The sequence below is a fragment of the Corallococcus sp. CA053C genome (genome assembly GCF_003611675.1).
Lineage (GTDB): Bacteria > Myxococcota > Myxococcia > Myxococcales > Myxococcaceae > Corallococcus.
This window is the reverse complement of record NZ_RAWA01000020.1, coordinates 1-52,709: the sequence shown is the minus strand read 5'-3', so window position 1 is coordinate 52,709 and position 52,709 is coordinate 1. Positions and strand designations below refer to the sequence as shown.

Here is a 52,709-nt window from a genome sequence, read left to right as displayed (position 1 = left end):
CGCGTGAACAGCGCCCCTCCCGAACCCATCGCCGAGCGCAGGTCATCCTCGTGGGCGTCGTCGTCTTCTCGGATGCCCTCCCGTGCCTTCGCGCGCCGCTGCTCCGCCTGCGCCCGCTCCGCCTTCGCGGTCTCATCCATCGACCGCGCGAGCTTCGCTCCCCAACCCGGACGCCACCCTCCCGCGCGACGAAGCGACGCGGCGACGCCCTCCGCCCAGGCCTCCACGCGCGCCGCGGGGTCGACGGCGGAGACCGCCACGCTCGCGGCCACCGGGACGGCGAAGGACTCCAGCGCGGGCGCTTCGGCTGCTGGCTCCGAGTGGAGTGACGCCTCCAGCCGGTCCGCCGTGGCGCGGTCCAGCAACCCGTCGAAGCGCCAGCGCTCGATGCGACGTCGCACCAGCGTTTGCGCGAAGGCATCGAGGTGCTGTCCCGTGGCGGGCACGAGCGTGGCGCCACACTCCGGGCACGTGGCCCCTGAATCGGTGGCGCGAAGTTCCGCACAGGCTGGACAGATCATGGACGGACAGCATAGCGGGGACTCCCACACGGCGGGTGGGGCCCCTGGTGACACAGTCTCTTCCAGCGAGCGCTGCCCTGGGTGTCAGGGCTTCGGCACCGTGGTGCAACAGCCTGACTTCGCGCAGCGGACGAAGCCCTGGGTCCTGCAGGTGTCATCGCTCGTACAGGCGGGGCCCTGGCCCGGCTGTCCACACGTGGGACCCGGTCCACCTCCGCCCCCGCCACCAGGACCCACGGCCTGGATCTTCACGGTGGGACACCGGGGCCGCTGGGGATCTCCCACGCAGCTGTTGGTGCTGCTGGTCATCACGTTCTGTGGACAGGGGATGCGCGTCGTCGGTTTGCCCTGGGCACCCACGCCGAAGCAGGCGCCCACCTCCGCGAGGTTGCAACGCTCGTCACAGCGGAAGGCGATGCTGCCTCTCGCGTCGAACGCCGAGATCAGCTCCTCTAGCGCCACCCCCTTGCCGATGTTGTCGCGCAGGACCGCGGGTGTCCCCTCCTCGCCCGGGAGCGACTTCAGGGCCTCGATGCTGCTGGTGAAGTAGGTCCTGGAATCCATCCCCGTGCAGCTTCCGTGTTTGGGCCACTCGTGGTTCGCGAGGAAGAAGTTGTCCGTGACGTACCCGGGGCCGTATTTGCCCATGTCTTCTGGAATCGTGGCGGGGTCGGGGAAGCACCGCGCGGGCGCGGCGCTGCTCCGGCATTCACAGAGCCCGCCGCAGAAGGCCGGGTACTCGCACTTCTGCTGCTGCGCCTCGGCGTCATTGAACTGGGGCCACAGCCCGTGAATGGTGAGGTGCGTCGCGGCGAAGCTCCCGTCGAGCTGCTCGCACTGTCCCTTGTCCGGATGGCCCGGGCAGAAGTTCGGCGCCCACGTCAGGGCGAGCAGGTACGCGCCAAAGTGCGGCGTGGCACACACCCATCCATCCGTCGCGGAGGGGTTGGGGGAGAAGCAGTTGCAGGCGGTGGCTTTGGGACGTCCGAACTCGAACTCGATGGCCTCCGGCGTCGCCAGGGCGAGCGGCCGGGCCGTCGCGGTCGGCCCCGTCGGTGTTGCCTCGGGAGGTGCCGTGGGATGCGTGCGGCACCCCTGAGCGATGACCAGACACGCCCACAGGGCAAGGCACGGCGGCAGGCGCATGGATTCTCTTCCTCGGAAACGGGTCGGCAGCGGCTCCAAGGTACGGAGCCCCCGCCGTGCGCCACACCCGCGCCCCGGTCCGTCCATGTGTCTGGGATTGCGGCCCGCGCCTGCCCCGCCGTGCCGGGGCCCTGCCTGCCTAGTTGCAGTAGTACGTGGGCGCGAGCTCCAGGACGCGCTGCTCGGCGACGGGGGAGAGCGCGCGCAGGCGTGACAGGAAGAGGGGGGTCTTCATCCCCATCCCGATGAAGCCCCAGACGTACGAGCGCTCCTGGGACTCGGCGAGTTCCTTGCGTTCAGCGTCCGTGAACGTGCGCCCCACGGCCTTCTCGAAGGTCTGCAGGTCCAGCTGGAGCTGCGCGTTGAGGGTGCCCCGCAGCGCCTGGAGCAGCTCGCCGTACTCCGTCATCGCCGCGCCCAGCGAGTCGGGCTCCTGGTCGAGGATCTTCTGGGCCTCCAGGAAGTCCAGCCGCGTGTGCTGCGACTCCTCCAGCCAGTGGTGCTTGAGCAGGTTGCAGAACAGCGGGTCCAGCACCTCGTCCTGGTTGCCGCGGACGGTCTCCAGGTAGTGCTGCTGTGTCATCAGCTCCATGTGCAGGTTGAAGATGAGCACGCCCAGGTTCGACTTCGTCATGATGGCCTTGGCCACCGCGACCTGGTTGTCGAGCAGGGCCGGGGCGACCTTGAACCCGCGGGCGAACGTGCTGGTGAAGCGCGCGAAGAGCTGCTGGTGCTTCAGCTCCTCCTCGGTGAAGCGCAGCAGCGCGCGCATGTGCGTCGCGTTGCCGTGCAGCTCCAGGCCGGCGCGCTGCGCCGCCAGGGCCACGGCGTACTCCTCCAGGAAGAGGAACAGGTGCGCATAGCTGTTGGAGCGGATCTGATTGAGCATCAGCTTCTCGTCCGTGCTCAAGAAGCTGAAGGCCGACGTCCCCGTCAGCGCATCCGAGAGGAACCGGCGGCTGAAGTCGAGGACGGTGTCCTTGGGGAGCAGTTCATCCAGCCTCCAGGACACCTTCTCGGAACTCTGGATACAGGACTGGTACTCGGCGGTCTGATTGAGCATTCAATAATCAGACGGCCGTTCTTCACGCTCCGTCAAGATGTGCGGAAGTGAATCACCTGTCACCCACGGAGCCGGTCTGCCAGGTCCTGCGCCAGTCCGCACATGGTCAGCGTGGGGTTCCACGAACCGGAGGTGGGGAAGAGCGCCCCACCCGTCACGTAGACGTTGTGCACCCCATGCGGGCGGTAGTCGAGCCCGACCACGGAGGTCGCCGCGTCCTTGCCCATCCACAGGGGCGAGGCCTCGTGCACGATGATGTTCAGACGGATCTGCTTCTTGCCCGGCCGCTCCTTCTGCCAGAAGCCGCCGCTGCCGCTCTCGTCGTCGACCCAGTACTCGAGCTCCGCGCACGGGTCGCCCGTGCGGCCGGCCAGCACTCCGATCGTCTGGTACGTCGCCTCGTCGAGCACGTCCCACAGCTCATGGTCCAGCGGCCCCGGCTGCAGTTGCAGCGAGATGTTGGTGGACGGGTCCGTGCCGCCGTTGAGGCGGATCCAGTTGTGGGTGTTCGTCTCGCTCACCTCGCCCAGGGTCGCGCAGACGAAGACGACGTAGTCCTCGGAGCCCTTGAGCTGCGCCATCGACGCGACGGCCGCCGCGTCCGGCGCCTCGTGGGCGATGGTGCTCTCGTCGCCCTCCGGGTTCGCGGAGGCGAAGGCGCTGGCCTGCACGTGGTACTGCAAGCCATTGCCGGCCTTGCCGTCCAGGTAGGCGGCGCCAATCTCCAGCGCCGACAGGTCCACGAAGGCGGACCGCTTCACGCGCGCCGTGATGTGAGACATGAAATGGCCGGTGTAACGCTTGCCGATGTTCGGCAGCGCCCCCTTGAAGGAGTTCATCAGCAGGGTGGCGGGCGGGATGGTCCCCATCGCCAGGACGACCTTCGCGGAGCTGACCGCCAGCGGGCCGCGGCTCGTCTCCAGCGCGGTGACGGTGCCGTGGCCGTCATGCAGCAGGCGGTCGACGACGCAGTGGTCGACGATGGTGAGGGGCTGGCCCTTGCCCTGGGCCGCCAGCGCCTTCTGGGCCTGCTGCAAGTCCAGCAGCGTGCCGACGGTGGAGTACTTGTAGAACTTCACGCCCTTCCACGCGGGATTGCCCACGGCGATGGGCGCGGGGAAGGCGCTCTCCGCCGAAGGCACGGCGCGCTTGAAGTTCTCCCGGAGGTTCACGTCGAGCTGGTGTTGCAGGTTGCCGTAGACGCCGTCCTTGATGCGGTCGCTCGTCGTGACGTGCAGGAAGGACCGGGCGCGGTCCCAGAAGCCCGGCTGGAGCGTGACGTCGATCAGCTCCTGCGGCCAGTCGCGCAGCAGGTCCGGGGTGGGGGCCGGGCACCAGGCGCTCCAGTAGGTGGACCGGCCGCCCACCACCGGGATGTAGCCGGCCTGGAAGAACTCCAGCTCCGTGGTCGCCATCCGCGTCGTGCGGGTCCACGGGTAGGTGGTGGGAGGCGAGCCCGTCGCCGCCTGGAAGGCCATGGGCAGCATCTGGTAGTGCACCGGCAGCCAGAAGCCGCCGCGCTCCAGCACCAGGATGCGGGCGTTGGGATTGTGCTTCAGCGTCTGCTCGATGAAGGCCACGCCGGTGGGCCCGGTGCCAATCACGATGAAGTCATACGCCGACGCCTGGATGTCGCCCCAGTCGCTCGGCGCGGCGAAGAAGGCCGCACCGGCGATCTGATCCGCGCTGGCTCCCTGAGGGCCGGGCACGGGATAGCCGAGCGAGATGCCCTTCGGGACATGGCTGGAGCCAGCGAAGAACTTCTTGTAATTGGAGGACATGGGCGAACTCGGGCGGTGGGGACTTCGTGGGTCCAGCGGCGGCCTTCCCCGGGTTGCAGAAGGCATGCCGCATTCCAGACGCCTGCCATGTCGCTTGAATCAGAGGACTTGTCGGGCCCGCCGCGTCGCGTGAGGAAGCGTCAGCGTCTCTCCGGGACGCGGGCCTCGCTGTCCTCGCCTTCGTCCTCGTCGGAGAGGGGCTCGGGCTCCAGCCGGGCCTGACGCTCACTGGCCTCCCATGACGCACCCGCGTCACCGGCATGCACGCGGGCGGCGGCCTCGTCGTCCTGCGAGCCGGTCCAGGTGGTGTGCCCCCCGGCGAAGCCTTCCAGGGGCCGGGCCCCACGGTGGGCCTCCACCTCCAGGTCCTTCTGCTCCTCCGCGCGCAGCCGCTCCCGCTCCTGCTCCCGCTCGTGCTGGTGCTGCTTCTCGATGGGGTTGTCCGCCATGGCGCCGTCACCTCCTGTCGCAAGGTGCGGTCTTCCCGCGTGGGATGGCAGCCGTGGGGTGGCGGCCAGCGAATGGCCGCCTGCCCTGCGGACGGTCGGAAGCCTGGGGGCGGCGTGGAGCCCGGCGTCCCCCTTGGCGCTATTCGATGGAAGCGACCTTGTCGTTCTTGTCGAACTTCACCTTCACCTTGGTCGTCTTGCCCTTCCAGTACGTCCAGGTGCTGGAGGCGAAGGACGGCGTCTCATGCGGAGGCGGGGGACCCCACGCCATGCGCACGGCCTCGCGCGACATGCCGGGCTCCACTTCCGAGGCCTCGACCTTCTTGCGGTCCTCCGGCGACAGCGCGGCGAGCTTCGCGCTCTGGTCCTCGGCGGCGAACGCGGCCTGGAACAGCTTCCAGGTGTCCCAGCCCGAGCGGGAGTCATTCTCGAAGGAGAACTCCGTCCCGGAGTCCACGACCTTGAACTTCACCTTGGAGGAGCCCTTGTCCACCACCTCCACCTGCGTGTTGACCGGGAGGATGGGGCCCTTGAGGTAGTTCACCCAGGACAGGGTGCCGTCCTCGAAGTGGAAGTTCGCGGTCGCGTAGTAGAGGACCTTCGCCGCCGGGGCAGGGGCGGGCGCGGCCACGGGGGGCTCATCGCCGAAGGACACGACCTTGCCGTCGCCGTCGAACACGACCTCGAAGGTGGAGAGCTTGGAGCTCCAGTAGGTCCAGCGGTTGCCCTGGAGCGACGGGGTCCGGTGCGGCGGCGGCGGCCCGATGGTCAGCAACACCGCGTCGCGGGACATGCCCTTGGCCAGCTCCCCCGACTTGACCTGCTTCTGATCTTCCGGCGAGAGCGCGGCGATGCGCACCGCGGGATCCGTGGTGGCGAAGAAGCCGGAGAACAGCACCGCCAGCGGCTTGCCCAGGCTGCGGTGGGTCACGACGCGGAACTCGGTCTGGGAGGCGTCGAGCACGCGGCAGGTGATCTCGTCGTCGTCGCGATCGATCACCTCCACCTTCGTGCCGACCGGCAGCAGCGTGCCCTTGCCGCGGTAGTTCACCGCGGAGAGCTGGCGCTTGTTGAGCAGGAAGTTGGCCTGGGCGAACAGCGTCTCGGCCTGGGCGCCCAGCGCCGTCAGCAGGCCCAGCGCGAGCAGGCCGCGTAGAACGTTCTTTCGATACATGTGAAACCCCCTCGTTGTTCAGGATCGCGCGACGTATGTAGTTGTCCCGCGAGGACGGTCGCAAGAACTTTGCAGGTGCCTGCGGTATGAACGGCGCATCATGCGCCGCGCTCCGTCGATGGGTCCACCGCCGCCACCGCCCCGCTTCCGGCGGCGCCTGCTGGCGGTGATGCTGCTCACGGGCCTCATTCCGCTGGTGCTGCTCGGCGCGCTGGCCCAGGGCGTGCTGGAGCGCGTGCTCTCCGTGTCCATCGCCCCGGTGGAGGCCGTGCTTGACGGGGTGTCCGCCGATCTGGAGCGGCGAGGACTATCGCAGGACGCGCTGGACGATGCGCGGTTGAACCTCGCGCAGGCGGAGCTGGCGCGGCGGGCCCTGGTGCGCCGCGTGCCCGCCTTCATCGCCGTGCTGGGGCTGGTGTCCGGCGTCGTGCTGGCCGTGGCCGCGCTGCTGCTCGGCCGCGTCCTCATGCGCCCCGTGGGGACCCTCATCGACGGCATGTGGGCCTACTCGCGCGGGGACCTGTCCGTCCGGCTGGCCGTGCCCGAGCCGCCGCGCGACGAGCTCCAGTTCCTGCTGGGGCAGTTCAACCGCATGGGCCAGGAGCTGCTGGGGCAGCGCGAGCGCCTCAAGGCGGCCGAGCAGATCGCGGCGTGGCAGGACGTGGCCCGCGCGCTCGCCCACGAGCTGAAGAACCCTCTCACCGCAATGAAGCTCTCGCTCGCGCGTCTGTCCCGCCAGGATGACAGCGCCCCCCCGGATCCGACGCGCCTCGCCGACGCGGTGGCCCTCCTCCAGGAGGAGGTGGACCTGCTCATGCGCATGACGCAGAGCTTCTCCACCTTCGCGCGCCTGCCGGCCCCGCGCTTCCAGGACGTGGGGCTGCGCGCCCTGCTGGCGGAGGTGTGCGCGCTGTACGCGGGCACGTCGCCGGTGCCGGTGGAGCTGGAGCCCGGGCCGGAGGTCCAGCTGCGCGCGGATCCGGACGGGCTGCGCCGCCTGTTCGGCAACCTGGTGAAGAACGCCGCCGAGGCCTCCGGGCCGGACACGCCGCCCGTGCGCGTGGCCCTGCTGTCGGAGGACGACGGCGCCGTGCACGTCACGGTGAACGACGGAGGGCGCGGCGTACCGGAGGTGCTGGAGGGCGCGGTGCTCACGCGGGGGCTGTTCAGCACCAAGCCCGGCGGCAGTGGACTGGGCCTGCCCATCGCCCAGAAGATCGTCCACGAGCACGGCGGCACCCTGCGGCTGGAGCCGGGCGCGAGCGGTGGGACGCGGGCGCTGGTGGCGCTGCCGCGCGTGCCTCCCACCTCCCAGGTGACGTCATGAAGCCAGGCCCCCGCATCCTCCTCGTCGACGATGATCCCGGCGTCCTCCGGGCCCTGCGCGGGCTCCTGGGCGACGAAGGCTTCACCACGGTGGAGGCCCGCTCCACGGCGGAGGCGACGCGCCTGCTCGAAGCGCCGGACGCGCCGCCCGCGCTGATGCTGCTGGACCTGCGCATGCCGGGCGAGACGGGGCTGGAGCTGCTCGCGCGCCTGCCGAAGCCGCTGCCCGTGCCCGTGGTGGTCCTCTCCGGCGAGGCCTCTCCCGCGGAGGCGGTGCAGGCGCTGAAGCTGGGCGCCACGGACTTCGTGGAGAAGCCCCCTTCCGCCGAGCGGCTGATCACGGCGCTGCGCAACGCGCTGGCGCTGGGCTCGCTGCGGGAGGAGCGGGAGCGGCTGCTGGACGAGCTGGCCCGCCCGGGGCACCTGGTGGGGGACAGCCCGGCCATGGAGGCGCTGCGCCAGCTCATCGCGCGCGTGGGCCCCAGCGACACGGCGGTGTTGATCACTGGCGAGACGGGCACCGGCAAGGAGCGCGTGGCGCAGGCGCTGCACAAGGCCTCCGGGCGCAAGGGCCGGCTGGTGGCGGTCAACTGCGCGGCCATCCCGGCGACGCTGCTGGAGAGCGAGCTGTTCGGGCACGAGCGCGGCGCCTTCTCCGGCGCGGTGGCGCGGCGCACGGGCCGGGTGGAGCAGGCGCAGGGCGGCACGCTCTTGCTCGATGAGCTGGGCGACATGCCGCTGGAGCTCCAGGCGAAGCTCCTGCGCGTCCTGGAGACCCGTCAGGTGGAGCGCCTGGGCGGCACGTTGCCGGTGACGGTGGACGTGCGCATCCTCGCGGCCACGCACCAGGACCTCACCCGCGCGGTGAAGGAAGGGCGCTTCCGGCAGGACCTCTTCTTCCGCCTCAACGTGCTGCCACTGCACATCCCTCCACTGCGCGAGCGCCCCGAAGACTTGCTTCCCCTGGCGCGCGTCTTCGCCGCGGAGTTCGCCGGCCCCCGGACGACGCTCGTGCTGGCCCCCGGCGCCGAGGCAGCGCTGCGCGCGTACCCGTGGCCCGGCAACGTCCGCGAGCTGCGCAATGTCATCGAGCGGCTGAACCTGCTGCGGGGTGACGGCCCGCTGGAGCTCCGCCCGGACGCGGTGACGGCTCCGGCGGGCACCCCGGCCGCGCCCCGCGCCACGTTCGGTGACAAGAGCTACCGCGAGCACGTGGAGGACTTCGAGCGGGACCTGATCCGCGCCGCGCTCCGGGAAGGGGAGAGCATCGCCGGGGCCGCGCGCCTCCTCCAGGTGGACCGGGGGAACCTCTACCGACGCATCAAGGCCCTGGGCCTCCCCGTCACCCCATGACACGCCCCCGCGACACGGGCGATGTCACGGGCACATCCCGGGGTGACATCCGGATGTGTCCATGACATCGACTCGCACGGCGGCTCCCTGTCCTTCCAGGCACTTGCCGGAGCCCTCCCCCTGGAACGGCGCATGCTCCTGGCACCCCGCATGAATCGCATCGTGCTCTGCCTCTGCTTCCTCTCGCTCGCCGCCTTCGCGCAACCCGCGTTGGATGCCGGCACGCTCACTGCTCCCACCGGGAACGCGACGCGGTCCCAGCCCAGGTCGTCCGAGGACGAGGAGGAGCCGGACGAGGACCCGGATGACGACAATGATCCGGCCGACGACAAGGACTCGGACGACGACAAGGACTCGGACGATGAGGACGCCGCGGAGCGCGACGAGTGCCCCGACGCCTTCGACGACGACGACTCCTCCACCCCGTCGGTCCTCGCGCCGCTCCAACTGGATGTCAACGGCAAGGGGCTGGCGCCGACGAGCCTCGAACTCGTGGGGCTCCAGCACCTGACGGATGCGCAGGTGCGAACGCTCGTGAGGGCCCCCGCCGCCGGAGCCCCGCTGACGCAGTCCCCTGAAGAGCTGCAGACGCTGCTGCGCCGGTTGGCGCGCACGGGCCTCTTCGCCCAGGTGGCGCCCCGCCTGCGCGTCAGCGAGCAGGGCCCCACGGTGCTGGAGGTGACGCTGGTGGAGCACCCCACCGTCACCTCGGTGGAGGTGCAGGGGCTCCAGGACCTTCCTCCCCGGGAGTGGCTGGAGTCCCTCTTCCCGCGCCCGCCCGGATCCTTCGAGGACGGGCACGACGACGATGACGATGTCGACTCTGAAGACGTGGAGGAGTTCGTCGCCACGATGCGCCTCCACGGGCGCCGCGCGACACTGTCCGTCGACAACCCGTGCCCTCCGCTGCACCCGCCTCGCGAGTGGATCGCGCGCATGGAGCGCGGACAGTTCCGTCCCGGCATCGTGCAGGGCGGGCTGGACGCCGCGCTGGAGCGCACGCTGAAGGACCTGCGGGACGACGACGGCTACCTGCTGGCGACGGTGTCCGCCACGCTGTCCCAGGAGGGCGCGTTGGTGGTGAAGGTGGACGAGGGCCGGCTGGAGGCCGTGGACGTGCCGGGCGTGGAGCCCAAGATGGCCGACCGGGTGCGCGAGGCCATGGGCCTGTCGCCGGGCGACGTCTTCCTCCGCAGCGACGCCCGCCGTGCCGTGGAGCGCCTGGAGTCGCGGCTGCGCTTCCTCCGGACGGTGGATGGTGAGGGGCTGAACGAGGAGCGCCGGAGCGTGAAGGTGGTCGAGGAGCGCGAGGCCACCGGCGCGCGGCGCTACCGCACGCAGGAGCAGGAGCGGCGCGCGTCCCGTCGCCACGGCCACGACGAGAAGGAGCCCGAGTCGCGTTGGCGCCGGCTGTTCTCGTGGCATGACGAGCGGGGGGAGGGCATCACGCTGGAGGGACGCCGGCTGGTGGTGCACGTGCGGGCGCGTCGGCCGGACCTGTCCATGGAGCTGCTGCCCGTGCACACGCAGGTGACGGGCTTCGCGCCGGGACTCGCGGCCGAGCTGCGCATCTGGGATCCGAAGGACCGGGTGCACGCGACACTGGACGCGGCCTTCTTCGTCCCGCTGCGGCTGGGAGGCCAGCGGCTGCCGGATGATCCGGAGGGGACGAAGCGCCAGCGCCGCGTCAGCCTGCTGGGCGGCGCGAAGCTGCACGTGCCCGCGCTGGGGCTCGCGGAGGTGGGCGCGCAGGTGCACGACTTCACCGACACGTTCGACCGCTGGCGGCTGGGCGACATCGACTCCTATGTCTACTCGTTCCTCATCAACCGGCCGGACCGGGACTACTTCCGCCGCAAGGGCTTCGCGGCGTTCGCCACCTGGCGCCCGGCGCGGTCGTGGCTCGCGGGCGCGGAGTTCCACGGCGACACCTACGAATCGCTCCAGGCCTTCACCCCGCCGCTCAGCCTCTTCCGCCGGGACTCGCCGCCCTTCCCCAACGCGCCGGTGAGCGACGGGCGCTTCCACTCCGTGGTGCTGCGCGCGGAGTACGACAGCAAGGCGAAGCCGGGGTCGCCCGTGGGTTCGCTCTTCCGCACGCCGGAGACGTCCCTCTTCCCCCGCGAAGGGGACCGGACGCGGGAGCCCGAGCTGCGCGGACTCGTCACGCTGGAGGTGGGCCAGCAGGTGGGCGTGGACACGCGCTTCTGGAAGCTCGTGGGTGACGCGGTGCTGGACCTGCCCGTCAGCTGGCACTCGGGGCTGAGCGTGCGTCTGCGTGTCGCGGGCGGTGAGGACCTGCCCCTGCAGAAGCAGGAGGCGCTGGGCGGCTGGAGCGCGCTGCGGGGCTTCGGCTTCAAGGACTTCCGCGGAGGCGACGCGTCGGTGCTCGGCAGCGCGGAGTACCGCTGGCAGGCCTTCGGCGTCTTCGCGGACCTGGGCTCGGTGCACATCGCCTCCGACTGGACGGATCCGCGGCTGGGCGTGGGCGCCAGCTTCCACTTCACCGACGCGGTGCGGGTGGATGCGGCCTGGCGCACGGATGAGAAGGCGCGGGCCACGCCCGAGGCGCGCCTGCTCTTCGTCCGGACCTTCTGAGGCATGGCACGGTACGGCACACGTGGACGGTGGCGGCTCCTGGCGACGCTCACGGCGTCGGTGGGGCTGCTGCCGTCCGCGGCCCGGGCGGACGAGGCCCGCGCCACCTGCACCGCCTCGCTCTCCGGCCGGCGCGTGGTGGTGCGGCCGGAGGCGCGCGCCTTCGTGTCGCCGGAGCTGGACCGGTTGGTGCGGCTGGGCATGGCGGGGAAGCTGGAGGTGGAGCTCACGCTCTTGCGCCGCCGCGCCCTCTGGTTCGACGCGCGCATGGATGGCGCCCAGGTCACGCAGGTGCTCGCCTTCACGCGCGCGGGTTACCTGCTGGATGGGCGGCCCCTGGTGGACGGGGTGGCCACGCTGGAGCTGGAGCGCGTGGCCTGGACGCTGGACGACCGCCCGGAGCCGGGCGAGCGCTTCGTCGTGCAGGTGGAGGTGCGGTTGCAGGTGGTGACGGCGGCGAGCCTCGGGCGCGTGGCGACCTGGCTCACCCAGGGCGCCTCCACGGGGACGGAGCCCGACCGCTCCACGCTCACCGGCACCCTGCTGCGCTCCGTGGCGGAGGACCTCGCACGCAGGGCCTCCGCGCGCTGTGACGTGCTGCGCTCGCCTTGAGGCAGGAGGCACTCGCGCGGCACCGTGTCGCCCCGGCACGGTAGAGTCGGCGCCATGCTGACGCCTCCCATCACCACGTACCCCGAATTCGAGACCGAACGGTTTCGCATGCGGCAGCCCCGGCTGGAGGACGCCGAGCTGCTCGCCGCCATCTACGACCACCCGGAGGTGGCGCGCTACCTCCTCCCCGGCGCGTCGGGCGTGCAGCGGATGCGCGAGAAGCTGACGCGGGACCTGGAGGGCTCGATCCGCGGAGAGGGCTTCCGCTGGTTGCTGTGCGCGCGAGGCGAGGACGTCCCGCTGGGCAGCGTGGCGCTGTTCAACTGGAGCTCGCGCGACCGGCGCGCGGAGGTGGGCTACGTGCTGGGCATGCCCCTGTGGGGCCAGGGCGTGATGAAGGAGCTGATGCCCGCGCTCCTGCACTTCGGCTTCGCGCGGATGGGGCTCCACCGCATCGAGGCCCACCTGGACCCGCGCAACACCGCGTCGATGCGCGTGCTCACCCGTGCTGGCTTCCAGCACGAGGCTGTCCTGCGGGAGAACTGCGCCGGGCCCGAGGGCTTCACGGACACCGCCGTGGTCTCGCTGCTGGAAGGGGAGTGGAAGGGCCCGAAATGATTTTTTAAACACGCGCGGCCCCTGGGGGTTCTCCGGTCATTCACGACGCACACAGGGCCCCCCGCCGGGCCCCCGGATGACTTCATGAAGACCTCCCACGCCGCCGCCGCCTCGCTGCTCCTCTCCCTCTCCGTGTCCACCCTGGCCCAGGCCGGAGAGCGCGGCCCCCACGGGCCTCCGGGCTCGGTGCTCGACACGCCGTCGTATGGCCACTCGCTGGATGTGGGCGGCAGCTTTGGCTTCAACAACGCCGGTGGCCTGGGCTTCATCAATGGCTTCGGGCTGGAGTCCGACCTGCGGCTGGTGGACTTCCTGTCGGTGGGCGCGGGCGTGGGCGCAGGGTTGTGGGGCGCACGCTTTTCCGCGCATGCCCGCGTGTACCCGCTGGGCGTCTCGCGCTCCTTCTTCGTCCAGGGCGCGCTGGCGCACAACCTCGGACGCAGGGGGGAGTTCGAGGAGGACGGGGTGGAGCTGCGCGTCATCCGATACGCCGCCAGCACCGCGAACGCCTCGCTGGGCTATCGCCGCGACCTGGGCTCGCGCGGCTGGATTGCCTTCGAGGCGGGCTGGGCCTTCCTCCTGGGCGGCGCGGCGTACAGCACCAGCGGCGTGCGCGAGCTGACGCACTCCGAGGAGCAGGTGCTGGGCTTCGCCCGGCCGGGCGGCGTCGTGCTGGGCATCTCCGGTGGCTTTTCCGTCCTGTAGGGGGCTGGCTCCGGTAGGGTGATCCGAGCGCCGCGCCATGACGGACCCCGCCTCTCACCCGAACAAGGTCCTCGCCTTCCCCCGGGACGCCCGGCCCGCGCTCGAGTCGCGCACCGACGAGGAGCTGATGCTCCTGTCCGGCGCGGGCTCCACGGAGGCCTTCGAGCAGCTCGTGCGCCGGCACCACCCCCGGCTCGCGCGCTACTGCGGCAAGTCCGTGGGCAGCGCGGCGGAGGGCGACGAGCTGGCGCAGGAGACGCTGGTGCGGGTGTGGGAGACGCGCCGCGAGTACAAGCCGCGCGCGCCCTTCGTCGTCTTCATGCTCACCGTCGCCCGCAACCTGTGCCGCAACCGCGCCCGGGACTCGGGCCGGCGCGGGCGCTGGCAGGCGGAGGCGCACGACGCGGCAGGCGTGGAGGCAGTGGCGTCGCCCGCGTCCGCGAGCGCGGTGGAGCAGTTGCTGGAGCGCGAGGAGCAACGGCGCGTGCGCGACGCGATGCTGGAGCTGCCGGAGCCCTTCCGCGAGGTGCTGTTGCTGCGGTTCGACCAGGAGCTCGACTACGCGGAGATCTCCCGCATCGTCGGGCGCAACGAAGCCACGGTCCGCTCGCGCGTGTTCCATGGCTTGAAGAAGCTCCGCGCCAGGGTGTCGGGAGGTGTTTCGTGACGTCGCCATGTCCAGACCCGTCGGTGTGGCTGCGACTCGTCGACCGGCAGCTCTCCGAGGATGAAGCGCAGTCGCTGAGGGCCCATGCCCGGAGCTGCGCGCGCTGCCAGGGCGAGCTGTGGGGCACGGAGGCGCTGGTCGCGCGCATCGCCGCGCCGCTGGAGCCCGTCGCGCCCCCTGACGAGGCCGTGGCGCGGGTGATGCGCCGGGTGCGCGCGGGCCCTCCCGAGCGGCGGGTGCGCCCGTCGCTCTTCCGGCCCTGGATGGGCGGGGCCGCCGCCGCGCTCGCCGCCGGACTCGCGGTGTTCGTGCTGCGGCCCACGACGGACTCTCGTCCGGAGACGACGTGGACGGCGCGCGGAGCCGGGCCGGTGGCGGCGACGTTGGGGCGGAGCGTGGGCATCACCTTCCACACGCCCGTCACGGGGGCCGCGCCGCTCGTCCCCGACGCGGTGGTGCCCGCGGAGTCCGGCTTCGGGGTGCGCTACCGCAACCTGGACACGCAGGCGCCGGTGTACCTGCTGGCCTTCGCCGAGGACGCGCGCGGTGAGGTGCACTGGCTCTACCCGGCCCACCTGCGCGAGGACGCGAACGAGCCGTCGGTGAAGCTGGAGACGTCGGCGGAGGCGCGGACGCTGGACGAGGTCGTCGTGTTGGAGGCCCCGGCGCCCGGGCCGCTGCGGCTGGTCTCCGTCGTCACCCGCGCGCCGCTGGGTGTGCAGGACATCGAGTCACTCCCGCAGGGGGAGCGCACGCCGGACGCGCTGCGGAAGCGGTGGCCGGAGGCCTCGGTGACGGCGCTCCCCGTCGTCCTGGCGGGACCGGGGACGGCGCCTTGAAGTCTCCGCTGTTGCTCCTCGTCGCGCTCGTGCTGTCGGTCTCCGCCGCGGCGCAGGCTCCGGCGGAAGCATCGCCCAAAGCTCCAGGCGAGCCACCGGCGGTGTTCGCGCTGGTGGTGTCCAACAACCGGGGCTTCGCGCCCGGACGGGCACAGCTCCAGTATGCGGACGACGACGGGGCGAAGTACCACGAGGTCTTCTCCATGCTCGCGGAGCCCGAAGGAGCGCTGCTCCTCACGGAGCTGGACGCGGACACCCAGCGGCTCTTCCCGGCGCTCGTGCCGGTGGCACGCCCGCCCACGTCGCGCAACCTGGCGGAGGCCGTCCGGATGCTCGCCGCGCGCATCGCCGAGACGAAGCGCGCCGGGCGCGAGGTGGACTTCTACTTCGTCTTCGCTGGCCACGGCGACGTGGACCAGGGGCGCGGCTTCCTGGAGCTGGCCGACAGCGCCTTCGATGCGGAGGACCTCCAGGCGCTGCTGCGCCAGGTGGACGCCACGCGCGCGCACGTCATCCTGGACAGCTGCAACTCCTTCTTCGTCGTGAGCCCGCGCAAGGCCGGAGGACGCCGCTACGCCACGCCCTCGGACATGACGCAGCACCTGGCCCAGCGGCTGCCCTCGGTGGGTGTGCTGCTGTCCACCAGCGCGGAGGCAGAGGTCTACGAGTGGTCCGAGCTCCAGTCCGGCGTCTTCAGCCACGTGGTGCGCGCGGGGCTGATGGGCGCCGCGGACGCGGACGCCGACGGGCGCGTCACGTACGCGGAGCTGGAGGCCTTCGCGAGCGTCGCCGCCCAGGAGGTCCCCAACCCGCTGTTCCGGCCCCGCATCTTCGCGCTCGGTCCGGGGCGCAGCTCGCGGGCGACGCTGGTGGATCTGCGGGCGGTGCGCTCGGCGGTGACGTTGAAGATGGCCGCGCCGTCCCCGGTGCGCCTCACGTTGCGGGATGCGCGGGGCCTGCGCTGGGTGGACGTCCATCAGGAGGCCGGGGTGCCGCTCGCGCTGCGGCTGCCGCCCGGGGTGGCGCGGGGCCTGGAGGTAGAGCTTCCCAGCTCCCCCGGCGGCGTGCGTTGGGTCTCCGGGGAGGTGGAGCCCGGCGCCTCGCTCGAGCTCGCGAACCTGACGCCCGCGCCCGCGCCGCCCGTCCCGCGCGGGGTGCAGGACCAGCTGCGCCAGCTCTTCGCGACGCCCTTCGGCCCGCAGGCGCTGGCCGCGTTCGAGCGGGCCCGGAGCGCCGGACCCGTGCCCGTGTACGGCATCTCGCTGGCGGACCGCGAGCGCATGCGGCAACTGGTGGAGACCTTCAGCGCGGTGGAGCGGGACCGGCGCACCGCGGAGACCATCCTCATCGGTGCGTCGCTGGCGTCGTCGGTGGGGTCCAGTGCCATCCTGCTGTCCCGGGGGGACTACGCCTCGCAGATGAATGGCTTCAGCACGCTGGGCGTGGGCCTGCTCTTCAGCGGGGCGGACCTGCTGCAACAGCTCCGTCGCGAGGACCCCGAGCTCCTCCTGGAGGAGTTCCGTGCGTCCAGCGCGGATCCGGCGGCGGATCCGGGGCGCACCATCGCCCGCGTGGACTACCGGCTCAACCGCTTCCTCGCGCAGGAGCGGAGGGTCCGCCGCCAGCTCGCGACGGCGGGCTGGCTCTACGTGGGGACGGCCGTGGTGCTGCTCGGTTTCGCGGAGGCGCGGCGCACGACGGGCGGCAACCGCCAGAAGGTGGCGGACGACGAGCGCTCGGCGCTGCTGCTGGCGGTGAGCGGCGCGTCCTACCTGCTGCGCGCCAACTACACGGAGAGCGCCACCGAGCACCTGGTGCGCCAGTGGAACTCGGATCCCGAGCTGCAGCGGCTGCCCCGCGTGTCCGTGGCGCCCGTGGCGGGGGGCGCCATGCTCGCCGTGGGCGGCACCTTCTGAATCAGGTCAGCCGATCCTTGGGGGACGGCACGTCCCTGGGCACCTGCTGGTCGGAGACCAGGACCCACACCGAGTCCGTCTTGTCGCTGTAGAACAGGGTGATGGCCACGTGCCGCGCGCCGTGCGCGAAGCGGAAGATGAACCCGAAGGTCTGGTAGAGGCTCTTCGCGCGGACGCCCTCCTGGAACCGGCCGTAGAACTCCCGGACGCGGGTGCAGGGCGCGACCTCGTTGAAGAAGCTCTTGCCAATCTGGTCCTTCGCCTTGATGCGGGCGAGCGACGCCTCCGTCCGGTTGAACTTGAGGATCTTCCCCTGGGAGTCGAGCTGGATCATCCCCAGGGGGAGGCCGTCGAGCTCCAGCTCTGACAGGCCGTCCACCCGTTGGATCAGCGCGTCGAGCTGTTCCCGGGATTGGATTTGAATCGGCGAGGGCTCGCCGGTGGGTACGGGCTGGGCGTTCGGGATCATGCGCGAACCCTAGACAAGGGGCCGGGTGCGTCCACCGTGCGGCTGGGGCAGGGGTTTGCTTCTGGGCGGTGGAGTGGCACCCACGGCGAAAGAGTGTCCGGTGCTGAGCGCGCGGGGGGCCCGCCGAGCCGTTGCCGTGCGCACGCCTGCTCCCTAACTCCTCCCTGCTGTCTCGGTCCATGTTCCGAGAGGGGGACACCATGTCTGGGTTTCGCTTCGTCACCACGCTGGTGGGGTGCGCGGTGCTGCTGGGCGTCGGGCAGGTCGCCGAGGCGCAGGGGTGTGTGTCCGCGGCCTGCACGGGGGACTCGGTGGTGGACCACCTCTTCACGTCGGGGTCGCGGTGGCGGTTCAACGTCCGCAACTGCCCGTGTGAGGGGCTGTTCATCGAGGCGGCCTCGTTCACGCCCCGCGGCGGCGTGGCGCGGCGGGTGCTGGGGCAGGCGAGCCTCGCGGAGATCCACGTGCCCTACCTCGTGGGCACGCCGCGCTTCCTGGACCTCTCCCGGGACTCCGCCGGGCTGGGCGTGAGCGCGCTGCCGTGGAGCGCGGCCGAGTGCGCGGGTGGGACGCGGCTGGCCAACGACACCATCTGCCTGAACGTCGAGGACCGGGGGCTCGCGTGGAAGTACCTGAACACGTCCCAGCGCGGCGAGAGCCTGTCGGTGACCATGGCCTCGCAGCTGGGCGCGTACACATACATCAACCAGTGGGAGTTCCACGATGACGGGACCATCGAACCGCGGATGGGCCTGACGGGGCGGCTGGCCCGCTATGGCGGCAGCGACGCCTATGCGCCCTACGGCCGCCGCTTGAACGCGCAGTCCGCGGCGACGCCGGACTACGGGCTGTCCCACATGCACAACGTCTACTACCGGCTGGACTTCGACATTGGCGGGGCGGCGGATGACGCGGTCGAGCGGATGACCTTCCAGCCCTCCTCGGCCGCGTCGCCCGTGAACACCTGCACCACGCCGGGCGCGTGTGGCGTCAACGTCGTGACGCCCCTGCTGACGGAGACGGCGCAGGACTTCAGCGCGGACGCCTACACGACGTGGCGCATCTACGACAAGAACCAGCTCAACAACGACGGGCGGACCGTGTCGTATGAGCTCGTCCCCGAGGTCGAAGGCGTGTGGAGCGGGCAGGTCTCCACCGACGAGCCCTGGTCCGAGCACGAGCTCTGGGTCACCCGGTACAACGCGTGCGAGACGCTGGCGGTGGGCAACTTCCCGCCGCACATCAACGCGGGCTGTGCCGCCGCCAGACAGAACGTCAGCGCGATGGTGGATGGACAATCCGTGGACGGGCAGGACGTCGTCGTCTGGTACGTCAACCGGCACCTGCACACGCCGCGCGACGAGGACGAGGTGAACATGCCCATCGAGTGGATGTCCTTCATGATCAAACCCCGGGGCTTCCATCACAGAAGCCCACTGGAGCCCTGAGCGCGCTTCAGCTCAGGTGGAAGGGAACCTGACGCTCGAACTCGCGGCTGGGCACTCCGATGACGGAGTACGCGGGGGACTGGATGGGCGGCATGCTGCGCAGGATGCGGCGGTGGAACGTCTGGTAGCCGTTGTGGAACTTCCCGCCGTTCCACACGCGCAGCAGGTTGGACGTGAAGAGGCCGTTGAAGGCGCCGTCGCTGGAGAGCTGGTTGTCCTGGCAGCCGGAGATGAGCAGCACGGTGGACTTGAGCGAGAGGCGCGGGTCGTCCTTGGGCAGCCGCTTCATGATGTCGTCGTACATCGCCTTGTTGTCGCGGTAGGTGCGGTGCTCGATGCCCAGGGGCATCTCCTTGAACCGCCGCTCGGAGGGCTCGCTGCTCTGCACGGTGTCCGCGAGCAGCTGCAGGCTGCCGCTGGAGCGCAGGGCCGCGTAGGCCACCCGGCTCACCGAACCGCTGTGGCAGCTGTCGGAGAGCATGAAGACGCGCACGCCCGGCTTCAGCTTCGACATCGCGACGAACAACTCATCGTCGATGACCTCTCCGTCATAGAGACACCACGTCTCATCCAGCCCGTCGGACTCATCCCCGTTGGTGTCCGGGAGCTGGCCTCCGTGTCCGGAGTAGGTGAGCAGCAACAGGTCCCCGGCCCCGAGCACCTTCACGGCCTCGTCCATTTCTCCGAGCACCCGCGAGCGCGTCGCATCCTTCGTGAGGAACGCACTCACGCGACCGAAGCCCTGCGTCTTCGCGATGCTGACCATGTCCTCCGCGTCCGCCTCGCACGCCGTGAGCTGGCCGTCCCACCCCGCATAGTGTTTGGGATCGACCGCGTTCAAACCGATGTTGATGGAATATCCCTGAGCCATGACCCGTACTCCTCCCTGTCCTCCAAGGTGGAGTCCGTGCCCGTGGGATGTCACGGAGGAGGCAGGGCGCGCTGTGTGTCTTCGGCCACCCCACCGCCTGGCCCACCGCGCGCAGGGTTGCCCGGGTGGGCGTGCCGCCGCGCCCAGAACGGGCGGTCCTTCCAGCGCTGCTCATCGCGGTAGAAGGACGCGAAGTGGTGCTGGTAGGCCCGGTGGAGTTCCCCCAGCCGGGCCGTGTAGCCCTCCAGCGCGCCACCGACGCCCGCGAGATGGGCGGCGAGCGCCTGTCCTCCTCGCATCCCCGTGTACAGCGCGTTCAGGATTCCCTGCGATGACAGCGGATCAAAGGAGAGGGCCGCGTCACCGGTCGCCAGCCACCCGGGCCCGACGAAGCGGTCCAGCCGCGCGCTGCCCGCGTCCGCGCCCCGGGGCCGTTCGACCAGCACATACCGGTGGGCGGCGAGCACCGCCTGGAGGTGGTGCGTCTGTCCTATCCGCGCGAGGAAGCCCTCCGGGGACAGGAGACGGCCCGGGTCCGCGAGATCCGCGTCCGTGAGCCAGGCCACCACCCGCTCGCCCGAAGGCAGCCGTGCCGTGTACCACCACCCGTCCGGAGCGGCTTCAATCAGCGTCCGGGTGTCGCGGTCCGTCCCTGGATGCTCCGGCAGGAAGCGCGCGGCGAAGGCAATCAGCCGGTCCGCGTGCAGCCGTTCGGCCCCCTGCCGACGAGCCATGGCGGCCCTGCGCCCGGTCGCATCGATGAGCCAGTCACAGCGGATCCGCCGGGGCTCCCCTCCCGAGACGATGGACAGCCGCCATCCGGCTCCGTCCCACGCCGCCTCCAGCAGCTTCGCTGGCGCCAGCACCTCCGCCCCTGCCGCGGTGGCGGCCTGACGCAGGGACGCGTCGAAGCGCGCGCGGTCCAGGTGCCACCCGTGGCCATTCGGATCGAAGAGGAAGTCCGTGGAGCGCAGCTCCGCCTGACCCCAGGCGGAGGTGTTGCCGTGGGAGGGCAGGTGCGCGTCCGCGAGGAAGCGGTCGAGCACCCCCAATTCGCGCAGCAGGGGACGGGCCACCGGAGGCAGCCCCTCGCCGAGCTTGAAGTCCCCAGGCCTGCCCTCGTCCAGCAGCAGCACCCGGTGGCCGCTCCGCGCGAGCACGAGGGCCGCCGTCGCGCCCGCGGGTCCGCCTCCCACGACCCCGATGGGAATGGACGCCTCCGCGCTCACCGGCGATGGCGGACGGGCAGGGGCGCGCGCTCCGCTTCCTCCGGCGAACCCCATCCGGCCTTGCGGACGTTCTGCTCATGGAGCCCCTGCCGCGCGGTCCTGGCGGTCGTGGGCGCAAGGGGGGCCGCCGGTGCCTCCGTCCATTCCTTCGCCTCCACCCCCATGACGGCGGGGAAATCCACGTCCCCCGGGAGCCCGGGCCGCAGCTCCACCACGCCCATCTGCCCGAAGGTGGCGACCATCTGCTCCATCTGCTCGGCGACCGTGCCCTTCAACGCGCGCACCCAGTTGCTTCGCTGGGTGAAGGCAGACACGCGCTCCTGATGGGACCGGCGCTGATCCGTCACCACCGCGTAGGCCTCCGCCGTCAGGACCTGGTTGGGGACGCGGGCGGGCCAGAAGGTGGGCAGGTACGGATCATCGGAGTACGTCGTCGTGCTGTAGCCCGAGCGGCAGTACGCGGTGTCGGCCTGCCAGGGCAATCCCATCCAGCGGGTCAGGTCTCCCGGTCCCTGCGCATGCACGGGCCCGTCCTCCGACAGCGCCAGGGCCTGGGTGAGGAACCCCTCGTACGTGGGCGCTGGCACCCCCGGCGGGCGGTGGCGGATGCGGAAGGGCGACGAGAAGAGGGAGAGGTGCCGCAGCGGCCAGGTCACCTCGCAGCCCGGGTGGAACGCGTCCGCCAGGCAGAAGTGGAGCGCCGCCCGGTCCAGCAGCGCGGGCTGTCCGGCGAGCGGCACGTGTTCGAGCTCACGCGCCGGTTCCTGGGACGGATCCCAATCCGGGGTGAAGTGGCCCGCCGCCCAGTCCTGGAGGATGCGGTACTGGGTGGCGGAGAGGGATGCGTTCTGCCGGGGCGTGTTGGCGGGCGGCACATCCATGGCGTCCCCATAGAGCCAGGGCCAGGGTCGCTGGCTGCTGTCCGTGCCGGCGGGGTCCCGGAAGGCATGCAGGACCTGCAGGCGCAGCTCCGCGAAGACATCCGCGCCGCCGTCCAAAGGCAGCCAGGACAGCCTGCGCAGCAGCTCCGGGTCCTCGAAGTCGTGGGGGCCGCCCTTGCCGAACTGGGTGGCGAAGCCCTGATTCACCCATTGCAGGTTGCTCATGCTTCGCAGGATGGGGTGGACCTCCCGCTGGAAGGACACCTGCTCCGGGAAGGGCAGCCAACCGCTTCTGACATACAGGTCGAAGAGCAGATCATACAGCGTGCGCACCGTCACCACGTCCGGCGCGTAGTTGGGCGGCGCGGTCACCACCCAGGCCGGCTCCACCGGAATCGGGTGGCCGGCGATGCTCACTTCCGCGCTGACCGGGCCGTCCGACGCGTCATCGAACCACCCATCGGCGTTGATGAAGCTGTTGCCATCCTCCGGCCGGAAGATGGGCGTCCCCGTGGGCGAGGCGGAGTGTCCAAGCCCCCCGAGGAAGAGCAGCCGGCCCCGCGCGTCGGTGCGCAGCTCCCCCAGGTACACGGGCGTGCCCTGGAAATGGCCCTCGAAGCGGTACTCGCGGCCGGTGCTCCGCACGCCCCGGATGGAGCGCTCGCCGCCGTCCACCACCAGCTGGTCGCGGGCCTCGCCCTGCACCGACGCGTTCCGAAGGGGGATCTGGAGATTGGCGGCCTCCGGGATGTCGAGCGCCATCTGCCATTGGAACCAACGCGCCTTGCTGTTGGCGACGTGCACCTTCCATTGGATGTCGGCCGAGTCCGGGGTCAGCTCGCGCACCACCTGCCCCGCGGCGTTGTAGCCGTAGAGGCGGAAGCGGGCCGCCTGTCGCTTGAGCGCGCCCGTGGCATCCCGGGAGCTGCCTGGAGGGGCCGGATGGGGCCGCACCACCTCCGGGCCCACGAAGAACTCCTCACTGTTGCCCATGCGCGCGATGCCGATGGCCGGGTGGATGGCCGCGCGGACGATCTCCGTGTCGACGGCCTGCGGGGCGGGTTCGTCACGGGGCTTGAGGCTCGGGGGCATGGGCACTCCTGACAGACAAGACACCGGTTCCCACGGCTGCGATTGCCGCGAGAGCGGGAGCCTAACCCATCAACAGCCAGCCGTTGCGAGCCGGGCCGCGCGGTCTGTGTTCCTGAGCAGCCGTTCGCCCGTGTCCATCCGGAGCACCTCCCGGACGTGGGGCCACTGGGGCAGCAGTCGCGCCAGCCGCTGGAAGTGACGCCGGCGCACGCTGGTGCGCACCACGTGCAGCGGCCGCCCCTCGCCGAGCTTCAGGGGCAGGACGGTGCTGTGGAAGGCGGGCAGCGGCAGCCAGCGGTTGATGCGCGAGCTGCGCAGCATGGCGACGAAGGCCGCGTCCTCGAAGTGCAGCCGGGCGAGGTCCGGGCTGGACCAGTTCGAGGAGTAGACGCGGTCCCGTCCGAACAACCAGTGGTGATGGACGCTCGACGGACGGGTGTGCCGCCGCCAGTGGTCCGCCCAGCGGATGTCCGCCGCGAGCTGGGCTTTTCCAAACGATGTCACCACCGCCCGGTTGCGCGCGGTCAGCTCCGCCACGGAGGCCCGCGACAGCTCCGACAGGGGCAGCACGGCGGAGGCATTTCCCAGACAGTTGCCCAGCGTCCCCTGCGGGATGCCCAAGAGCCCCCGGACGTCGATGGGGAAGTACAGGCCCACGTCGCCCGTGTCGGGCGTGTCCCGCGCGCACTCGGCGAAGGCCTTCAGCAGCGTGGCGTTGACGACGTCATTCGTGGAGGCCCGCACTCCCGTGGGCGCCAGCTCCGCCTTGATGGCCTCCACCCCGTCCTCGTCCAACAACAGGCACAGCGGCACCGCGTCGTGCACGCCCGTGCCCAGGTATCGCGCGAGCCCGAGCCCCGCGCGCATGCGGGAGATGCTGACGATGCCGTTGCGTCCCTCACGGGAGGGCGGCGCGCCCGCCTCCGCCGGGTCCAGGTGCAGCTCGCGCCAGAGGGCCGTCCGATCGAAGAGGGGCTCCACGCCGAGGGGCTCCACGCCCGGCGCCTCCCCGTCGTTGTAGGCCTGCGCCACCGCCCCGAGGAACCCGTAGATTCCGTGCAGGTCGGACAGGGCATGGTTCCAGGTCAGCCCCAGGACGGTGGCGTTCTGGAAGTGGGTCAGCATCAGGTGCAGCAGCGGACGCTCGCGCTGGCCCTCCAGCCGCCCCTTTGGGACGAGGCTGTCGATGAAGGCGCCACGGTAGAGCGCGGGCCAGTGCTTCAACTCCAGCGCGGTCTCCACCGTGGCCACGTCCACGGCGACCGCACCGTTGCCGCCGGGTGCCGGGCCCACGAGCAGCAGCGCTTCGCCCTGTGTCCGCAGCGTGCCGTGGAAGAACGGGTAATGGACGAGCGTGCGGCGGACGGCCTCCATGAAGCGCGGGGTGTGGATGCGCCCGCTGAAGGCCAGGGCGAAGCTCACGAACATGCCCTTGAGCGCGATGTCCACCGCGCTCAGCGCCCAGGTCCGTGGGGGGGCTTCCGGGGCGGTCAGGAGGATTCGCTCGGCCATGGTCGGGGCTTTCTTGAAGGGGACCGCGTTCAGGGTTTGTGGGGAGGCCGGGCCCTCGCGGCCATCAGCTCGAGCATCGCGTGGGCGTCGCCCCCCTGGCGCAGCAGGCCCTCGCGGACCCCGGCCTGGTCCTCGGAGGAGCGGTTCTGGCCCAGCTTGAACTTGCCCACGAGCTCATCGATTTCGAGCTCGAAGCCGACGATGTGCTCCAGCAGCTGCGCCCGCGTGTGCTCCGGCAGGTGTGTCGGGCCGCCCGGCGCGTCCAGGCCGGGCTCGTACTCGGCCAGGGTCGCGTCGATGAGGGCGGAGAGCGCCGGCGTGTCGAGCAGCCGGGGGCGCCCCACCGCGTGCACCACCGCGTAGTTCCACGTGGGGACCGCGGGCCGTGTCTGGTACCAGCTGGGGGAGATGTATGCGTGCGGCCCGTGGAAGATGCAGAGCAGCGGCCGCTCACCGTCGAAGTCGCGCCAGTGCGGGTTCGCGCGCGCGACGTGGCCCCGGAGGGTGCCCTTCGCGCCGCGGTCGGGCACCAGCAGCAGCGGCACGTGGGAGACGTGGGATTCGGCGTCGTGGGAGATGACCGTGCTGAAGCTGTGCTGCTTCATGAACGCATGGAGCGCGCGCACGTCGGGTTCCTGGAAGGCGGAGGGCGTGTACAGCATGGACTCCTCGACGAGGTGGGGGCCCTGGGGCCCCGTCAGATGCTCAGGGCGGTGAAGACCCTGGGCCCGACCGCATTATAGATGCCGCGCAGCAGGGACCAGGAATGTCTGGCCCTCCACGGCAGGTGCTCGAAGCCGAGCAGCTCGTACTCCGTCCAGGGCGTGCAGCCCCGCTTGCGTTTGAACTCGCCGGACCCGGAGCTCAGGTTGAGCGTCAGGCCGCGCTCCTCGGCCAGCCGCATCAGGTGGCTGACGCCCGCCCGGTAGAGGCCATGCTTGCGAGAGAGCGCCGGGTCGTGGCCCACCACCGAACCGATGAGCTCGTCCCCCGCCTCGAAGCAGGTGACGAAGTAGTGCAGCCCTCCCTCCACGTCGATGCCGTAGACCTCCAGCGCGCCCCGCTGCAAGGCCGCCTCGAACCAGGCCGGGGTGAAGTGCGCGTTGAGCTCCGAGTACTTGTCCAGGTAGAGCGCCCGGTAGAGCGCGCCCAACCGGGCCACGGTGTCCGGATCCGCGGTCGTCAGCCTGCGCAGGTGGGGCTGGTGCCGCTGGAGCAGGCCCCGGTCCTGGCGGAACTCCCGGGGCGGCTTGAGGCCCGGCTCATGCCGCCAGCGGTACATCTGCCGGTTGAAGATGGCGTGCAGCCGCGCCGGGGAGTCGCCGCGCTCCACCTGTTCGGCGGTGGCCGCGTTGGCCCGCTTGAAGACGAAGGCATGCTCCGGGAAACGCGCTCGCAGGGCCTCCACCAGCGCCGCCAGCTGCGGCGGGGAGAAGGCAAGCTCCGGCCCCGTGGCGAGCAGCCAGTGGTTCACGTAGACGACCCGGTCCAGGTGCCTGCGCGGGATGGCCGCGCGCACCGCCCGGATGAAGGCCAGGAGCCCCCACCGCACCGCGCGCTCCTTCACCGAGCGCGCGAAGTCCTCCGCGTAGGAGATGTAGTTGACGTAGGGCGACGTCAGGTAGCAGCGGCTGTCGTCCCCGTCGTTGACCACCAGGGGGACGACCTGCCCATCCACGTCCGCCAGGAGGACGCGGTGGCGGGTGTTCGCGAGGTAGGGCGCCGTGCCGTGCTCCACGTAGTGGCCCACCAGCCGCGTGGCCAGCAGCCGCGGCGCGTCCCGCACGTCCCCGGCCTCAAGGATGCGGACGGAGGGCATGGCGCACGTCGAAGGCGTGGACGGGCGTGGTGCCCAGCGTGAGGGTCACGCCGCGCACCTGGTCGCCCTGGAACGTGTAGCGCAGCCGCGCTTCGGGCCCCATGCCCAGGAGGTCCACCGTGTCCTCGGACACCGGCACGGCCTTGAGGAAGGGCTGCTCGTTGACGAAGACGCACAGCTCGTTGTCCACGAGCTTCACGCTGCCGGGCAGCGGGGCCGTCAGCGCCTCCAGCCCCGTGCCGGGCAGGTGGAAGCCCACGGGCAGCGTGAAGTCGAACGCGAGCCGATCCAACACGCCCGGGTCCAGCTCCTCCTGCGCGCCCTCCGGCTCCAGCGCCGCGAGCGACGCGGGCACCTGGCCCGGCGGGAACAGGCGCAGCAGCGCCGCGTCCGCGCTCACGTCCAGGACCAGGTGCACCCGCGCGATGGCGCTGCGGTTGATGCCGTGGTGGGGCTGGGAGAAGTCGCCGTACCAGAGCTCGCCGGCGCCCCAGGGACAGCGCTGGCCGCCGATGTAGAACTCCACGTCGGGGTGCGTGACGATGGGCACGTGCAGCCGCACGATGCGCCGGCTGAGGAACGCATCGTGGTGCTCACGGATGACGCCCCCCGGCTCCAGCCGCAGCAGGCGCGCGAGCCGCAGCCGCAGCCCCAATCCTGACAGCAGCTCCCGCAGCGCCGGAGCCCGGGCGAGGACGGGAGAGGGCCCGGAGGAGGCCGAGTCGAGGCAGATGGAGGACCACCCCACGTGGCCCTCACCCGGGTAGCCCGCGGGCCGGCTCTCCACCTCCGCGCGGACCGCCTGATAGGCGGCCTCCAGGGCGTGGGCGTCAAACGAACGGTTCAGCCTGACCGCGTGCATGCGACAGGTCCTCCTGGAAGCGCTCCCCGGCCACGCCGGAGGGCTCCCGCTGATAGACGTGGATGGTCCAGAGCTGCGTCGTCTCCCGGGCCAGGGCGTCCTGGTAGCGGTCGGTGACGTGCGCGTAGCCCGCGTGGCCGGGGGTGACGACGCGCAGGTGCCCCCGCGTCACCACCAGCGCTCCGGGCGCGAGGCCGGGCTTCAGCTCCTCCAGGAAGGTCTGCTCTCGCGCCGGGGGCAGGAACGACGGCACGTCGGAGAGCGAGACGAAGCCCACGTCGCGCTGCTTCTGGACGTGCTCCACGATGTCGCCCTGGATGAAGTCGATGCGGCACGTCCGCGCGTGCCGCTGGGCCGCCCGGTAGATGGCCGGGTCGCACTCGATGAGGTAGCCCTCCGCGAACCGCAGCTCCCCCAGGAACACCATCTGGAGGAAGAAGCTCTTGCGCGCCGGGATGTCCTGGAACAGCCGGTCGAAGAGCTCCTGGTAGATGTGGAAGGTGCTGCCGTTGCGGTTCTTCTTCGGGAAGTCCCCCCGGTACAGTAGCGAGTTCAGGACCGCCGAGTTGCCCAGGAGCATCAGCACGCCCTTCCACGCTCTCCGGGGGAAGCCGGACCTCACGTAGGCGCGCTGCGCTTCCAGGTCGGCCTGGTCGAACAGCCTCCGTCCGGCGGCCCGGGTGAGCAGCCCGTTGACCCGGGACAGCGTGCGCAGCATCTGTTCGAAGCGGCCCAGGTAGATGATCCGCTCCCCGGCGGCGACCGCGGCCTTCAGCGGCTCCAGGGCGGTGCGCGCGGACGGGGACAGGGGCAGCTTGCCGAGCAGCTCCAGCCGGCGCGCCACGGGCATGGGCTCGTAGCCCAGGAGCCCCAGGTACTCCGGGTGCTCCAGCATGCGCAGGGCGCAAACGCGCAGCTCGGTCAGCGCGAGCTGGGTGTCGGAGATGTCCACGCACGCCAGCTCGCGCGGTCCTCGCGCCAGCAGGGGGATGACGCGTCCGCCGCTGCCGGCGACCGCGACCACTCGTCCGGTGTCGGGCGGGAGGACCTGGAGCTCGACGCTCGAGTCCTCATCCCCCAGCGCGTAGTTGAGGTGGCGGAAGTAGGTCCCGGCCATGGCTCTAGAGCGCCTGGAGGAAGGCGCCGCGCTCGCTCTGTCCCGCGAGCAGCCGCGCGTGCGCGTCCACCACCTCGTCCATCATCCGCCAGGTCAGCCGCAGGCTGGTCTCCATCACCCGCGCCACGTCCTCCCAGTCCTCCGGGGTCTGGCACTTCTTGGAGATCATCTCGTTGACGAGCGCGGAGTGGTCCTCGTCGATGTCCGCGTGCGCGACGAAGAAGGTCATCTGCGCGGCGGTGAGCCCCAGCGTCTTCTGCACCCGGGCCATCAGCGGACGGATGTATTCGTAGCAGCTCTCCGCCCAGTAGCTGTAGCCCAGCCGCTGCAAGGGATTGCCCTGGTAGGAGATCCAATACAGGTAGCCCGTCAGCACCTCCGTGGCGGCGAGCGGCGGAGGGATGGAGAAGCCCTGGGGGGCGCCCATGCTGACCACGTCATGCAGCGCCATCTGCTCATGGCCGATCTCCTCCTCGGCGTGCTTGAAACAGAACTTCTGGTAGTGCCGGTCATCCGAACCGGTGCGGATGGCCACCAGCGCCTGGTTGCGCGCGTTGTGCCGGGTGTAGTGGTAGGTCTCGATCATGTAGAGCGCGTAGAGCGCCTTGCTGATCTCCCCCTGCTGGATGATGCGCACGAAGCGGGACTCGCTCAGGATCTCCTGCCAGACCTCGGTGAGGCGGGCCTTGAGCTTCGCGAGGCCGGGATTCTCATGGGAAGGCGTCGTCATGTCTGCTCCATCGGGTGGTGGCGGGAAGGGGCTTCCGCCAGGGAGTTCTTGCGCGGGCGGCTGAGGCGCTCCGACATGCGGGTGGTGGCGGCGATGAGCTCCCGCCACGTCCCCGCCATCAGTGAATAGGGTTGGGGGCCCCGCATCGGGACGCCGTGGGGCGTCTCCGAGGTGGCGGTGAGCCCATAGCGTTCGAACACCGTCCGGGCCGCCCGGCGGCACAGCCCGACGATGCCCACGTGCCCCGCCTTCATGGCCCAGTCGCTCGCGGCGACCAGCAGCCGGGGCGGGACGAGCGCGCTGCGCTCCTCGGGGCTCACCACCAGCCGGCTGAGCTCCACGTAGCCGGGGAAGCGGCCCTCCCAGTGGGAGAGGGATTCCGCCAGCGCGGGGAACTCGAACGGCGCGGGCGTCATGCGCAGGGCGCCCACCATCCGCCCGTTGCGGCTGACGGCGAAGTGCGCGCTGCGGGCGTCCAGTTGGAGCCAGGCTTCCAGCCGCAGCTGCTCCGGGCCCAGCAGGTAGCCCAAGCGCTCCCGGTACTGGGCCTCGCGAAACTGCTGGATGCGCTCGACCGCCTCGGGCGCCGTCGCCCCGAAGAGGGGACCGCTCACCTCCAGGGGGAAGGGGCCATCCACCAGGTTGGACACCCAGGTCTTCAAGGCACCCAGTGCGTCCGGAGACGACCCCGTGCTGGCCGTCAGGCCCGTTTCCAGTACCACCGCGGAAGGCATTTCATCCCCCTCTCAAGGCAAGGCATCGCGCCCTTGGAGTGTCTTGAGTGATGTGTTTCGCGAAGATGACGAACAGTGAGAGGGATTCCCCAGACCTGGCGGGTCTCCCGGCAAGGCGTGCCGTGTTGGACGCGAACCACAATAACGACCGGTCTGACATGCCCGGACCGCGCCTGTGACAGGGGAGGTTACGGCCCGTGCGAATCTGTGGCAGGTCGCGCTACTGAGCGCCGGCCCGTCGCGGTGCTCCCGGGCACGGGCCGCACGCGGAGGGGCCATGGCCCGGCGGGTGCATCGGCGCGGGCCGGGTCTTCAGCCGACCCGACATGCAGTCATCCCCCCACGAGAAGAAGGTTCATCCATGAGCATCAAACTGACGGGCCGCCTGATGGTGGCCGCGCTCCTGAGCCTGACGGCCGCCGGTTGCCAGGGCGAAGATGCGCAAACGCCCGAGGGTGACTCGCTTTCGACGCAGGAAGCGAAGGTCGAGCAGTGTGTCCAGGGCTTCAATGGCATCAAGAACTGCGCGACGGGCGGCGCGGCGCTGACGCGCACCGCGAAGGGCATCTCCGTCTCCGGACTGAAGGATGTGAAGGCGGACGGCTTCTCCAGCCAGTTCCCCCGGGCCAAGGACTGGGAGCTGCAGGCCGACATCGGTGGGCTCGGTGTGACGAAGCAGGGCTTCACCCTGGCGGCGCGGGATGGCGACCAGGTCGTCAGCGCGCTGCGCCTCGGGATGGTGGACGGGGACCGCGTGGTCCTCACGCCGACGTTCACGGGCGCGTCGGGCCCCTCGGCCTACCGGGTGAACCTGTACCAGAACGGCCGGCTGATGCTGTCGCACCAGCACCCGTGGGACTACGGCGTCAACTCCGACTGGTACAACATCCACATCCGCCTGACGCCGATCCGCATCGGCTTCAGCAACCACACCTCCTTTGGCACGCAGGACCCCATCAGCTCGGGCGCCTGCCTCTGGGCCTTCCGGGGTGCTCCGGGCGCGTTCACGCTGGACGCGGGCGGCAAGCCCGTCAGCGGCGACCAGCTGGAGATCGTGGAGGAGGTGGCGGACGGGCACTACCCGTACACCGGCTTCTCCGCCATCGACGTGAAGGCCGCCGCGAGCGACTTCACCGTCCTCGGTGAGTCCACCGTCCCGGCGAAGTAGTCCGTCCGGGCGCAGGGGTTGAACGCGGTGCCACGCCGGGCGGGAAGGTGTCCCCGTCCGGCGTGTCGGGGGGGGCGCTACAGCGTGGGGGCCGGCACGTCGAGCCCCAGCAGCAGACCGCCGATGAGCTCCAGGGTGGGGGGAGCCACGTAGGCGTGCTGGGTGGCGACGTGGACGTCGCGGAAGCAGCGTTGGAGGGGGCTCGAGCGGTAGACGGCGCTGCCGCCCGCGGCCTCGTACATGCCGTCCACGGCGCGCGCGGCGCTCCGGGTGGCATGCGTCATCGCCAGTCGCAGCTCGGCGCGGGCGGACAGGGACACCGGGCCCCGCGTGGACTCGGCGTAGAGGTTGTGGAGGGCCTCCAGGACGAAGGCGCGGGCGGAGCGCACGGTGGCCTCGGCGACGGCGACGGCTTCCTGGGCCGCGGGGCGCGCGGCCAGCTGACGGCGCTCCAGCACCAGCGTCTTCTGGTGGGACAGCGTGATGAACTCGTCGATGGCGCGGCGGGCGATGCCCAGCGCCACCGCCGGGATCCCCATCCCCAGCAGGCCGAAGGGGAAGCCGTAGAGGGGCGACGTGACGCGCCGCGGGCTGAAGAGTGAGAAGGCATATGCCTCCGGCACGAAGAGGTCCTTCACCTCCATGTCCCCGCTGCCCGTGCCGCACAGGCCGGACGCGAACCAGGTGTCGTGCAGCACGACGCTCCCGGCAGGGAAGAAGCACAGCCGCGTCTCGGGGAGCCCCGTGGGCCCCATGCGGGGCTGGCCTCCTTCCGTCACCACCGCGCCTCCCACCAGCCACTGGCAGTGCTGGCCGCCGCTCACCCAGGACCAGCGGCCGGTGACGCGGTAGCCGCCCTCGACCCGCTCGGCGCGGCCGAAGGGCGCCGCCATGCCGCCGGTGATGGCGTCCGGGGCGCCGAACACGGCCTGGGCCGCTGCCTCCGGCAGCCACGCGGACGTCAGCGCGGTGGAGGCGCCAATCATCACGCACCAGCCCGTGGCGCCGTCCGCCTTCGCCACGGCTTCGATGATCTGGAAGGACACGGCCGGGGGGAGCTCCAGGCCGCCCAGCGACTCCGGAAGCATCATCCGGAAGAAGCCCTCCCGGGCCAGCTCCGCGGCCAGGTCCGGTGGCAGCCGGCGCGCGCTCTCGATCTCATCGGAGCGCGCGGACAGGCGGGGGAACAGCGCCTGGGCGGTGGCCAGCAGCGGGTGGACGGAGGGCTGGGAGGGCGTCGGGTTCGTCATCCGGGCAGCCTAGCCGGACTGGCTACTTCACGCAGTGAAGCGCCGGCCCCACGGAGTAGCCATCCCACTGGCTCACGCTGATGCCTGTGATGGACGAGTTGTTGTGCTGGATGGCCTCCAGGCAGCTCACCGGCCACAGCCGCCCGTCATCCAGGTGGAAGGCGGCCGGGCGCCCGGGCGCACCGTAGACAGTGGCCCCCGACTGCATGGACGCCCCATAGGGGATGCGGTGGAACACGTCCGATGACACGGCGATGGCGTTGCGCGACAGGTCGCCCGCGGGCGCGGCCAGCGCGAACTGGAGCCGCACCCCGCCGCGCGCCAGCGTGAGCGGCAGGCCGGAGCTTTGAATCAGGTAGCCCTCGTACACGCGGCCATGTGGCACCTGATCGCAGGTGCGCCCCGTCAGCAGGTCCACGCCACTGTGCGCCAGGTTCCAGGTGTCGGGCCCGCCGGGGCCCACCGAGCGGACGAGGTCCACCGGCACCGTGCCGCACGTGGAGGAGGGGATGGCGTGCTTGTCCGGGCGGGAGACGATGGCCGGGCCCTCGGTCCAGGTGCCGGCGACGTCGAATTGATCCACCTGCTGGCTCAGCGCGCTGTCGAAGAGGAACACGCGTGTGGCGCTGGCGGTGGGGCCATCCACGGCGACGGCGAAGGTGTCGTTGGTGTCCACGTACTGCCAGTCCACGGAGAACGCGCCAAGCAGCGAGTGGCGCGTGTGGTTCGTCGCCGTCCGGGGCGCGAAGCCGGTGGCGGTCAGCTCCTCCACGTCGTTCTGGAAGGTGGGATCCGACGAGCGCAGCACGAACTGGCCGCCGCCATTGCCATCCACCGCGTAGCCCGTGGAGTCCGTGAAGATGAGGTAGAACTTCCCGTTGACGTACGTGACGCTCGGCTGGCCCGCGCCGTACGGGTTGGGCACGGTGCGGTAGTCCCGCGCGGGGACGATGATGGGATTGCCGCCGTTGAGGCGCGTCCAGTTGAGGCCGTCCGGGCTGGACGCAACGCCAATCATCGTCGTGCCGGTGCCATCGCCGTAGCCGCCGTAATACATATAGTAGGTGGCTTCGACGCGGATGACGGATGGATCACAGACATGGATGCCGTCGAACTGCGCGGCATTGCCGGTGGGGCGGAACGCGGTGTTGTAGCTGTTGGCCACCGTGGAGCCCCGCGCGTGCCAGGGGCCGCTCAGCGAGTTCGCCTCGGCGTAGAGGATGTAGTCGCCCGCGATGCCGCCGCACCACCACATGCGGTAGACGCCGTCCTTCATCACGCTCGGCACATAGTCATACGACGTGCGCGAGTACACCGGCGTGTTGCCACCCCGGTAGTTCGTGACGGTGGCCGCCCGGGCCACCGGGGTCAGGAGGCTGCTCGTCACGACGACCGCGGCGAGCAGCAGGGTTGCATGTCTGGACACAGGGATTCCTTTCCACGGGCGAGGCGGAGCGCCTTCGCGGAAAAGAGTTCTATCAGCTATTCCTGTTATTTCGCTGACGCCTCGATAACGACACCCGGTCCGAGGGGCGGGGATAGGGTGGCAGGCAGGCCCGGGCTGTTTCACCCAAGGCCGAGCATTCGTGGAGGCTGGACCATGGCGGTACCGGAGTTCGACAGGGTGGAGACCCCGAGGCTCGTGTTGAGGCGGCTGCGAGCGCAGGACCTGGTCGCGCTGGTGGCCTACCGCAACGACCCCGAGGTGGCGCGCTATCAGAGCTGGAGCGACTACGACGCGCAGCGCGGCCGCCAGCTCATCGAGATGATGATCGGCCGCCAGCCCGGAGAGCCCGGGTGGTTCCAGTTCGCCATCGCGCTCAAGGACACGGACGCGCTGGTGGGGGACTGCGCGCTGCGGGTGGACGAGTCCGACCCGCGCCTGGGCGAGATTGGCTTCACGCTGTCCCGGCGCCACCAGGGCCAGGGCCTGGGCACCGAAGCGGTGAGGGCGCTGCTGGGCTACGTGTTCGGCACCCTCGGCCTGCACCGGATCATCGGCGTGACGGACGCGAAGAACGCAGCCGCCGCTGCGGTGCTGGAGCGCGTGGGCATGAGGCGCGAGGGCCACTTCGTCGAAAACACCTTCTTCAAGGGCGCCTGGGGCGACGAGTTCCAGTACGCGCTGCTCGGGCGCGAGTGGGCGAAGCAGGGCTGAGCCCATGGAGACACGGGCCCCCGGGGCAACGCGTGCGGAATCACGCTAGAACCCTCTCCCGTGGGGAACATGGGAGGCACCGTGGACAACAAGGAGCTGGCGGTACCCGAACAGTCATTGGCCAGGACCGAGGTGCGCCGGGCGGTGGCGCAGCGTGTCCTGGGGAGCGTGGGCGGAGGGCTGCTGCTGGGGGGCGCGGGCATTGGCGTCATGGCCGCCTTCGTCACGCCCTGGCTCTTCATCCCCGCGGGCGTGCTCGCTGTCGGCTCCGGAGTCCTCTTCATCGTGCGCAGTGCCATGGGCGCGGCGGGCGCCGCACGGGCGGAGGTGGACCGCGATGCGCGGATCGGCATGGGCGCGGAGATCGCCGCCTCGGCGCGCATCGAGCCCGGCGCGGTCATCGAGATGGGCGCCACGGTGCAGGAGGACGCGGTCATCGAAAGCGGTGCCGTCATCCGCATGGGCGCCACCGTGCAGCGCGGCGCGACGGTGCAGCGCGGGGCCGTGGTCGGCTGGGGCGCCACGGTCCAGGATGGAGCGACCGTGGAGCGCGCCGCGAGCGTTGGCGCGGGAGCCACCGTTGGCCGGAATGCGCGGCTGTCCGCGGGCGGTCACCTTGGCGCGGGTGGGCATATCGCTTCGACCCAGGGGCCGGGTGCGCCCGAGAAGCGCGTTCCGGACGCGGTCGCGGTGTTCCAGGAGGACGGACGGCTCCGCGAACTCGACGAGGTCTGCGACCGGTTGGAGGCCGCCTTCCGCAAGGCATCGCCAGCCGTGCGCGGGTTCCTCAGTGGAGGCGAGGAGTCCGTGAAGGCGCTTCGCCGCTCGTGCCACGACCTGCGGGAGCGTGAGCAGGGCCTGCGCCGCGAGGTCAGCCCGGAGCTGATGGGCCGGCTCGACGCGGAGCGTGCGACGCTCTCCGCGCGCATCGTCGCCTCGGCGGATCCGCAGGTGCGTGCGTCGCTGCAGAGCGCCGTGGATGCCATTGACGCGCAGCGGGCGCAGCGCGAACGGCTCGCGCGCAACGCGGACCGCCTGGATGCCGAGCTCACCCGCCTGCGCTGGAGCATCGAGGGCGTGGTCACCCAGCTCGTCCAGGTCCACGGTCAGAGCGGCGCGACATCCGCCCCCGCTGACACCGAGCTGGGCTTGAGCCGCGTGCGGGAAGAGCTGGCCGCCATCTCCGAGGCGCTCGAGTCGGTCAACGAAGCGGAGCGCACGGGACTGCGGCCGACGCAGGATCCCTTCTCCACGCAGGAGTCCCAGGCGCAGGGCGCTCTGTCCTCCCGCGTCCGCACCTGAGCCACCGGTGGCGGCGCTGTCGCCGCCAATTCGAGAAGTCGGCCTCCTCCGCGACTGCGCCTGCACCACCCAGGTGCAGCGCTGTCAGGCGCTGTCGCCGTCCAGGCATGGAAGTCGACCTCCTCGCGTCCGCACCTGAACCACCGGGGGCCGCCCTGTCAGGTGCAGTCGCCGCCCAAGCCGAGAAGTCGGCCTCCGCGCCGCCTCAGTGCTGTCCAGGCGCCGTTGCCCCTTCCACCTTCGGTGCCGGGGCAGGCGCTCCAGGCGCTGTTGCCCCCTCCACCTTCGGTGCCGGGGCTCCAGGCGCCACGGCCCCCTCCACCTTCGGTGCCGGCGCGGGCGCTCCAGGCGTCTCCACCGCGGGAGTTGCCTCATGCCCGCCCAGCGCGATGGCGGGCCGCGAGGGGGACAGCGTGCCCACCTGCAGCACGCCATGGAAGCCCTCATCGTGCAGCTCCGGCAGCATCCGGAGCGTGGGCGGCCCCTCCGGCGGCGACGCGACGAGCGGCCCCGGGGTCAACCCCATGACGTCGCACTCCAGCTCTCCGTCCTTCGCCAGGTCGCAGCCCCAGCGCCGGCCCTGCGCATAGCCCAGCTCCAGCACCACCAGGCCCGGGTCCTTCTCCGCCAGGTGTTTGGCCATGGGGACGAAGTCCTCGCTCCAGGCCGCCTCCGCCACGATCCGGGTGTGCGCGTTGCCCGCGAGCACCAGGAAGACATCCTGGGGCCGCGCGGCGCGCGCAACCCCCACCGCTTCCGCCATCCGCGCATCGCGCGCGCTGCCGTGGTTCAGCTCCGTGTCGATGGCCACCACCGCGACAGCGTGCCCGGCGGCGCGCAGGGCGCGGGCCCGGTCGATGAGGTCCATCACGGCCCGGCTTCCCCGGCCGTCCTGCTGAAGCTTGCGCCAGAAGTCCCCGTGCAGCAGCGCATCCTGATCCGGTGGACCGCCCGCGCTCGCGAGATACGTGTCGATGCGCTGCTGCTCCTTCCGGGAAATGGCGAGCCCCAAGGTGACGCCCAGCCCGGCGCCAGCGGCCTCGCACAGCATGTCTCCCACCGCGGCGGGCGCCTCGCGGGTGCCCAGCGGCTCACCGATGAGCACCGTGAGCCCGGGGCGCAGCAGCGGCTGGAAGCCCGCCACCTTCCGCTCGCAGGGCTCCTGGACCTCCTGCCGGTGGCGCTTGAGGTAGAACGACGGGTCGCGGAAGAAGGCGCCGTCCCGCGTGAGGCGCAGCGTCCCGGTGAGCGTCTCCAGCGAGGGCCGCGACTCCAGCCGCAGCGTCAGGTCCCGCTCCAGCTTCAGGTCCCGGGTGCCCTTCACGGCGCCGTCCAGCTCCACCCAGGGGGCCGTGTCCCGCTCCCGCGTGGCCAGGTCCACGGGTGCGCCCCTCCGGCGGAAGCTCTGCTCGAGCTGCGCCATCTCCATGTGCTTCCACATCAGCTCGCCCGACTTGCCGTCGTACCGGATCTCCGCGTCGTTGGAGAAGGAGACCCGCTTCATCTGGAAGATGCGCACGATGGACTGTCGCTCGGCCAGCGGCTCACCGACGACGAGGTAGCGCATGTGCTCGCCGTCGCTCTTCCACCCCCACGCCGGCCTCCCGTTCTGATCCGACTTCCACTCGGTCAGCAGGTAGTTCGGATCCTCCATCTCGTGCAGCACCCACCCATGCTCCACCAGCAGCTTCGTGGCCTCGGCCAGCGCCCTCTCGACGGGCATCATGAAGATGTGCTCGAAGCGCGGGGCCACCAGCTCGGGCTCCTCGGGCCGGGCGGCCACTGCGGGCGCATCGATGGGACGGGCGGTGCTCGCGCAGCCCGCCGCGAGCAGCACAAGACAAGCCAGGGCTCGACGCATCACGGCATCCTCACCTTCACGAAATGCCGGGTAGCAACGTCCAGGCCCGCGAAAGATATCGGTAACACCTCGCGCCGGGGGCGGTGTTGCACCCTCCGGACCGTCGCGAGGAGCACCCGCATGTCGTCTCCCTTCGTACACCCGCGGCTCCGCGCGGCGCTGACCGCCCTGGCCACGGGCGTCCTGCTGTCCTGCTCCGGCGACTTCGAGGTCTGCGAACCGGTGGCCGCCGCCTCCCTCGCCGCCATGCCCGAGCGACTGTCCGACACGGGCCTCTTCGCCGACGGCGCGATGACCGTGCTCGCGGAAGGCGTGAGGGCATTCGCACCCCAGTTCCCGCTCTGGACCGATGGCGCCACCAAGCGCCGGTGGATCCGCCTCCCTCCCGGGGAGCGCATCGACACGAGCGACATGGACGACTGGCAGTTCCCCACGGGAACCCGGCTGTGGAAGGAGTTCACCCGCGACGGCGTCCGCGTGGAGACGCGGCTGCTCGAGAAGGCCGGGCCGCGCCCCGAGGACTGGCGCGCCGTGGCCTATGTCTGGCTTCCAGACCAGAGCGACGCGGTGGCCACCCCCGCGGGCCAGCGTGACGCCAACGGCACGCCGCACGACGTGCCCGCCGCGGCGGATTGCTTCGGCTGCCATGGCGGCACGCGCAGTCGGGTGCTGGGGTTCTCCGCCATCCAGCTGTCCCAGCCCGCACCCGCGGGGCTGATCGACCTGGAGGACCTCATCGCGAGTGGCGCCCTGACGCAGCCGCCTTCCGCCCCCTTCACGGTGCCCGGCAACGACACGGAGCGCGCGGCGCTGGGCTATCTGCACGCCAACTGCGGCCACTGCCACAACCAACGGCGCCCCGAGTCCGAGGGCGCGCGCTGCTACGCCCCCGAGAACGAACTGGACTTCCGCCTCCAGGTGGCCCGGCTGGGCTCACCCTCCGAGACGCCCACCTACCGGACCGGGAACTCCCTTGCCTTCAATCCCCCCAAGCCCGACAGCAGCCGGATGATCCAACGCATCTCCCGGCGCGAGCCCGGCTGGAGCATGCCCCTGCTGGGCACCGAGGTCGTGGACAAGGACGCGGTGGCGCTGCTGCGCCGCTGGATCTCCGAGATGGAGGACGATTAGGCGCTCACCCCCGAGGGGTGGGTGCCGGAGGAAGCGCGACGGCCACGCCCGTCTTCACGCGCTCCAGGGTCACGTTCGTGGTGAAGCTGCGGACGTTCGTGTCGCTGAGCAGGGCGCGCTGGGTGAAGGCGGCGTACTCCTCCATGCTTCCGACGAGGACGATGAGGATGAAGTCCGCCTGCCCGGTGACGTAGTAGCACTGCTGCACTTCGGGCAGTTCCTGCATCCGGTGCTTGAAGCGCTCCAGGTCGACGGCGCGCTCCTGGTCCAGGTCCACCGCGATGACACAGGTGATGGGCAGGCCCACGGCCTTCGGTGCGAGCTCGGCCACCTCCCGCCGGATGACACCGACCTCGCGCAGGCGCTTGAGTCGCCGTTGGACGGCCGCGGTGGAGAGGCCCACCTCCTCCCCGATGGTGCGCGCCGGCAGCAGCGTGTCGTGCTGGTAGCGCGCGAGGATGCGCAGGTCCAGGTCGTCGAGGGGAGCGTCGTCCTTGTGCATGGCGTCCGGTCGGGTTGCGGCATCCGCGCGCGAAGGGGGCCGACAACGCGGCGTAGCGCCTTCGCGTGCACCCTATACTAACGGGCATGAAGCCAGCCGCGGGAGCGGTTGCACAGGAGCCCTACCCATGATCGATCATCTGGAGCTTGCCACCCCCGACCTCGCCGCAGCGACGGCGTTCTACCGTGGCGCGCTCGCGCCGTTGGGCTACACGCTGCATGTCGAGGGCAAGTCGAACGGGTTCGGCGCCGAGCCCACCCGGCTCGACTTCTGGCTGCGCCCGGGCGAAGCCTCCTCCCCGCGCCCGCACTTCGCCTTCTTCTGCGCCACGCGCGCCCTGGTCGACGCCGCGCACCACGCCGCGCTGCAAGCCGGCGGCACGGACAACGGCGCCCCGAAGCTGCGGGTGGACATCAGCCCGACGTACTACGCGGCCTTCGTTCGCGACCCCGACGGCCACAACGTCGAGTTCGTCTGCCAGACCTGAGCCTCCCTGTCGGGCGTTGTCAGAAGGCCGTGCAGACGACGCCCTCGCAGTCCCCCGCGCCATTGTCTCGCGCGACGTTGCCGCCCCCGTCGGTGACGCCAGGCGCGCGGATGCCCCAGCCCGTGTTGCCCTGGGCCAGGTTGTCCGCGACCGTGGGCTTGCTGGGCGGAAGGACGCGGAGGCCGTCGCCGTCGTTCCCCAGGAAGCGGTTGTCGCGGACGGGGCCCGTGAGCGTCACGGGCTCGAACTCCGGCAGGTCGGCCAGGGTCAGGCCTCCCGCGTTGTCCCAGAGGGTGTTGCCCTGGACGTCCACCGTCCTGGCCCCGGCCCTCACGCCGCTGCCATTGTTGACGACCCAGGAGTCGCGCATCACGAAGTGGAACGGCTCCCAGGCCGGCGCGTCCGGCGGCGCGAGCGAGGCGTTGTTCGTGAGGAAGGTGTTCTCGAACGACAGCTCCAGGCAGAAGTCGAAGCCGCCGCCGGGGTCGAACGGCAGCGCGCCCACGGACGTGTTCCGCGAGAGCGTGCTCGAACGGAAGCGGACCTGGCCGTTGAAGCAATAGAAGACGCTCGTGTTCGACGTGAAGGTCGAATCGGCCACGTCCACGACATGGGCATCCACGAACAGCCCGCGCCGGTTGCCGGTGAACTGCGAGGAGCGGATGGCGAGCTCGCCGGTGGCCGCGTCGAACTCGCTGCTGAACCCGGTGTCGTTCCCGCTCACGCGGGAGTCCGTGAGGAGGAACCGCGCATAGCCGCCCAGGTGGTAGATGGCGATCTGGTTGTCGGTGAGCGTCAGCCGGTGCAGCCGGATCCGGTCCGCGCCGACGTCCACCACGTACCCCCAGCGGAACCCCCGCACGGTGCCGTTCCTCACCGTGCTGTTGGCCTCCACCACGATGCCCCGCGAATCACCCGACGCCGGGCCGGTGCGGCGCACCGTGTGTCCCCCCAGGTCGAGCACCACGTTCGCACCGATGATCCGGATCGCGGGGACCTCCGTGCCCGGACACGCCAGGTCCCGCGTGAGCACCGTGCTCCGGGTGATGACGGCGCCACACCGGAGGGGGCGCGAAGCAGGGGCCGCGCGTTCGACCGTGACTCCCAGCTCCACCGCATCGCCGGCCTGCGCGGAAGGCACTCCGGTGAGCAGGACCGCCAGGGCCAGGGTGACGATGCGACCAGTGGTCCGCTGCATGAGGCCCCCATGGGAGGCACCCGGCCTCCAGACAGGGGAGAATGGACACCCGCCCCCCAGGGCCCAACCCTCCCAGGAGTGGCAGGTCACTGCCGGGAGCCGGACAGGCTGACCGGGAGGTCCCGGACCGCCGCGGCCTTCGGCGCGAAGCCCCACGGCCCGGCCGCATGTGACTTCCAGCACATGGCCCGTCCGCCCCGGGTCTCCTATGGTCTCGCGCCATGCACAAGCGGTCCGGCGTGGCCAAGTCCGCCACCATCCATCGCCTGGTGTTCGTGGCCGGAATGCTGACCTGGGCCATGGTCGGCCTCCCGCACATCGAAGAGCTCGTGCGCCACCCCGCGCGGTGGAGCGCTCCGCACACGCTGCTGTGGGGCACGGCGTTCCTCACCTTCGGCGCGGCCTACTGGCGCCAGGCGCGGGAGCAGGGCAGGGCGGAGGTGCCGCTGCTCGCCGTGCAGACGGTCGCGGCGCTGGCCTGCCTCGCGTCGGGGAACACCGGGCTGGACGGCGCGCTCTTCGCCATCATCTCCGGGCAGGCGCCGGAGACGCTCCCCCAGCGCCGGGCGCTGGCGTGGCTGGGGGCCCAGTTGCTGGGCATGTTCGTCGTGTTCGCCCTCCAGTTCCCGCTGATGCAGGCGCTGGTGCAGACGCTCATCTACACCGGCTTCCAGGGCTTCACGTTCGGTTCGGCGCTGGTGATGGTCCGCGAGGCCGAGGCCCGCCGCGAGCTGGCCCGCGTCCACGCGGAGCTCCAGTCCACCCAGGTGCTGCTCGCCACCCGCGAGCGCGAGGGCGAGCGGCTGCGCATCGCGCGCGAGCTGCACGACTCCGTGGGGCACCACCTCACCGCGCTCAGCCTCAACCTGGAGGCCGCCGCGCACACCGCGAAGGACCCCGCCTCCACCGAACACCTCCGCCGCGCCCGCGAGGCCGCCCGCACGCTCCTGTCGGAGGTGCGGCGCTCGGTGACGGAGCTGCGCGAATCGCCCCTGCCCCTGCTGCCCTCGCTGCGCGCGCTCGCGGAGGGCGTCCCGGGGCTCGCGGTCCACCTGGACGTCCCCGGGTCGCTCGCCCTGGAGTCCTCCGAGGCGGCGCACTCGCTGTTCCGCTGCGTGCAGGAGATCCTCACCAATACGCTGCGCCACGCCGGGGCCCGCAACCTGTGGATCGCCATCGTGCCCACGGAGGACGGAGGCGTGCGGGTGCAGGCGCGGGATGATGGGCGCGGCACCGCGCAGGTGACCCCCGGCTCGGGGCTCACCGGCATGCGGGAGCGCTTCACGCGGCTGGGCGGCCGCGTGGAGTGGCGCGCGGCGGCGGGGCAGGGCCTGGAACTGGAGGCGTGGCTGCCGGCCGCGCCGGGGGCAGGGGTGGGCGCGTGAACGGCACCCGCATCGTGCTCGTGGATGATCACGCCCTGGTGCGCCAGGGGCTGCGCAGCCTGTTGGACCTCACGCCCGACCTGCGCGTGGTGGGCGAGGCCGCCGACGGTGAGGAGGCGCTGCTCAAGGTCGCGGAGCTCAACCCGGACGTGGTGCTGATGGACGTGCGCATGCCGCGCATGACGGGGCTGGAGGCCCTGCGAGAGCTGCGCCGCACGGATCCGGACCGGCGCGTGGTGCTGCTCACCACCTTCGACGAGGACACCGCCCTCATCGAGGCGCTCCGCGCGGGGGTGCAGGGCTTCCTCCTCAAGGACGTGTCGCTGGAGGAGCTGGCGGAGGCCATCCGGCGCGTCGCCTCCGGACAGACGCTGCTGCCTCCCGGCATCGCGGAGCGCGTGGCGCGCGGCGTGGCCGACCTGCCCCGCGACTTCCCCCACGCGGAGCTGCCCGAGGGCCTCACCCGCCGCGAGGTGGAGGTGCTGCGCCTCATCGCCCGCGGGCTGAGCAACCGGGAGATCGCTGAAGCGCTCGGGACCGCGGAGGGGACGGTGAAGAACCAGGCCTCCAGCATCCTCTCCAAGCTGGGCGTGAGGGACCGCACCCGCGCCGTGCTCCGCGCCATGGAGCTGGGCTGCCTCTAGCTTCGCGTCATCCCCCCAGGCGCGTGCGCAGCGCTTCCACCCGGCTGCGGCCCACGGGCAGGCGGGTGCCGTCCCGCAGCTGCACCTCGGTGCGCGAGCCCTCCAGCGTCCACAGCCGCACCACCTCCGAGAGCCGCACCAGGTGCGAGCGGTGGATGCGCTGGAAGTCAGACGGGAGCAACGCCTGGAGCCTTTCGAGGCTCTTCTCGCTCAGCTCCGTGCTCCCGTCGCGCAGCACCAGGTCGCTGTAGTCGCCGGCCGCGCGGACGTGCGAGACGTCCGCCACCGGCACGAGGACGATGCCGCGCGGCTTGCGCACCGCCAGCGTGCTCAAGGGTGAAGCGGCGCGGCCCTGGACGCGGGCGAAGGCCTTGCCCAGCCGCTCGGCGGTGTAGGGCTTGGGCACGAAGTCGAGCACGCCCAGCTCGTACGCGCGCAGCGCCTGGTCTCCGCTCGCCGACACCACCACGGTGTGGAACGCGCTGGCGGCGGCCTCCGTCAGCAGCTCGAAGCCGTCATCTCCGGTGAGGTGGAGGTCGAGCAGCACCAGGTCCACCCCGCGTCCGGACAGCACGTCCCGCGCCCCGGCCAGCGTGGCCACCGCCTGCGGCGCGGGCGCATCCGGGCCCAGCAGCTCGCGACACAGCCGTAACAGTCGCTGCGAGGCCAGCGGCTCGTCCTCGACGATGAGCACCCTCACTCCGGCACCTCCACCCGCGTCGTCCATCCTTCCTCGTGCGGACCCGCCTCCATCCGCCACGCGCCGGGGAACGCTTCTTCCAGCCGGGCGGCCACATAGCGTGTCCCCGTGCCCTCTCCCATCACCGCGCGCGCCTCGCCCTCGCCGCGCGGGGCCACCAGCCGGTAGCCGCGTCTGCCGGGCGTGCGCTCGCCTTCAATGCGGAAGGTGGTGGGCTGGACGTAGCGGTTGTGGCTGAAGGCGTTCTCCAACAGCGTGTGGAACAGCGCCGGTGGCACGGTGGCCTCCAGGTCGGGAGCCCCGCGCACGTCGAGCTCGAAGCGAGCGCCCTGCCGGAAGCTCATCAGCGCGAGGTACGCGCGGCACAGCTCCAGCTCGCGCGAGAGCGCCACGGTGCGCGCACCCGACATGCCGACGAGGTGGCGGTACACCTCCCCCAGCGTTTCAATGAAATGCACCGCCCGCGTCGGCGCCGTCTCCACGGTCTCCGTCAGCGCGGCCAGGGTGTTCATCAGGAAGTGGGGTTGCAGGCTGCGTGAGAGCAGGTCCAATTGCAGACGCTCCGTGGCGCGCAGGGCCTGCGACAGCCGCTCCTCCTGCAGGCGCACCTGCCGCGCGTGCACCACGGAGGCGGAGAGCAGCAGCACCCCGAAGGCGATGAAGAAGCCCCGCCCCTGGAAGTTCTCCGGGTCTCTGACGAGGAGAACGGCGGCGAAGAGGACGCAGGCGAGCACTCCCCGCGCGCCGGGTTTGCGCTGGCGCACCGCCCAGACGGCCAGCCCCAGGCACACGGCGAGGCACAGCACGAGCGCCACCAGTCCCCGGACATCGAACCCTGGCACCCAGGCGATGGCGAGCAGTCCTCCGGCGAGGGTCGCGAGCAGCCAGCGCCGTCCGGGCGCATCGAAGGCCACGGCCAGCGCCGCGGGCAGGAGCAGGGCCACCGCGACCACCGCCGCGAGCAGCAGCCGCAGCCGGACGATCTGGAGTGGATAGGGGTACGCATACACGCCGCGCCAGCCCTCCAGCAGCACCTGTGCCGCGGCCGCGAGGCATGCCAGGCCGAGCAGGAGCGCGGTCGTGCGGCGGGGCTCGGACGCGGCGCGCACCAGGTGGTGCAACCCCATCAACACCAGCGCGCCCAGCGTGCAGAGCGCGGGCAGCAGGGATTGCAGCCGCGCGCGGGCCAGGACCGCCGCGTCGCCCACCCGCGCCTCGTGGAGGATGCCCTGGGGCTGGAAGCCCAGGTGGTGGCTGCTCAGCCGCAGCGTCAGGACATGCGTGCCCGGGGTGGCCCCCTCCGGGGACAGCGGCAGCAGCACGTCCACGCGCCCGGGCACCTCGCTCTGCGCGGTCGTGCCCGGTCGTCCGTTGTGCCCGAGCGGCACGCCATCCCACCAGGCCTCCCATGAGGCGAGCACCCCGAGGGCGAGCGCGGGCAGCGGGGCTCCGGGCTCGCGCACGGGCACCTGCACCCGCGTGCGCAGCCACATCGGCCCGGACTCGGGTACCACGCGGAGGGCGCGCACCGGCTGCCAGCCCGTGGAATCCGCGGCGAGGGCCCGCTCCACGGGGAGATCCTCCAGGTGGAGCTCCACCTGCCCGTCCTCCATCGCGGGGACGGCAGCGGTGATCAGGACGGCGAGGAGCGAAGGCAGACAGGAGGGGAGCGCCACGCCCCTCACGCTACTCCGGGGCTCCGTGGACGGCACCGCCGTCGGGCGACGGTGCGAGCCGTTGGGCGACGCGGGCCCTCGCGCGGGACTTCCGGGACGCATCCTCGCGGGGCTCCTCCTGAAAGGACCTGCCTTGAGACCCCTCTTCGTCCTCGTGCTCCTCGCCCTCATCCTTGCCGCACCGCTCGCGGGCGCCGAGGGCCCGGCGCTCCGCTTCGAGCCGTACACGTTCCAGGCCCGCGACGGGCGGTCGACCGAAGCGGAGCTCGGCACCTTCAGCGTGCCGGTGCGTCACGGCCGTCCCCAGGGCCCGCGCCTGACGCTGCGCTTCGTCCGCTTCCCCGCCACCGGCAAGGCGCGCTCGGCGGCGCCCATCGTGTACCTGGCGGGAGGGCCGGGCGGCTCCGGCATCGACGCGGCCGGGGGCCCGCGCTACGACCTGTTCCTCGCGCTGCGGGAACTGGGAGACGTCATCGCCCTGGACCAGCGCGGCACCGGGCAGTCCGAACCGGAGCGCAAGGCCCTGGAGCGCACCTGGAGTGTCCCGGTGGACGAGCCCATGGACGCGGCCCGGCTCGATGCGGCGCTGCGACAGGCCCTGGCCGACGCGGGGCCGGCGTGGGCCGCGGCCGGCGTGGACGTGGGCGCGTTCAACACGGTGGAGAACGCGGAGGACCTGGAGTCGCTGCGACAGGCGCTGGGCGTGCCGCGCCTCCGGCTGTGGAGCATCAGCTATGGCACGCACCTGGCGCTTGCGTACCTCCGGCGCCATGCCGCGCAGGTGGAGCGCGCCGTCCTCGCCGGCATCGAGGGCCCTGACGACACGTGGAAGTCCCCCGCGCAGGCGGAGGCGCTGCTCGCGCGCTGGGAGACGCGGCTCGCGGCCCGGGGGCAGCCGGACCTGCGGGCGCGGCTGAAGCGGGTGCTGGATCCGCTGAAGGCCGCGCCCCGCCGCGTGACCTTCCGGGACCCGCGCACCGGCGCTGAAGCGGTGTGGATGGCCACCGCGTTCGACGTCCAGTGCGTCGCCTTCGAATCGATGCGGGGCCCGGACCGGTTCCCACGCTTCGTGGAGTTGCTGGGCGCGCTGGAGGCCGGAGGCTTCGAGCACATGGCGCCGCTCGTGCAGGACCTGCGCGGGGGCACGTTCAGCATGATGTCGATGGCGATGGACGCGGCGTCCGGGATGAGCCCGGCCCGGCGCGCGCGCATCACCCGCGAGGCGAAGACGGCGCTGCTGGGCTCCGCGGTCAATGCGGGCTCGCCGGAGTCCGCCTGGGTGCCCGGCGTCGAGGACCTGGGTGACGCCTTCCGTGCGCCGGTCCGCGCGCGCACCCCCGTCCTGCTCATCAGCGGCACGCTGGATGGGCGCACCCCGGTGGACAATGCCGAAGCGCTGCGCCCGGGGCTGCCGCGCTCGGTGCACCTGGTGCTGGAGGGCGCCGGGCACGACGGCCTGTTCCAGGGGGACCCGCGCATCCTGGAGCGGATCCGCGCCTTCTTCCGGGGCGACCGGCTCCGCGATGAGCGGCTCCAGCTCCCGGACCCCGAGGCGCCCCGCCCTCCACCGAAGTGACGCGGGGCCCGACGCTCAGGCGTGGGCGTCCACGATGGGCAGCTCCACGGTGAAGCGCGCCCCCTGTCGCGGGGCGCTCTCCAGGTGGATGGTGCCGCCGTGCGCTTCGACGAATTGGCGGACCAGCCACAGCCCGATGCCGAAGCCGCCGTAGTGCCGGTCGGAGACGGCGCGCTCGAAGCGCTGGAACAGCCGGGCCTGATCCGCCGCGTCGATGCCGATGCCGCGGTCCTGCACGGTCAGCCGCGCGACCGCGCCCCTGCGCGCGAGCGTCACCACCACGGGCCTGCCCTCGCCGAACTTGAACGCGTTGACGAGCAGGTTCGTGAGGATGGCCTCCACCCTCAGGCGGTCGAACCGCCCCGTCACCGGCTCCGGCGCGCGCAGCTCCAACGTGGACGCCGACGAGGACCGCAGGCCCTCGAGCCGCTCGACCACCTCGTGCGCCACCCCGGTGAGGTCCAGCGGTTCGGGCCGCAGCTCCAGCCGCCCGGAGGTGACGCGGGACACGTCCAGCAGCATCGTCACCAGCTCCGCGAGGCGCGACACCTGCCGGAGCGCGGCCTCCAGCTTGGGGCTGAACTTCACCGCCTGCGCGGGGTCCACCACGGCCTGCTGCGCCGGCTGCCGCAGGCTCTGGAGCTGGAGCTGGAGCGACGTGAGGGGCGTGTTGAGCTCGTGGCCCGCGATGGAGAGGAACTCGTCGCGCGCCCGCACCGCGGCCTGGAGCTCGTCGATGAGCCGCTTCTTCTCCGACACGTCCTGGGTGATCTTCGTGTACCCGCGCAGCCGCCCCGCCGCGTCGAGCAGCGGCGTGAGCGACGTCTGCGCCCAGAAGCGCGAGCCGTCCTTGCGCACCCGCATGCCCTCGCCCGTGGACTGGCCGCGCTCGCGCGCCTCCTGGAGCGTCGCCTCCGGCAGCCCCCGGGCGAGGTCCTCCGGTGTGAAGAGGCGCTCGAACGGCAGCCCGATGAACTCCTCGGCCGTATAGCCCTGGATCTGCTGACAGCCCGGGCTCCAGCTCGCGATGCGGTGCTCCGTGTCCACGGTGAAGATGGCGTAGTCCCGCACGCTCTCCAGAATCTGCCGTTGGAGCGCCTGGCTCTCCGCGAGCGCCATCTCCATCCGCCGCCGCTCGCGCCGGACCTCCGCCTCGCGCAGCTCCCGCTCCACGGCGGCCGGCAGGCGGGTGGTGTTGCCCTTGGCGAAGAAGTCCTGGGCGCCCGCGCGCATCGCCGTCACGGCGACGTCCTCGCCCACGCTGCCGGACACCAGGATGAAGGGGATGTCCTTGCCGCTCTCCTGGAGGATGCGCAGCGCGTCCAGCCCGGTGAAGGCGGGCATCGTGAAATCGGAGATGACCACGTCGAACGTCCGCGTGCCCAGGGCCTCGCGCAGCGTGTCCGCCGCCGCCACCCGCACGGCCGAGGGCTCGAAGCCCCCCCGGCGCAATTCGCCCAGGGTGAGCTCCGTGTCGTCGTCGCTGTCCTCCACCATGAGGACCCGCAGCGGCTGGCTCATCACACCACCTCACCCTGGGCCATGGCGCGGTTGAGCGTGGTCCAGTAGACCCCCAGCTGCTTCGTCACCTCGATGAACTCGTCGAAGTTCACCGGCTTGCGGACGTAGGAGTTGGCGAAGTTCCGGTAGCTCTCACGCAGGTCGCGCTCCTCCAGCGAGGAGGTCAGCACCACCACGGGGACCTCGCGGGTCCGCGGGTCGGCGCGCATGCGCTGCAGCACCTCGTGCCCGCTCACCTTCGGGAGGTTCAGGTCCAGGAGGACCACCCGCGGCTGTTCGCGCACGTCGCGGCCCGCGTAGGCCCCCGTCCCGAAGAGGTAGTCGAGCGCCTCCACGCCGTCGCGCGCGACGACCACCTGGGCGCTCAGCGCCGCGCGCTCGAAGGCGATGAGGGAGAGGTCCACGTCATCCGCGTTGTCCTCCACGAGGAGGACGGTGCCGTACCTGGCATTCATGGGCTGTCTCCGAGTGTGAAATAGAAGGTCGCGCCCTGATCCACCGCGGCCTCGGTCCAGAGGCGTCCGCCGTGGCGCCTCACGATGCGTTGAACGGTCGCAAGCCCTATCCCGGTGCCGGGGTACTCCGCGGCGTCGTGGAGCCGCTGGAACGGGGCGAAGAGCTTGCCGCTGTAGGCCATGTCGAAGCCCGCGCCGTCGTCCCGAACGAAGAACGCGCCGTCGAACTTCCCCACCTGGATGTGTCCCGTCTCGCGCCGCGCGGTGAACTTCCACGCATTGCCGAGCAGGTTCTCGAAGGCGACCCGCAGCAGGCGGCTGTCGGCGCGCGCGCGCAGGCCGGGGGCGATGCCCACCTCCACGACACGCGTGGGGTCGCGCGCCCGCAACTCGTCGGCCACGGAGGCGGCCAGGCTGCTCACGTCCACGTCCCCCCGCTCCAGCGGCGCACGCGACAGCCGCGACAGCTTGAGCAGGTCGTCGATGAGCTGCCCCATGCGGCCGGCCGCCGCGCGCACGCGGGCCAGGTAGCCGCGCCCGCGCTCGGAGAGGGTCCCGGCCACGTCCTCCTCGACGAGCCGCAGGAAGCCGTCAATGCCGCGCAGCGGGGCGCGCAGGTCGTGCGACACCGAATAGCTGAAGGCCTCCAGCTGGGCGTTCGCCTCCTGCAGCTCCGCGGTGCGCGCGGCCACCTGCTCCTCCAGGACTCCGGCGTGCGATTCAAGCTCGCGGCGCAGCCGTCCCTGCTCCACGGCGATGGCCACCTGGGCCGCCACCTCTTCGGCCACCTGGGTGGCCATGGCGTCGAAGGACCCCTCGCGCGTGCTCGCGAGCCGGAGGGCTCCCCGGCGGCCACCGCCCAGCGTGAGCGGCAGCTCCAGAAAATGGGGCAGCCCCCGTGGGGGCGCATCCCCGGCGGAGCGGGGGTGCTCTTGGCGCAGGGTCTCCGGGGCCTCGGCGCTCACGGTCCAGCGGGAGACCTCCTCGCCTGGCTCGGCGATGAGCAGGCTGGCCTCCTCGCACCCGATGAGCCGGCGCAGGAAGCAGAGCGCGGTGCGCGCGAGGTCCTGCAGGGAGACCGCCTGGAGGATGGCGCGGTCGATGGCGTGCAGCGCCTCCAGGCGCTCCGCGTACCCGCGCAGCTGGGCCTCGGCCTGCTTTCGCGCGGTGATGTCCGTGTTGGTGCCCATCCACTCGCGGATGCTCCCATCCGCGTTGAGGACGGGCGCCGCGCGTGCGAGCACCGGGGTGTACGTGCCGTCGGGCCTGCGCATGCGGTACTCCACCTCGTAGAGGCCGCGGCGGGCCAGCGCCTCCTGCCAGAGGCTCGCGGTCCGTGCCCGGTCGTCCGGACGGAGTGCGTTGAGCCACCCATGGCCCTTCATCTCCTCGAACGTCTGTCCGGTGAAGGTCCGCCAGCTCGCGCTGTCCTCCTCGATGAGGCCCGCCGCGCTCGTCGTCCAGACCACCTGCGCGATGGCGAGCACGAGCGAGCGGAATCTCGCCTCGCTCTCCCGCAGGGACTGCTGCGCGCGCCGTGGCGCCGTCACGTCGCGGAAGAAGACGGAGATGCCGTCCTGGACCGGGAAGACCCGCACCTCGAACCAGGCCTGGAACGGCGGGTAGAACTCGACGAACTCGGCGGGCTGCTGCGTCTCGATGGCCTGCCGGTAGTAGCGCTCGAAGGCCGAGCCCACGACGGCCGGGAACACGTCCCACAGGCGCCTGCCCACGAGCGACTCGCGAGGGAAGCCCATCACGCGCTCGCCCTCCCGGTTGACGTAGAGGAAGCGCCATTCCCCATCGAGCGCGAAGGAGGCATCGGACATCCGCTCCAGCACTTCGATGAGCCGCGCGTCGGCCACCCGCCGCGCCTCGTCCGCGGCCCCCCGGGCGGCGCTCGTGCGCTCGACCTCCAGGCGGGCATGCTCCGCTTCAAGCCGCGCCTGTTCGTTGCGGCGGTAGGAGTCCCGCAGCGCCGCGCCGACCCAGGACAGCAGGGCGGCCACCACGGCGAAGACGAGCGCCCGGAGGAAGTCCTCCGTCAGGGGAGGGCGGGTCCCGGCCACCGGCGAGTAGGGCAGGAGCACGAAGCCGGCGACGTTCAGCACGGTCGTCGTCAGCCCCGCGCCAACACCTCCATACAGGGCGCTGAGGATGACGCCGCTGAGCGGCACGACGAAGAAGTGCCCACCCACCCACGGCTCGAACAACACGGAGAGGCCGGTGCTGACCAGGGCGGCGAGGACCGCCACGGTGAACCGGGCGGTCCAGGAGTGCGGCGTGGCGAGGAGCTGCCTGACCGCGTCCCTCACGCCCTCCGTCCCTGTCGTGCGCGCGCAAGCATCCCGCTTGAGTCGTGCTCAGTCGCACGCTCACGCGCAACCCTTTGATTCACGCGTTGTCACCCGCGGGCCTTCCCCTGTGTCTCAGGCCCTCCGCGAGCATGTCGAACGCCTGCTCATTGACCAGCCGAGCCTGCTCCACGCAGCGCAGCGAGGAGCTGAGTCGCGCCCGGACCGTGTCGTGGCTTCAGGGATGCGGACCCGTGGCCACCGCACCGAGGAAGCCGAGCGTGGACTGCCGGATGTTGGGATTGGGGTCGTTCTGGCCCGTCCAGACCAGCAGGGGACGCACCTGGGGCAGCGTGCCCAGGTTGGAGCCCAGCAGGGTGACGGCCTCCGCGCGGACCGCATCCGCGGGATCCCGCTTCAGCACCTGATCCAGGGTGGGAAGCAGCGGGAGCAGCGGACGGAATCCCGCCGCGAACACCGCGCTCTTGCGCACGTCGGGGGACGGGTCCCCCAGCATCCGTGACGCCAGGAGCTGCTCCGCGGCGGGGCCCGGGATGAGCCGGAGGGCCTCCACCGCGGCCTGTCGCACCGGGACGGACGGCGAGCGCAGCGCGTCCTGGATCGTGGCGAGCGAAGCCGGGTCCTGCGTGTTGCCCAGGGCCCGCAGCTGCAGGGCCTGCTCCTCGGGGGTCTTCGCCGCCCGGTAGCGCGTGCTCAACTCCCGCGACAGCTCGTCGGCGCCCCGCGCGTCCTCGTCGCGCAGCTGGTAGGCGGAGTTGCCCAGCGCCAGGGCCGCCGTGTCCCGCAGCTCCGGCTGCGCGCTGGTGTCCATTCCGCGCAGGGCCTGGATGCCCTCGGAGGTGGGCTTGTCCGCCATGCCGAGCGCGGCCACGGCGTCCGTGCGCACCGGCACCGTGACGGCCGCGTCATCTACAATCTTCGACAGCGCGCTCACGGCTTCGGGCGTGCTCGCGGCGGAGAGCGCGCCCAGCATGGGGCTGGCCGCGAGCGGATCCATTCCTTCGTGCAACAGCCCGGGCACCTTGAGCGCCTCCGCCGGCTCCAGCAGGAAGAGCGCGCGGAACTGCTCCAGGGCGCGGGTGCGCGCGTCATCCCGCTCCTTCTCGCCCTGGGGCAGTGAGCGCAGGTCCTTCACCAGGTCGTCGAAGCGCTTGCCCGCGAGCAGCCGGCGGTACTGCTCCTTCGGGTCCTGGGGCGGGGCCTGGAAGCTGGCCAGCGGCATCGTGCTCAGGCGCGCGCGCTCCCGCTCCAACAGCCCCACCAGGGTGGCGTCCCGGCTCCGCTCCAGCAGCCGCAGGCTGACGCGCAGGGTGTGGCTCACCTTGGGCATTCCGTCGCCCGCGTCCACGCCCAGCTGCTCGTCTCCCTCCAGCACCTCGGGCCAGACATCCTCGCCCACGTCGACGGTGGTGCGGGAGCGCGTGGTGAGCCGCAGCTTGCTTGCGTCCACCTGCTGGAGGCCCTGCGACGTCGCCACGTGCGTGTAGCCGAGCTTCGCCTTCTCGAAGCGGGGCCCCTGCTGCCGCCGGTACGTGGCCTGGTAGCGGCCCGTCGCATCCTGCTCCTCGCTCTGCCAGGTGTCGCGCGGCGCGCCCTTCACCACGAACTGGGTGGACGCCACCAGCGAGCGCAGGATGCCCTGGGCGAGCACGTCCAGCCCCGGCTCGACGTGGACGAGCTGGACCGCGCCGGAGCGCTCCATCGTCAGGAAGAGCGGCAGCGACAGGTTCGCCGTCAGCGCGGCGCGCAGCTCGGGCTCCAGCGCGTCCCGCCCCTCCACCGTCACCGACAGGTCCCCGGGCAGCAGCGTGGCGCGCGCCTCGACAAGGGTGTCGCTCACGCCGGTGA

46 protein-coding genes are annotated in these 52,709 nt (G+C 71.5%); 18 read left to right on the top strand and 28 right to left on the bottom strand.

Annotated elements, in window-relative coordinates; all coding sequences use genetic code 11:
- From D7V97_RS04650 to D7V97_RS04625, 6 genes are all read right to left on the bottom strand, one after another.
- The coding region (locus D7V97_RS04650; RefSeq protein ID WP_199728704.1) for a hypothetical protein at positions 1-446 on the bottom strand (446 nt) is incomplete at its 3' end.
- 159 nt (positions 447-605) lie between these two features.
- Positions 606-1,667, bottom strand: coding sequence for a hypothetical protein (locus tag D7V97_RS04645; protein ID WP_158623270.1), 1,062 nt, complete (start codon positions 1,665-1,667; stop codon positions 606-608).
- 139 nt (positions 1,668-1,806) lie between these two features.
- Entirely contained in the window at positions 1,807-2,730 is a 924-nt protein-coding gene (locus tag D7V97_RS04640; RefSeq protein ID WP_120609368.1) for a hypothetical protein, read from the bottom strand.
- A 59-nt stretch (positions 2,731-2,789) separates the two neighbouring features.
- On the bottom strand, positions 2,790-4,511 hold the full coding sequence (locus tag D7V97_RS04635) for a GMC oxidoreductase (protein ID WP_120609367.1): 1,722 nt from the start codon (positions 4,509-4,511) through the stop codon (positions 2,790-2,792).
- Between the two features lie 140 nt (positions 4,512-4,651).
- Positions 4,652-4,960, bottom strand: a complete 309-nt coding sequence (locus tag D7V97_RS04630; protein ID WP_120609366.1) for a hypothetical protein — start codon at positions 4,958-4,960, stop codon at positions 4,652-4,654.
- Between the two features lie 139 nt (positions 4,961-5,099).
- The gene (locus tag D7V97_RS04625) at positions 5,100-6,134 is read right to left on the bottom strand and encodes an outer membrane protein assembly factor BamE (protein WP_120609365.1); all 1,035 of its coding nucleotides are present in this window, start codon (positions 6,132-6,134) and stop codon (positions 5,100-5,102) included.
- Between the two features lie 100 nt (positions 6,135-6,234).
- Between D7V97_RS04625 and D7V97_RS04620 the strand changes: the two genes are divergently transcribed.
- The 9 genes from D7V97_RS04620 (at position 6,235) to D7V97_RS04580 (ending at position 16,768) form a co-directional block, all read left to right on the top strand.
- Positions 6,235-7,461: an ATP-binding protein gene (locus D7V97_RS04620; RefSeq protein ID WP_233582508.1), complete on the top strand. Its 1,227-nt coding sequence runs from the start codon at positions 6,235-6,237 to the stop codon at positions 7,459-7,461.
- A complete protein-coding gene (locus D7V97_RS04615) occupies positions 7,458-8,813 on the top strand; it encodes a sigma-54 dependent transcriptional regulator (RefSeq protein ID WP_120609363.1) in 1,356 nt (451 codons plus the stop codon). Before D7V97_RS04620 ends, D7V97_RS04615 begins: the two co-directional genes overlap by 4 nt.
- 132 nt (positions 8,814-8,945) lie before the next feature.
- The gene (locus D7V97_RS04610) at positions 8,946-11,411 is read left to right on the top strand and encodes an outer membrane protein assembly factor (RefSeq protein ID WP_233582507.1); all 2,466 of its coding nucleotides are present in this window, start codon (positions 8,946-8,948) and stop codon (positions 11,409-11,411) included.
- 3 nt (positions 11,412-11,414) lie between these two features.
- The gene (locus D7V97_RS04605; RefSeq protein WP_120609362.1) at positions 11,415-12,023 is read left to right on the top strand and encodes a hypothetical protein; all 609 of its coding nucleotides are present in this window, start codon (positions 11,415-11,417) and stop codon (positions 12,021-12,023) included.
- 54 nt (positions 12,024-12,077) lie between these two features.
- Positions 12,078-12,641 (top strand): GNAT family N-acetyltransferase, encoded by a 564-nt coding sequence (locus tag D7V97_RS04600; RefSeq protein WP_120609361.1) that lies wholly within the window; start codon positions 12,078-12,080, stop codon positions 12,639-12,641.
- An 84-nt stretch (positions 12,642-12,725) separates the two neighbouring features.
- Positions 12,726-13,346, top strand: coding sequence for a hypothetical protein (locus tag D7V97_RS04595; protein WP_120609360.1), 621 nt, complete (start codon positions 12,726-12,728; stop codon positions 13,344-13,346).
- A 37-nt stretch (positions 13,347-13,383) separates the two neighbouring features.
- Complete coding sequence (locus tag D7V97_RS04590; protein ID WP_120609359.1) at positions 13,384-14,013, top strand: RNA polymerase sigma factor; 630 nt, start codon at positions 13,384-13,386, stop codon at positions 14,011-14,013.
- Positions 14,010-14,852, top strand: a complete 843-nt coding sequence (locus tag D7V97_RS04585; protein WP_147444685.1) for an anti-sigma factor — start codon at positions 14,010-14,012, stop codon at positions 14,850-14,852. The genes D7V97_RS04590 and D7V97_RS04585 overlap by 4 nt, the downstream gene beginning before the upstream one ends.
- Entirely contained in the window at positions 14,849-16,768 is a 1,920-nt protein-coding gene (locus D7V97_RS04580) for a hypothetical protein (protein WP_147444684.1), read from the top strand. The genes D7V97_RS04585 and D7V97_RS04580 overlap by 4 nt, the downstream gene beginning before the upstream one ends.
- A 1-nt stretch (position 16,769) precedes the next feature.
- Here the strand turns inward: D7V97_RS04580 and D7V97_RS04575 are convergent, their stop codons facing one another.
- On the bottom strand, positions 16,770-17,237 hold the full coding sequence (locus tag D7V97_RS04575) for a PAS domain-containing protein (protein ID WP_120609356.1): 468 nt from the start codon (positions 17,235-17,237) through the stop codon (positions 16,770-16,772).
- A 200-nt stretch (positions 17,238-17,437) separates the two neighbouring features.
- Between D7V97_RS04575 and D7V97_RS04570 the strand changes: the two genes are divergently transcribed.
- Entirely contained in the window at positions 17,438-18,685 is a 1,248-nt protein-coding gene (locus D7V97_RS04570; protein WP_158623269.1) for a hypothetical protein, read from the top strand.
- 7 nt (positions 18,686-18,692) lie between these two features.
- Here the strand turns inward: D7V97_RS04570 and D7V97_RS04565 are convergent, their stop codons facing one another.
- The 10 genes from D7V97_RS04565 to D7V97_RS04520 form a co-directional block, all read right to left on the bottom strand.
- Positions 18,693-19,556, bottom strand: a complete 864-nt coding sequence (locus D7V97_RS04565; RefSeq protein WP_120609354.1) for a caspase family protein — start codon at positions 19,554-19,556, stop codon at positions 18,693-18,695.
- A gap of 50 nt (positions 19,557-19,606) precedes the next feature.
- On the bottom strand, positions 19,607-20,752 hold the full coding sequence (locus D7V97_RS04560) for an FAD-dependent monooxygenase (protein ID WP_199728703.1): 1,146 nt from the start codon (positions 20,750-20,752) through the stop codon (positions 19,607-19,609).
- Between the two features lie 29 nt (positions 20,753-20,781).
- Positions 20,782-22,758 (bottom strand): LodA/GoxA family CTQ-dependent oxidase, encoded by a 1,977-nt coding sequence (locus tag D7V97_RS04555; RefSeq protein ID WP_120609352.1) that lies wholly within the window; start codon positions 22,756-22,758, stop codon positions 20,782-20,784.
- Between the two features lie 69 nt (positions 22,759-22,827).
- Entirely contained in the window at positions 22,828-24,270 is a 1,443-nt protein-coding gene (locus D7V97_RS04550) for an acyltransferase (RefSeq protein ID WP_120609351.1), read from the bottom strand.
- A gap of 29 nt (positions 24,271-24,299) precedes the next feature.
- Positions 24,300-24,932, bottom strand: a complete 633-nt coding sequence (locus tag D7V97_RS04545) for an FMN-binding negative transcriptional regulator (RefSeq protein WP_120609350.1) — start codon at positions 24,930-24,932, stop codon at positions 24,300-24,302.
- A gap of 35 nt (positions 24,933-24,967) precedes the next feature.
- Complete coding sequence (locus D7V97_RS04540) at positions 24,968-26,089, bottom strand: GNAT family N-acetyltransferase (protein ID WP_120609349.1); 1,122 nt, start codon at positions 26,087-26,089, stop codon at positions 24,968-24,970.
- On the bottom strand, positions 26,067-26,951 hold the full coding sequence (locus D7V97_RS04535) for an aspartyl/asparaginyl beta-hydroxylase domain-containing protein (protein ID WP_120609373.1): 885 nt from the start codon (positions 26,949-26,951) through the stop codon (positions 26,067-26,069). The genes D7V97_RS04540 and D7V97_RS04535 overlap by 23 nt, the downstream gene beginning before the upstream one ends.
- The gene (locus tag D7V97_RS04530) at positions 26,920-28,068 is read right to left on the bottom strand and encodes a DUF3419 family protein (protein ID WP_120609348.1); all 1,149 of its coding nucleotides are present in this window, start codon (positions 28,066-28,068) and stop codon (positions 26,920-26,922) included. The genes D7V97_RS04535 and D7V97_RS04530 overlap by 32 nt, the downstream gene beginning before the upstream one ends.
- A 4-nt stretch (positions 28,069-28,072) precedes the next feature.
- On the bottom strand, positions 28,073-28,798 hold the full coding sequence (locus D7V97_RS04525) for an iron-containing redox enzyme family protein (RefSeq protein ID WP_120609347.1): 726 nt from the start codon (positions 28,796-28,798) through the stop codon (positions 28,073-28,075).
- Complete coding sequence (locus D7V97_RS04520; protein WP_120609346.1) at positions 28,795-29,532, bottom strand: hypothetical protein; 738 nt, start codon at positions 29,530-29,532, stop codon at positions 28,795-28,797. The genes D7V97_RS04525 and D7V97_RS04520 overlap by 4 nt, the downstream gene beginning before the upstream one ends.
- Before the next feature lie 361 nt (positions 29,533-29,893).
- Between D7V97_RS04520 and D7V97_RS04515 the strand changes: the two genes are divergently transcribed.
- The gene (locus D7V97_RS04515) at positions 29,894-30,700 is read left to right on the top strand and encodes a hypothetical protein (protein ID WP_120609345.1); all 807 of its coding nucleotides are present in this window, start codon (positions 29,894-29,896) and stop codon (positions 30,698-30,700) included.
- Between the two features lie 77 nt (positions 30,701-30,777).
- On the opposite strand, the gene D7V97_RS04510 is transcribed toward D7V97_RS04515, so the two are convergent.
- Both D7V97_RS04510 and D7V97_RS04505 read right to left on the bottom strand, forming a co-directional pair.
- On the bottom strand, positions 30,778-31,950 hold the full coding sequence (locus D7V97_RS04510; protein ID WP_120609344.1) for an acyl-CoA dehydrogenase family protein: 1,173 nt from the start codon (positions 31,948-31,950) through the stop codon (positions 30,778-30,780).
- A 22-nt stretch (positions 31,951-31,972) separates the two neighbouring features.
- The gene (locus tag D7V97_RS04505; protein ID WP_120609343.1) at positions 31,973-33,376 is read right to left on the bottom strand and encodes a beta-xylosidase; all 1,404 of its coding nucleotides are present in this window, start codon (positions 33,374-33,376) and stop codon (positions 31,973-31,975) included.
- A 174-nt stretch (positions 33,377-33,550) separates the two neighbouring features.
- On the opposite strand from D7V97_RS04505, the gene D7V97_RS04500 reads away from it, so the two are divergent.
- Both D7V97_RS04500 and D7V97_RS04495 read left to right on the top strand, forming a co-directional pair.
- Positions 33,551-34,108, top strand: a complete 558-nt coding sequence (locus D7V97_RS04500) for a GNAT family N-acetyltransferase (RefSeq protein WP_120609342.1) — start codon at positions 33,551-33,553, stop codon at positions 34,106-34,108.
- Positions 34,109-34,168: 60 nt separating this feature from the next.
- A complete protein-coding gene (locus tag D7V97_RS04495) occupies positions 34,169-35,410 on the top strand; it encodes a hypothetical protein (RefSeq protein WP_147444683.1) in 1,242 nt (413 codons plus the stop codon).
- 205 nt (positions 35,411-35,615) lie between these two features.
- Here D7V97_RS04495 and D7V97_RS04490 read toward each other — a convergent pair whose 3' ends face one another.
- Positions 35,616-37,271: a ChaN family lipoprotein gene (locus tag D7V97_RS04490; protein ID WP_147444682.1), complete on the bottom strand. Its 1,656-nt coding sequence runs from the start codon at positions 37,269-37,271 to the stop codon at positions 35,616-35,618.
- Positions 37,272-37,391: 120 nt separating this feature from the next.
- On the opposite strand from D7V97_RS04490, the gene D7V97_RS04485 reads away from it, so the two are divergent.
- Complete coding sequence (locus D7V97_RS04485) at positions 37,392-38,402, top strand: hypothetical protein (RefSeq protein ID WP_120609339.1); 1,011 nt, start codon at positions 37,392-37,394, stop codon at positions 38,400-38,402.
- A gap of 4 nt (positions 38,403-38,406) precedes the next feature.
- Here D7V97_RS04485 and D7V97_RS04480 read toward each other — a convergent pair whose 3' ends face one another.
- Positions 38,407-38,904 (bottom strand): Lrp/AsnC family transcriptional regulator, encoded by a 498-nt coding sequence (locus D7V97_RS04480; RefSeq protein ID WP_120609338.1) that lies wholly within the window; start codon positions 38,902-38,904, stop codon positions 38,407-38,409.
- Positions 38,905-39,031: 127 nt separating this feature from the next.
- Here D7V97_RS04480 and D7V97_RS04475 point away from each other — a divergent pair, with 127 nt between their 5' ends.
- The gene (locus D7V97_RS04475) at positions 39,032-39,391 is read left to right on the top strand and encodes a VOC family protein (protein ID WP_120609337.1); all 360 of its coding nucleotides are present in this window, start codon (positions 39,032-39,034) and stop codon (positions 39,389-39,391) included.
- Positions 39,392-39,410: 19 nt separating this feature from the next.
- Here D7V97_RS04475 and D7V97_RS04470 read toward each other — a convergent pair whose 3' ends face one another.
- Positions 39,411-40,589, bottom strand: a complete 1,179-nt coding sequence (locus D7V97_RS04470) for a right-handed parallel beta-helix repeat-containing protein (RefSeq protein ID WP_120609336.1) — start codon at positions 40,587-40,589, stop codon at positions 39,411-39,413.
- Between the two features lie 221 nt (positions 40,590-40,810).
- Here D7V97_RS04470 and D7V97_RS04465 point away from each other — a divergent pair, with 221 nt between their 5' ends.
- Together D7V97_RS04465 and D7V97_RS04460 are read left to right on the top strand one after the other, a co-directional pair.
- The gene (locus D7V97_RS04465; RefSeq protein ID WP_120609335.1) at positions 40,811-41,974 is read left to right on the top strand and encodes a sensor histidine kinase; all 1,164 of its coding nucleotides are present in this window, start codon (positions 40,811-40,813) and stop codon (positions 41,972-41,974) included.
- Positions 41,971-42,618, top strand: a complete 648-nt coding sequence (locus tag D7V97_RS04460; protein WP_120609372.1) for a response regulator transcription factor — start codon at positions 41,971-41,973, stop codon at positions 42,616-42,618. Before D7V97_RS04465 ends, D7V97_RS04460 begins: the two co-directional genes overlap by 4 nt.
- Positions 42,619-42,625: 7 nt before the next feature.
- Here D7V97_RS04460 and D7V97_RS04455 read toward each other — a convergent pair whose 3' ends face one another.
- Together D7V97_RS04455 and D7V97_RS04450 are read right to left on the bottom strand one after the other, a co-directional pair.
- Positions 42,626-43,318: a LytTR family DNA-binding domain-containing protein gene (locus tag D7V97_RS04455; RefSeq protein ID WP_120609371.1), complete on the bottom strand. Its 693-nt coding sequence runs from the start codon at positions 43,316-43,318 to the stop codon at positions 42,626-42,628.
- On the bottom strand, positions 43,315-45,096 hold the full coding sequence (locus D7V97_RS04450) for a sensor histidine kinase (protein WP_158623268.1): 1,782 nt from the start codon (positions 45,094-45,096) through the stop codon (positions 43,315-43,317). The genes D7V97_RS04455 and D7V97_RS04450 overlap by 4 nt, the downstream gene beginning before the upstream one ends.
- Before the next feature lie 31 nt (positions 45,097-45,127).
- Between D7V97_RS04450 and D7V97_RS44510 the strand changes: the two genes are divergently transcribed.
- The gene (locus tag D7V97_RS44510; protein ID WP_158623267.1) at positions 45,128-46,570 is read left to right on the top strand and encodes an alpha/beta hydrolase; all 1,443 of its coding nucleotides are present in this window, start codon (positions 45,128-45,130) and stop codon (positions 46,568-46,570) included.
- A 15-nt stretch (positions 46,571-46,585) separates the two neighbouring features.
- Here D7V97_RS44510 and D7V97_RS04430 read toward each other — a convergent pair whose 3' ends face one another.
- The 4 genes from D7V97_RS04430 to D7V97_RS46600 form a co-directional block, all read right to left on the bottom strand.
- On the bottom strand, positions 46,586-48,091 hold the full coding sequence (locus D7V97_RS04430) for an ATP-binding protein (protein ID WP_120609332.1): 1,506 nt from the start codon (positions 48,089-48,091) through the stop codon (positions 46,586-46,588).
- Positions 48,091-48,546: a response regulator gene (locus D7V97_RS04425; protein ID WP_120609331.1), complete on the bottom strand. Its 456-nt coding sequence runs from the start codon at positions 48,544-48,546 to the stop codon at positions 48,091-48,093. Before D7V97_RS04425 ends, D7V97_RS04430 begins: the two co-directional genes overlap by 1 nt.
- Entirely contained in the window at positions 48,543-50,861 is a 2,319-nt protein-coding gene (locus tag D7V97_RS04420) for a PAS domain S-box protein (protein WP_120609330.1), read from the bottom strand. The genes D7V97_RS04425 and D7V97_RS04420 overlap by 4 nt, the downstream gene beginning before the upstream one ends.
- 217 nt (positions 50,862-51,078) lie before the next feature.
- Positions 51,079-52,709 (bottom strand): HEAT repeat domain-containing protein (locus tag D7V97_RS46600; protein WP_120609329.1); only part of this gene is annotated, 1,631 nt, incomplete at its 5' end.

What these genes read in the sequence shown, in the direction of transcription:
- D7V97_RS04645 (WP_158623270.1), bottom strand. Translation starts at nt 1,667, where the DNA reads ATGCGCCTGCCGCCGTGCCTTGCCCTGTGGGCGTGTCTGGTCATCGCT.
- D7V97_RS04640 (WP_120609368.1), bottom strand. Translation starts at nt 2,730, where the DNA reads ATGCTCAATCAGACCGCCGAGTACCAGTCCTGTATCCAGAGTTCCGAG.
- D7V97_RS04635 (WP_120609367.1), bottom strand. Translation starts at nt 4,511, where the DNA reads ATGTCCTCCAATTACAAGAAGTTCTTCGCTGGCTCCAGCCATGTCCCG.
- D7V97_RS04630 (WP_120609366.1), bottom strand. Translation starts at nt 4,960, where the DNA reads ATGGCGGACAACCCCATCGAGAAGCAGCACCAGCACGAGCGGGAGCAG.
- D7V97_RS04625 (WP_120609365.1), bottom strand. Translation starts at nt 6,134, where the DNA reads ATGTATCGAAAGAACGTTCTACGCGGCCTGCTCGCGCTGGGCCTGCTG.
- D7V97_RS04620 (WP_233582508.1), top strand. Translation starts at nt 6,235, where the DNA reads ATGCGCCGCGCTCCGTCGATGGGTCCACCGCCGCCACCGCCCCGCTTC.
- D7V97_RS04615 (WP_120609363.1), top strand. Translation starts at nt 7,458, where the DNA reads ATGAAGCCAGGCCCCCGCATCCTCCTCGTCGACGATGATCCCGGCGTC.
- D7V97_RS04610 (WP_233582507.1), top strand. Translation starts at nt 8,946, where the DNA reads ATGCTCCTGGCACCCCGCATGAATCGCATCGTGCTCTGCCTCTGCTTC.
- D7V97_RS04605 (WP_120609362.1), top strand. Translation starts at nt 11,415, where the DNA reads ATGGCACGGTACGGCACACGTGGACGGTGGCGGCTCCTGGCGACGCTC.
- D7V97_RS04600 (WP_120609361.1), top strand. Translation starts at nt 12,078, where the DNA reads ATGCTGACGCCTCCCATCACCACGTACCCCGAATTCGAGACCGAACGG.
- D7V97_RS04595 (WP_120609360.1), top strand. Translation starts at nt 12,726, where the DNA reads ATGAAGACCTCCCACGCCGCCGCCGCCTCGCTGCTCCTCTCCCTCTCC.
- D7V97_RS04590 (WP_120609359.1), top strand. Translation starts at nt 13,384, where the DNA reads ATGACGGACCCCGCCTCTCACCCGAACAAGGTCCTCGCCTTCCCCCGG.
- D7V97_RS04575 (WP_120609356.1), bottom strand. Translation starts at nt 17,237, where the DNA reads ATGATCCCGAACGCCCAGCCCGTACCCACCGGCGAGCCCTCGCCGATT.
- D7V97_RS04570 (WP_158623269.1), top strand. Translation starts at nt 17,438, where the DNA reads ATGTCTGGGTTTCGCTTCGTCACCACGCTGGTGGGGTGCGCGGTGCTG.
- D7V97_RS04565 (WP_120609354.1), bottom strand. Translation starts at nt 19,556, where the DNA reads ATGGCTCAGGGATATTCCATCAACATCGGTTTGAACGCGGTCGATCCC.
- D7V97_RS04555 (WP_120609352.1), bottom strand. Translation starts at nt 22,758, where the DNA reads ATGCCCCCGAGCCTCAAGCCCCGTGACGAACCCGCCCCGCAGGCCGTC.
- D7V97_RS04550 (WP_120609351.1), bottom strand. Translation starts at nt 24,270, where the DNA reads ATGGCCGAGCGAATCCTCCTGACCGCCCCGGAAGCCCCCCCACGGACC.
- D7V97_RS04545 (WP_120609350.1), bottom strand. Translation starts at nt 24,932, where the DNA reads ATGCTGTACACGCCCTCCGCCTTCCAGGAACCCGACGTGCGCGCGCTC.
- D7V97_RS04540 (WP_120609349.1), bottom strand. Translation starts at nt 26,089, where the DNA reads ATGCCCTCCGTCCGCATCCTTGAGGCCGGGGACGTGCGGGACGCGCCG.
- D7V97_RS04535 (WP_120609373.1), bottom strand. Translation starts at nt 26,951, where the DNA reads ATGCACGCGGTCAGGCTGAACCGTTCGTTTGACGCCCACGCCCTGGAG.
- D7V97_RS04530 (WP_120609348.1), bottom strand. Translation starts at nt 28,068, where the DNA reads ATGGCCGGGACCTACTTCCGCCACCTCAACTACGCGCTGGGGGATGAG.
- D7V97_RS04525 (WP_120609347.1), bottom strand. Translation starts at nt 28,798, where the DNA reads ATGACGACGCCTTCCCATGAGAATCCCGGCCTCGCGAAGCTCAAGGCC.
- D7V97_RS04520 (WP_120609346.1), bottom strand. Translation starts at nt 29,532, where the DNA reads ATGCCTTCCGCGGTGGTACTGGAAACGGGCCTGACGGCCAGCACGGGG.
- D7V97_RS04515 (WP_120609345.1), top strand. Translation starts at nt 29,894, where the DNA reads ATGAGCATCAAACTGACGGGCCGCCTGATGGTGGCCGCGCTCCTGAGC.
- D7V97_RS04510 (WP_120609344.1), bottom strand. Translation starts at nt 31,950, where the DNA reads ATGACGAACCCGACGCCCTCCCAGCCCTCCGTCCACCCGCTGCTGGCC.
- D7V97_RS04500 (WP_120609342.1), top strand. Translation starts at nt 33,551, where the DNA reads ATGGCGGTACCGGAGTTCGACAGGGTGGAGACCCCGAGGCTCGTGTTG.
- D7V97_RS04490 (WP_147444682.1), bottom strand. Translation starts at nt 37,271, where the DNA reads ATGCGTCGAGCCCTGGCTTGTCTTGTGCTGCTCGCGGCGGGCTGCGCG.
- D7V97_RS04485 (WP_120609339.1), top strand. Translation starts at nt 37,392, where the DNA reads ATGTCGTCTCCCTTCGTACACCCGCGGCTCCGCGCGGCGCTGACCGCC.
- D7V97_RS04480 (WP_120609338.1), bottom strand. Translation starts at nt 38,904, where the DNA reads ATGCACAAGGACGACGCTCCCCTCGACGACCTGGACCTGCGCATCCTC.
- D7V97_RS04475 (WP_120609337.1), top strand. Translation starts at nt 39,032, where the DNA reads ATGATCGATCATCTGGAGCTTGCCACCCCCGACCTCGCCGCAGCGACG.
- D7V97_RS04470 (WP_120609336.1), bottom strand. Translation starts at nt 40,589, where the DNA reads ATGCAGCGGACCACTGGTCGCATCGTCACCCTGGCCCTGGCGGTCCTG.
- D7V97_RS04465 (WP_120609335.1), top strand. Translation starts at nt 40,811, where the DNA reads ATGCACAAGCGGTCCGGCGTGGCCAAGTCCGCCACCATCCATCGCCTG.
- D7V97_RS04450 (WP_158623268.1), bottom strand. Translation starts at nt 45,096, where the DNA reads ATGCGTCCCGGAAGTCCCGCGCGAGGGCCCGCGTCGCCCAACGGCTCG.
- D7V97_RS04430 (WP_120609332.1), bottom strand. Translation starts at nt 48,091, where the DNA reads ATGAGCCAGCCGCTGCGGGTCCTCATGGTGGAGGACAGCGACGACGAC.
- D7V97_RS04425 (WP_120609331.1), bottom strand. Translation starts at nt 48,546, where the DNA reads ATGAATGCCAGGTACGGCACCGTCCTCCTCGTGGAGGACAACGCGGAT.